At 59.3% G+C, this 57,671-nt stretch carries 48 protein-coding genes (1 of these 48 running past the window's edge); 24 read left to right on the top strand and 24 right to left on the bottom strand.

The window, feature by feature from the left end; translation table 11 throughout:
• From A15D_RS10865 to yidD, 4 genes are all read right to left on the bottom strand, one after another.
• Positions 1 to 1,303 carry the 5' portion of a hypothetical protein gene (locus A15D_RS10865; RefSeq protein ID WP_102791950.1) on the bottom strand. Its footprint begins 29 nt before the window's first position, so the window shows 1,303 of its 1,332 coding nt (coding positions 1-1,303); its start codon is at positions 1,301 to 1,303; its stop codon lies off the left edge, out of view.
• Positions 1,304 to 1,377: 74 nt separating this feature from the next.
• Entirely contained in the window at positions 1,378 to 3,453 is a 2,076-nt protein-coding gene (locus A15D_RS10860) for a TonB-dependent receptor (protein WP_102791949.1), read from the bottom strand.
• 143 nt (positions 3,454 to 3,596) lie between these two features.
• Positions 3,597 to 3,902, bottom strand: a complete 306-nt coding sequence (locus tag A15D_RS10855) for a hypothetical protein (protein ID WP_102791948.1) — start codon at positions 3,900 to 3,902, stop codon at positions 3,597 to 3,599.
• Positions 3,899 to 4,144 (bottom strand): membrane protein insertion efficiency factor YidD, encoded by a 246-nt coding sequence (gene yidD / locus A15D_RS10850; protein ID WP_102791947.1) that lies wholly within the window; start codon positions 4,142 to 4,144, stop codon positions 3,899 to 3,901. Before yidD ends, A15D_RS10855 begins: the two co-directional genes overlap by 4 nt.
• Before the next feature lie 125 nt (positions 4,145 to 4,269).
• Between yidD and A15D_RS10845 the strand changes: the two genes are divergently transcribed.
• Positions 4,270 to 4,971 carry an START domain-containing protein gene (locus A15D_RS10845; protein WP_102791946.1) on the top strand — a complete coding sequence of 234 codons (702 nt, stop codon included), beginning with the start codon at positions 4,270 to 4,272 and terminating at the stop codon, positions 4,969 to 4,971.
• A 129-nt stretch (positions 4,972 to 5,100) separates the two neighbouring features.
• Positions 5,101 to 5,763: an START domain-containing protein gene (locus tag A15D_RS10840; RefSeq protein ID WP_233192202.1), complete on the top strand. Its 663-nt coding sequence runs from the start codon at positions 5,101 to 5,103 to the stop codon at positions 5,761 to 5,763.
• Between the two features lie 335 nt (positions 5,764 to 6,098).
• On the opposite strand, the gene cysS is transcribed toward A15D_RS10840, so the two are convergent.
• The 3 genes from cysS to thrS form a co-directional block, all read right to left on the bottom strand.
• A complete protein-coding gene (gene cysS, locus A15D_RS10835) occupies positions 6,099 to 7,481 on the bottom strand; it encodes a cysteine--tRNA ligase (RefSeq protein ID WP_102791944.1) in 1,383 nt (460 codons plus the stop codon).
• The gene (gene hisI / locus A15D_RS10830) at positions 7,478 to 7,906 is read right to left on the bottom strand and encodes a phosphoribosyl-AMP cyclohydrolase (RefSeq protein WP_102791943.1); all 429 of its coding nucleotides are present in this window, start codon (positions 7,904 to 7,906) and stop codon (positions 7,478 to 7,480) included. Before hisI ends, cysS begins: the two co-directional genes overlap by 4 nt.
• A gap of 105 nt (positions 7,907 to 8,011) precedes the next feature.
• On the bottom strand, positions 8,012 to 9,925 hold the full coding sequence (thrS, locus tag A15D_RS10825) for a threonine--tRNA ligase (protein ID WP_102791942.1): 1,914 nt from the start codon (positions 9,923 to 9,925) through the stop codon (positions 8,012 to 8,014).
• A 241-nt stretch (positions 9,926 to 10,166) separates the two neighbouring features.
• On the opposite strand from thrS, the gene A15D_RS10820 reads away from it, so the two are divergent.
• The gene (locus A15D_RS10820; RefSeq protein WP_102791941.1) at positions 10,167 to 11,732 is read left to right on the top strand and encodes an HD-GYP domain-containing protein; all 1,566 of its coding nucleotides are present in this window, start codon (positions 10,167 to 10,169) and stop codon (positions 11,730 to 11,732) included.
• Between the two features lie 257 nt (positions 11,733 to 11,989).
• Complete coding sequence (locus A15D_RS10815) at positions 11,990 to 12,802, top strand: M23 family metallopeptidase (RefSeq protein WP_102791940.1); 813 nt, start codon at positions 11,990 to 11,992, stop codon at positions 12,800 to 12,802.
• 149 nt (positions 12,803 to 12,951) lie between these two features.
• Here the strand turns inward: A15D_RS10815 and A15D_RS10810 are convergent, their stop codons facing one another.
• A complete protein-coding gene (locus A15D_RS10810) occupies positions 12,952 to 14,181 on the bottom strand; it encodes a diguanylate cyclase (protein ID WP_102791939.1) in 1,230 nt (409 codons plus the stop codon).
• A 123-nt stretch (positions 14,182 to 14,304) separates the two neighbouring features.
• The gene (locus tag A15D_RS10805) at positions 14,305 to 14,577 is read right to left on the bottom strand and encodes an Arc family DNA-binding protein (RefSeq protein ID WP_102791938.1); all 273 of its coding nucleotides are present in this window, start codon (positions 14,575 to 14,577) and stop codon (positions 14,305 to 14,307) included.
• 378 nt (positions 14,578 to 14,955) lie between these two features.
• Here A15D_RS10805 and A15D_RS10800 point away from each other — a divergent pair, with 378 nt between their 5' ends.
• Entirely contained in the window at positions 14,956 to 15,903 is a 948-nt protein-coding gene (locus tag A15D_RS10800; RefSeq protein WP_102791937.1) for a LysR family transcriptional regulator, read from the top strand.
• Between the two features lie 95 nt (positions 15,904 to 15,998).
• On the opposite strand, the gene A15D_RS10795 is transcribed toward A15D_RS10800, so the two are convergent.
• On the bottom strand, positions 15,999 to 16,907 hold the full coding sequence (locus A15D_RS10795; RefSeq protein WP_102791936.1) for a 6-carboxytetrahydropterin synthase: 909 nt from the start codon (positions 16,905 to 16,907) through the stop codon (positions 15,999 to 16,001).
• A 211-nt stretch (positions 16,908 to 17,118) separates the two neighbouring features.
• Between A15D_RS10795 and A15D_RS10790 the strand changes: the two genes are divergently transcribed.
• Positions 17,119 to 17,457 (top strand): histidine triad nucleotide-binding protein, encoded by a 339-nt coding sequence (locus A15D_RS10790; protein ID WP_102791935.1) that lies wholly within the window; start codon positions 17,119 to 17,121, stop codon positions 17,455 to 17,457.
• Positions 17,458 to 17,510: 53 nt separating this feature from the next.
• Positions 17,511 to 18,116: an ACP phosphodiesterase gene (locus A15D_RS10785; RefSeq protein WP_102791934.1), complete on the top strand. Its 606-nt coding sequence runs from the start codon at positions 17,511 to 17,513 to the stop codon at positions 18,114 to 18,116.
• Here the strand turns inward: A15D_RS10785 and A15D_RS10780 are convergent.
• Together A15D_RS10780 and A15D_RS10775 are read right to left on the bottom strand one after the other, a co-directional pair.
• The gene (locus A15D_RS10780; protein ID WP_022983718.1) at positions 18,111 to 18,944 is read right to left on the bottom strand and encodes an SDR family oxidoreductase; all 834 of its coding nucleotides are present in this window, start codon (positions 18,942 to 18,944) and stop codon (positions 18,111 to 18,113) included. The two genes, A15D_RS10785 and A15D_RS10780, sit on opposite strands and share 6 nt — an antisense overlap.
• Positions 18,941 to 19,882 (bottom strand): alpha/beta fold hydrolase, encoded by a 942-nt coding sequence (locus tag A15D_RS10775; RefSeq protein ID WP_102791962.1) that lies wholly within the window; start codon positions 19,880 to 19,882, stop codon positions 18,941 to 18,943. Before A15D_RS10775 ends, A15D_RS10780 begins: the two co-directional genes overlap by 4 nt.
• Positions 19,883 to 19,909: 27 nt before the next feature.
• Between A15D_RS10775 and A15D_RS10770 the strand changes: the two genes are divergently transcribed.
• Entirely contained in the window at positions 19,910 to 20,350 is a 441-nt protein-coding gene (locus A15D_RS10770) for a 3D domain-containing protein (RefSeq protein WP_022983716.1), read from the top strand.
• A 49-nt stretch (positions 20,351 to 20,399) separates the two neighbouring features.
• Here A15D_RS10770 and A15D_RS10765 read toward each other — a convergent pair whose 3' ends face one another.
• The 3 genes from A15D_RS10765 to A15D_RS10755 are packed head-to-tail and all read right to left on the bottom strand — an operon-like array spanning position 20,400 to position 23,540.
• The gene (locus tag A15D_RS10765; protein WP_102791933.1) at positions 20,400 to 21,161 is read right to left on the bottom strand and encodes an SDR family oxidoreductase; all 762 of its coding nucleotides are present in this window, start codon (positions 21,159 to 21,161) and stop codon (positions 20,400 to 20,402) included.
• Entirely contained in the window at positions 21,158 to 22,099 is a 942-nt protein-coding gene (locus A15D_RS10760; RefSeq protein ID WP_102791932.1) for an alpha/beta hydrolase, read from the bottom strand. The genes A15D_RS10765 and A15D_RS10760 overlap by 4 nt, the downstream gene beginning before the upstream one ends.
• Positions 22,083 to 23,540 (bottom strand): NAD(P)/FAD-dependent oxidoreductase, encoded by a 1,458-nt coding sequence (locus tag A15D_RS10755; protein WP_102791931.1) that lies wholly within the window; start codon positions 23,538 to 23,540, stop codon positions 22,083 to 22,085. The genes A15D_RS10760 and A15D_RS10755 overlap by 17 nt, the downstream gene beginning before the upstream one ends.
• A 103-nt stretch (positions 23,541 to 23,643) precedes the next feature.
• Here A15D_RS10755 and A15D_RS10750 point away from each other — a divergent pair, with 103 nt between their 5' ends.
• Positions 23,644 to 24,651, top strand: coding sequence for an AraC family transcriptional regulator (locus A15D_RS10750; RefSeq protein WP_102791930.1), 1,008 nt, complete (start codon positions 23,644 to 23,646; stop codon positions 24,649 to 24,651).
• A 9-nt stretch (positions 24,652 to 24,660) separates the two neighbouring features.
• Here the strand turns inward: A15D_RS10750 and A15D_RS10745 are convergent, their stop codons facing one another.
• Positions 24,661 to 25,122 (bottom strand): LEA type 2 family protein, encoded by a 462-nt coding sequence (locus A15D_RS10745; protein WP_022983711.1) that lies wholly within the window; start codon positions 25,120 to 25,122, stop codon positions 24,661 to 24,663.
• Between the two features lie 441 nt (positions 25,123 to 25,563).
• Between A15D_RS10745 and A15D_RS10740 the strand changes: the two genes are divergently transcribed.
• Complete coding sequence (locus A15D_RS10740) at positions 25,564 to 26,061, top strand: hypothetical protein (protein ID WP_102791929.1); 498 nt, start codon at positions 25,564 to 25,566, stop codon at positions 26,059 to 26,061.
• Positions 26,061 to 27,956, top strand: a complete 1,896-nt coding sequence (locus A15D_RS10735) for a lipopolysaccharide assembly protein LapB (RefSeq protein WP_102791928.1) — start codon at positions 26,061 to 26,063, stop codon at positions 27,954 to 27,956. Before A15D_RS10740 ends, A15D_RS10735 begins: the two co-directional genes overlap by 1 nt.
• A gap of 53 nt (positions 27,957 to 28,009) precedes the next feature.
• Here the strand turns inward: A15D_RS10735 and A15D_RS10730 are convergent, their stop codons facing one another.
• The 4 genes from A15D_RS10730 to A15D_RS10715 all read right to left on the bottom strand — a co-directional run bounded on the left by A15D_RS10730 (position 28,010) and on the right by A15D_RS10715 (position 34,308).
• Entirely contained in the window at positions 28,010 to 28,984 is a 975-nt protein-coding gene (locus A15D_RS10730; protein ID WP_102791927.1) for an FAD:protein FMN transferase, read from the bottom strand.
• A gap of 95 nt (positions 28,985 to 29,079) precedes the next feature.
• Positions 29,080 to 30,642 carry a general secretion pathway protein GspF gene (locus A15D_RS10725; protein ID WP_102791926.1) on the bottom strand — a complete coding sequence of 521 codons (1,563 nt, stop codon included), beginning with the start codon at positions 30,640 to 30,642 and terminating at the stop codon, positions 29,080 to 29,082.
• Positions 30,643 to 30,656: 14 nt separating this feature from the next.
• Positions 30,657 to 33,125 (bottom strand): LamG domain-containing protein, encoded by a 2,469-nt coding sequence (locus A15D_RS10720; protein ID WP_102791925.1) that lies wholly within the window; start codon positions 33,123 to 33,125, stop codon positions 30,657 to 30,659.
• 4 nt (positions 33,126 to 33,129) lie between these two features.
• Positions 33,130 to 34,308, bottom strand: a complete 1,179-nt coding sequence (locus A15D_RS10715; RefSeq protein ID WP_102791924.1) for a hypothetical protein — start codon at positions 34,306 to 34,308, stop codon at positions 33,130 to 33,132.
• Positions 34,309 to 34,594: 286 nt separating this feature from the next.
• On the opposite strand from A15D_RS10715, the gene A15D_RS10710 reads away from it, so the two are divergent.
• From A15D_RS10710 to A15D_RS10685, 6 genes are read left to right on the top strand one after another with little or no spacing between them, the layout of a single operon-like run.
• The gene (locus tag A15D_RS10710; RefSeq protein ID WP_233192201.1) at positions 34,595 to 37,120 is read left to right on the top strand and encodes a hypothetical protein; all 2,526 of its coding nucleotides are present in this window, start codon (positions 34,595 to 34,597) and stop codon (positions 37,118 to 37,120) included.
• Positions 37,121 to 37,166: 46 nt separating this feature from the next.
• The gene (locus A15D_RS10705; protein ID WP_102791922.1) at positions 37,167 to 37,931 is read left to right on the top strand and encodes an SH3 domain-containing protein; all 765 of its coding nucleotides are present in this window, start codon (positions 37,167 to 37,169) and stop codon (positions 37,929 to 37,931) included.
• The gene (locus A15D_RS10700; RefSeq protein ID WP_102791921.1) at positions 37,901 to 38,566 is read left to right on the top strand and encodes an outer membrane beta-barrel domain-containing protein; all 666 of its coding nucleotides are present in this window, start codon (positions 37,901 to 37,903) and stop codon (positions 38,564 to 38,566) included. Before A15D_RS10705 ends, A15D_RS10700 begins: the two co-directional genes overlap by 31 nt.
• A 24-nt stretch (positions 38,567 to 38,590) precedes the next feature.
• Positions 38,591 to 39,082: a TlpA disulfide reductase family protein gene (locus A15D_RS10695; RefSeq protein WP_102791920.1), complete on the top strand. Its 492-nt coding sequence runs from the start codon at positions 38,591 to 38,593 to the stop codon at positions 39,080 to 39,082.
• Positions 39,079 to 39,300, top strand: a complete 222-nt coding sequence (locus A15D_RS17460; RefSeq protein WP_102791919.1) for a DUF4266 domain-containing protein — start codon at positions 39,079 to 39,081, stop codon at positions 39,298 to 39,300. Before A15D_RS10695 ends, A15D_RS17460 begins: the two co-directional genes overlap by 4 nt.
• On the top strand, positions 39,300 to 40,415 hold the full coding sequence (locus tag A15D_RS10685) for a DUF3570 domain-containing protein (protein WP_102791918.1): 1,116 nt from the start codon (positions 39,300 to 39,302) through the stop codon (positions 40,413 to 40,415). Before A15D_RS17460 ends, A15D_RS10685 begins: the two co-directional genes overlap by 1 nt.
• 179 nt (positions 40,416 to 40,594) lie before the next feature.
• Here the strand turns inward: A15D_RS10685 and A15D_RS10680 are convergent, their stop codons facing one another.
• Positions 40,595 to 41,665 carry a phospholipase A gene (locus A15D_RS10680; protein ID WP_022983698.1) on the bottom strand — a complete coding sequence of 357 codons (1,071 nt, stop codon included), beginning with the start codon at positions 41,663 to 41,665 and terminating at the stop codon, positions 40,595 to 40,597.
• Positions 41,666 to 41,695: 30 nt separating this feature from the next.
• Positions 41,696 to 41,884 carry a Trm112 family protein gene (locus A15D_RS10675; RefSeq protein ID WP_022983697.1) on the bottom strand — a complete coding sequence of 63 codons (189 nt, stop codon included), beginning with the start codon at positions 41,882 to 41,884 and terminating at the stop codon, positions 41,696 to 41,698.
• A gap of 288 nt (positions 41,885 to 42,172) precedes the next feature.
• Between A15D_RS10675 and A15D_RS10670 the strand changes: the two genes are divergently transcribed.
• The 4 genes from A15D_RS10670 to A15D_RS10655 all read left to right on the top strand — a co-directional run bounded on the left by A15D_RS10670 (position 42,173) and on the right by A15D_RS10655 (position 48,021).
• Positions 42,173 to 43,969: an acyl-CoA dehydrogenase C-terminal domain-containing protein gene (locus A15D_RS10670; RefSeq protein ID WP_102791917.1), complete on the top strand. Its 1,797-nt coding sequence runs from the start codon at positions 42,173 to 42,175 to the stop codon at positions 43,967 to 43,969.
• A gap of 202 nt (positions 43,970 to 44,171) precedes the next feature.
• Complete coding sequence (locus A15D_RS10665; RefSeq protein WP_158245801.1) at positions 44,172 to 45,659, top strand: DUF945 family protein; 1,488 nt, start codon at positions 44,172 to 44,174, stop codon at positions 45,657 to 45,659.
• Positions 45,660 to 45,756: 97 nt separating this feature from the next.
• Positions 45,757 to 46,122: a YbaN family protein gene (locus tag A15D_RS10660; protein WP_102791915.1), complete on the top strand. Its 366-nt coding sequence runs from the start codon at positions 45,757 to 45,759 to the stop codon at positions 46,120 to 46,122.
• A gap of 123 nt (positions 46,123 to 46,245) precedes the next feature.
• Complete coding sequence (locus tag A15D_RS10655; RefSeq protein ID WP_102791914.1) at positions 46,246 to 48,021, top strand: acyl-CoA dehydrogenase C-terminal domain-containing protein; 1,776 nt, start codon at positions 46,246 to 46,248, stop codon at positions 48,019 to 48,021.
• Between the two features lie 185 nt (positions 48,022 to 48,206).
• Here A15D_RS10655 and A15D_RS10650 read toward each other — a convergent pair whose 3' ends face one another.
• Both A15D_RS10650 and A15D_RS10645 read right to left on the bottom strand, forming a co-directional pair.
• Positions 48,207 to 48,842, bottom strand: a complete 636-nt coding sequence (locus tag A15D_RS10650) for an endonuclease (RefSeq protein ID WP_102791913.1) — start codon at positions 48,840 to 48,842, stop codon at positions 48,207 to 48,209.
• Between the two features lie 104 nt (positions 48,843 to 48,946).
• Entirely contained in the window at positions 48,947 to 49,558 is a 612-nt protein-coding gene (locus tag A15D_RS10645; protein WP_102791912.1) for a TetR/AcrR family transcriptional regulator, read from the bottom strand.
• A 228-nt stretch (positions 49,559 to 49,786) separates the two neighbouring features.
• Here A15D_RS10645 and A15D_RS10640 point away from each other — a divergent pair, with 228 nt between their 5' ends.
• The 3 genes from A15D_RS10640 to A15D_RS10630 form a co-directional block, all read left to right on the top strand.
• Complete coding sequence (locus A15D_RS10640) at positions 49,787 to 51,445, top strand: multidrug ABC transporter permease/ATP-binding protein (RefSeq protein WP_102791911.1); 1,659 nt, start codon at positions 49,787 to 49,789, stop codon at positions 51,443 to 51,445.
• 69 nt (positions 51,446 to 51,514) lie between these two features.
• Complete coding sequence (locus A15D_RS10635; protein WP_022983689.1) at positions 51,515 to 51,718, top strand: MbtH family protein; 204 nt, start codon at positions 51,515 to 51,517, stop codon at positions 51,716 to 51,718.
• 32 nt (positions 51,719 to 51,750) lie between these two features.
• Positions 51,751 to 57,671 (top strand): non-ribosomal peptide synthetase (locus A15D_RS10630; protein ID WP_146026871.1); only part of this gene is annotated, 5,921 nt, incomplete at its 3' end.

The following is a 57,671-nucleotide window of genomic DNA, read 5'->3' as shown; positions in this document are numbered from 1 at the left end:
CTTCATGGGCTTCGCCGAGGCCGGCCCAGGCCAGTGCCGCGGGCGGGAAGTTCAGGGCAAGGGGGGATTCCACGCTGCCTTCCTCGAGATGTACGACAACAATGGACTGGTTCCCCGCATCGGATAGAAAGGCGTGAGCGGGTTCACCGGCGACGGTCATGGAAACGCGACTGCCGTGGCCGCTGGCCGGCGGCGCCGCGCTGGCAGGGTCAATGGCGTCTTCAACGTGGGCGTGCTCGCTCCAGTCGGCGGTATCGATGATGCGCAGGTCGCCAGCATCATCCAGCAGCACCAGGTGCTCGCCATGGGGATCCAGGCTGTGGTTATCCAGGGTCACTGCCGCTCCTTCGGTCCAGTCCAGCTCGGTTACGCCTGCCGTTTCAGGATCAATGATCAGGATGCGGTCACCTGCGTAGCCAACGAACTCTGCCAGTTCATGATGGCTGTCGAAGCTGCCGACGCGTTCGCTGCCGGTGAGGCCAAGGGTGGCGTTGGTCACATGTTGGGCAGTGAAGTTCTCGCCGTCCTGATGAACGATCAGTACGCCATCGCTGCAGCCAAAGATGGAGTACTCCTCATTGGAGCCCGCACCGTGAAGATCCGGGCAATCCAGGCTGAGCGTATCTTCCTTGTGATAGTGATCGTTGTGCTGGTGGTAGACGTCTACCTTTTCCGGCAGGCCAGAGGCGGCGGTACGGAATGTGGCCAGCAGGATGTCGCCACGGGGTTCGGCTACGCCATGATGAGCGCTGTCCAGGGTCTGACTGGCTACGCTGCTGGCTGACTCAAGGGTGTCGTCGGTGAGAACGTCCACTTCGGCCATGAGACTGCTGCCCGCATCTCCATCGTAGAACAGGGCCGCTTGTTCGCCATGAACGCGATAGTGGGTGGGTGCGGGGCCCGACAAGGTGCCGGCGAAGCCGGGTGCCACCTCGTCTACGTGATCGTCATGGTAGTACAGACCGCCATCAATAATCTGAACCTGATTGGCTGTTCTCTGCAGCGCAAGTACAAACCGCTTTCCAGGGCTGGTGTAAAGCGCGCTGGGGGCGTTATCCAGAGCCAGGGAGCCGGGCAGAAGTGCGCCTTCCTCAAGGTCATAGACGTACAACTGGTCGCCAGCGCCATCACGGGAGGCGATGACCAGCCGGCCGGGATGTTCGCTGCTGGCGTGGTCATGTTCGTCTTCGGCGCTTCCCAATGAGCTGGTGCCCGTTTCATTACAGCCAGCCATCGCCAATACGACGGCCAGTGACAGGGGCAGGGCGGCGTGGTGTTTCAGGTTTTTCATCATGCGTTGCATGGTGTTCTCCAATTCGGTGTTGTCGTGCCTGGCGGATAAAGGCGCCCGGCAGGTTGCCGTTGTGATATGCGGCGTCAAAATTCGATGCGGGTGCCTACCGTGAGATTGCGACCCGGTTCCGGCACGGTGCTGGCCAGGAAGGAGGCGTGATTGAATACCTCTTCGCCAAGCAGGTTGTTGCCCCGCACAAAGAAGGTGTAACGCTGGTCACCCCGCAGGCGGTAGCTGAGGGTGGCGTTCACCATGTCGTAGGAGGGGGTCGTTTCCTCGAAGCCTGCGATCTGGTCCTGGGCAAAGCTGCGGTAGAATTCGAGCTCGCCGTCGAAGTGACCCACATAGGTATTTAGGCGGGTGCCCAGTCGCTTGGCGGGAATACGTGGCAGGTAGCCGCCATCATCGAAGGTGGCGCGGACCATGTCGCCGAACACAGTGACGCCCAGCGGCTCAATGCCGTAGTAACTCACTGAGGCTTCTGCGCCGGTAAAGGTGGCATCGCGCTGGCTGTACTTGATCAGCCGGAAGTCTTCCTGCTGGTCCAGAGTACGGGCATAGATGTAATTGTTGATCCGGTTCTCAAACACGCCCAGATCAAACAGCCAGTCGCCTTCTGTTTTACGCAGATTCAGGTTGGCGCCGAGGCTGACTTCATCATCCAGGTCACGAAGGCCGCCACCGCAGTCGCTGAGCAGGCCGCACTCGTAGGTGTTGGTGGCCAGGTGCACACCATCGGCATACAGCTCTTGTGCTGAGGGCGCGCGACCAGAATGGGTTGCCGACAACACCAGTTCATAGCCGGGGGCAAAGCCCCAATTAGCCGCACCGGAAAAGGATGCATTGTCAGCAGTCACTTTCGCCAGCGGCTGGCCGTTGCGCACATCCGGTGTCTGCGTCAGGTGTTCTTGACGAGCGCCCAGCTCAAATGACCATTGTTCGTTGAGGGTGTATTCCTCTACCAAAAAGACCGCAAGGGATTCGGTTTCTGTTTTGGGTACGAAGGCTTCTGCGCCCAACGAGCTGAAGTCAAAGCGGGTGTACTGCATACCGACGACGCCACGCCAGTTGCCAAAGGGATTGTGTTCCACCTCCAGGCGAGCGTCTCCGCCTTTGTTGGTGAAGGTGCTGCCAATAACGCCCTCTTCAATTTCATGATGGCGATAGTCGGTGTGGTTACCACGAAAACGAATGCTGGCAATCCCATCGAACGGATTCTGGTATTCCCCACGGGCATCTACCCGGCGGCTGGCCAGGTCCACATAGGGCACAATCTCGTCATGGTCATGAGTGTGATTATGGCCGCCAGTGGGGCAGTCCAGCACGGTGCCGTTTGCCTGACATTCCTCGAACTCGTGACTGTGACCTGGCAAACCATAGTTGTCGCGGCGATAGCTGTACGCCATGCCGAAATAGCCTTGATCGCCTACCCAGGAGGCGCCGATGCTGCCGTTGTCACTTTCCGCATAGGTGCCGGGAACCGTCAGGCTCTCAAACCCGTTCACTTCATAGTCGTCGGCGTCGCGACGACTGCCTTCCACCCGGAAGACCAGGTGATCGGTGGCTGAGAACGTCACGCCAGCAGCGGTGGCATTTTCATCTGCCGCCGTATTGGCTCGGGCGCCCACGAAGCCCTCCACGCCATCGCGGGGGCGCTGGGTGGGGATGCGATTATCCAGCACATTCACAACACCACCGCTGGCGCCGCTGCCATACAGCAGGGTCGAGGGACCCCGCAGGACTTCGACCTGCCTCGCCAGCATGGGGTCGACAGTCACGGCGTGATCCGGGGAGATGGTGGAGGCGTCGAGCACCTGGGAACCATCATTGAGCACACCCACACGAGGGCCGCCCTGACCACGGATGACCGGGCGGCTGGCGCCACCACCAAAGGTGTCGCTGTGTACACCGGGCTGGTCTTTCAGGGTTTCCCCAAGGGTGTCCTCGCCTTTCTGGGTGAGGGCTTGCTGGTCCATCACCGAGTAGGGCGTGCTTGGGCTGTCACTGCCCAGGGGCAGAGCGGAAACGTCGACTTTCTTCAGCTCATGGACGTCGTCGCTGTTGCTATTCGTATTGCTGTCAGTGTCGGCCATTACAGCTGCGGGTGTGCACAACACCGCAGCGACGCACCCGGCCAGGGTCAGGCGTCGAAAATTCATGGTTACCTCTGTCTTTACCGTTCATGCAGGGCATGAGGACGGCGCAGTGCCTTGCGAGCATGCGCACGTCGGATTAGCCGACGCCTCGATCGCAGGCAGAAAGTGCCCGTGTAATGGGAGGCTGTCGGGTGAATCAGTACGGTTCAGACGGTGGTCGGGGGGCCACGAGGAGGATGCTGAGTGCGCTCATTACGTCGCAGCGGTGCAGAGATCGGCGTTGACGGTGCGTGTGCCGCCCGCTCCGCCAGAGGAGGGAAATAAAAGGTGGGCAAGGCCAGCAGGCCATGGCCGTGGGTGCAGACCTGACAGTCTGCGGAAGCCAGTAGCTCCTGACTCGGGCCGTGGCTGTCAGCAAGGATATGCGACGGCGCATGCCAGGCCAGCAGCAGCTGGGCGAAGAACAGCGACAGTATCAGTGACAGCGGCAGGGCACGATGACGGAGACTCATTGGGCTCCCTCGCGGGGTTCACCGGGTTCCGTGCCAGGCACGTAATCGAAACCGCCGGGGTGCCAGGGGTGGCACTTGCAGATCCGCTTAGCCGAGAGAGTGCCGCCACGCACAGCGCCATGCAGCTCAACCGCCTGCTTCGCGTAATGCGAGCAGCTCGGATAGAAGCGGCATTGGTTGCCTGTCCAGGGGCTCAGCACTTTCTGGTATACCCAGATAATGCCAAGCAGCAGCGATTTCACGGAGCGTAATCCTGATTTGTTAGGTTATAACATGTTTGTAAAAAAGCATGATAAAGCCTGAAGCACCGGACTTTCCAGTTTTCCTTGCAGTCGTATTTATACCTTCAAGTTTAAAGGAGTATGACATGGAAGCGTCAGGAACCTCGAAATGGCTAACGGCAGGCTTGTTGGCTGGCAGCATGATGTTGGCCCCCCTTGCCCATGCAGCGGGCTGGGAACCGGTGAAAGAGGGGCAGGGGCGCACGGAGGTAAGCACTTACGAGAAGGCGGTGGACGATAGCCCGGTGAAGGCCTTCCGGGGCGTCACTGAGGTCAAGGCGCCGGTGCTCAGTGTGTTGGCGGTCATGGCCGATGCGCAAGCCTGTGCCGAATGGTTGTATCAATGCCAGTCGTTGGAATTACGTGACAATGATCAGGCCTATATCCGCTTCAAGGGCATTTGGCCGGCAAAGGACAGGGATGCCCTGATTCAGACCGAGACGACACAGGACCGTGACGGCGGTGCCATTACGCTCGCCTCCCACAAGGTGGATGGTGAGCCGGAGCACGATGGCTATGTGCGTGTGGCGGCCTTGCGTGACCGCTTTGTGCTGACGCCACTGGAAGATGGCTGGACCCGTATCGAGTTCGAGACCTTTATCGATCCGGGCGGCAATGTGTCGTCGGTGGCCAATGTGATTTCCGACCAGGCACCGAAGGAAACATTGCAAGGTTTGCGCAAGCTGGCAGGTAGTGACGCCTACCAGGGGGCCAAACTCGACCAGGCTTTGGTGCGCTATCCCGAGCTTAAGGGCATGACACTGCCGGAGAGTCATCAGCCTGAGTGAACTCGCCTGATAACGGTGTCATGTGCTCAATGTTGCAGCGGCCAACCGGGCCAATCTGGTAGCCGCGGCTTGTCTCTGTGATGCTGCCGGGCATACTGCCCGGCGCATTTCGACGCAGGAGAGAGAATAGTGAGAGCGTTGTTTCTGGCTCTATTGGTAGTGACTGGCCCGCTGTGGGCTGAAGACTGGAAGACAACCCACCAGGGGCAGGAACGGGGGGACATTTCCACCTATGCCCGCGAGGTGGACAATAGCCCGGTGAAGGCGTTCAAGGGCATTGTGGAAGTGAAGGCCTCCATGGCGTCGGTGCTGGCGGTGCTGACCGGGGTAGACAACTTTGGCGAGTGGATTTTCCAGATCAAGGGCGCAGAGCGGTTGACGGCCGATCACAAGGAGCGTATTCACATGCGTTTCAAGGGCATCTGGCCGGTTTCCGACCGGGATGTGGTGCTGGCCAATACGCTCAGCCAGGAAGAGGATACTGGCTCGGTTACCCTGCATAGCGTGAATGCCGAAGGGTATCTGGGCAAGCAGGACGGGTTTGTTCGTATTCCGGCTCTGGACAACCAGTTCGTGCTGACTCCCATGGGGGATGGCTGGGTGCGTGTCCAGTTCGAGACTTTCGTGGATCCCGGTGGCAGTGTGCCTGTCTGGCTGGCCAATCTGGTGGCGACCCGTGCCCCGTACGAAACCCTGGAAGGTCTGAAGGAACAGCTGCAGAAGCCGCGCTTTGCCAATGCGCGCCGTGAAGATCTGCCGGCTCTGCCGGGAATGGATCAGTTGGAGTTGTGAAAGCGGCTGTCAGCTATGAGCCATGAGCCATGAGCTGTGAGGAAAAGCTACAAGCTACAAGCTGCAACGCGACAGAGAGGCTGCAGTGGCTTCAACTCGAAAGGCCGCGCCCAGACACCGGGTGCGGCATTTTTCGTTATGTGAAAACCCGCCGCAGGCGCCGGACTGCTGGCGATTACCCTACAGAGCCCTGCCCAAGCCAGATAGGCCATGCTCCCACACCCCCCCTCTTAACGCGGCCGCTTTGCCTTCCGGCTTACCCCACCCCACCCGCGTTGTAGCTTGCAGCTTGTAGCTTTTCCTCACAGCTCATAGCTGACAGCTGAAAGCTAATCTCACCGACTCCAGCGTGTCCCTTCGCGGGTGTCTTCCAGCTGGATACCGGCGTTGGTGAGTTGCTCGCGAATCTCGTCGGCGCGGGCAAAGTTCTTGTCTTTCTTGGCCTGGGTGCGTTCTGCTACCAGGGCATCGATTTCGTCGTTGCTGAGGCCATCCTCGCTGACATTCTTGTTCTGGAACCAGGCGGTAGGCTCGACAGTGAGCAGGCCGAGCAGGTCGGCGGCGGCCAGCAATTCGGCTTTCAGCTTTGGTTTGTCGGCCAGCTCGGCCTTGTTCAGTTCGCCGGCAATGGCGTGCAGGGCACTGACCGCTTCCGAGGTATTCAGGTCGTCCTTCAGGGCGTCCAGTACCGGGTGGTTATCAGGCAGCTGGTAACCGGCTTCAGGTTCCACGGTTTCACCTCGGCCGAGCAGGGCGTAGTAGAGGGTATCCAGCCCTTTCTCGGCGTTTTCCAGTACATCGGCAGAGAAGTTCAGAGGTGAACGGTAGTGGCTGGACACCAGCGCAAAGCGCAGGGTCTCGCCGTGGTACTGGGTCAGCAGTTCACGCACCAGGCGGAAGTTGCCCAGTGACTTGGACATCTTTTCGCCGTCGATGTTGATGTAACCGTTGTGCATCCAGTAACGCACGTAATCGGTGCCATGGGCGCAACAGCCCTGGGCGATTTCGTTCTCGTGGTGCGGGAAGATCAGGTCCTGGCCGCCACCATGAATATCAATCACATCCCCCAGATGCTTGTGGATCATGGCAGAGCACTCGATGTGCCAGCCGGGACGGCCACGGCCCCAGGGGGAGTCCCAGCCCGGTTGCTCATCCGTGGAGGGTTTCCACAGGATGAAGTCGCCGGGGTGACGCTTGTAGTCCGCGACTTCTACCCGGGCACCGGCCAGCATGTCTTCCAGTTTGCGGCCAGAGAGCTTGCCGTAGTCGGGCATGGATTCCACCGCGAACAGCACCTGGCCATCGGCCTCGTAAGCATGGCCTTTTTCCACCAGCGTCTCGATCATCCGGATCATCTCGGGAATGTGATCGGTGGCTTTGGGGATGATGTTCGGTGTCTTGGCATTGAGGGCGGCCATGTCGTCGAGGAAAGCCGCGCTGAAACGCTCGGTGAGGGCGCTGATGTCTTCGCCGTTTTCCGCTGCTGCCGTGATGATCTTGTCATCAATGTCGGTGATGTTGCGGGCGTAGGCCACCTCGGGATACAGCCGCTGCAGCAGACGATAAAGCACGTCGAATACCACCACCGGGCGGGCATTGCCGATATGGACGAAGTTGTAGACCGTGGGGCCACACACATAAAGGGTAATGCGGTTGGGGTCCAGCGGAATGAAGTCGTCCTTTTGCCCGGTCAGGGTGTTATGCAGCTTGAGGCTCATTTTTTATAAAGCTCTTTCGGATCGATGATCGGCGATTTGTCGATGGTCACGCTATCGGTGTCGGCTTTCCAGTAGAAACAGTCGCGGCGGCCGGTATGGCAGGCGGGGCCGGTTTGATCCACGCTGACCAGCAAGGTGTCAGCGTCGCAGTCGATGCGCAGTGCTTTCAGCATTTGCATCTGGCCAGAGGACTCGCCCTTGCGCCAGAGCTTGCCGCGGGAACGGGAGAAGTAGCAGACGCGCCCGGTCGCCAGGGTTTCCTCGATGGCATCGCGGTTCATCCATGCCATCATCAGAACTTCGCCGGTGTCATGCTGTTGGGCAATGGCAGGAACCAGCCCCTCGGCGTTGTACTTGAGGTGGTCCAGGGCATCTTTCAGGGAAAGCTGAAAGCCTTCGGGCTGGTGTTCGTTGTCTTTGAACATGGCTGATCCAGTCTGAGGTCGGACGCCGGGCGCCGGACGCTTAAAACATGAAACCCCGATGCGTCGGGGTTTCGCGTCAGACGTCAGACTTCCGACGTCCGACCGTTAGATCGGCAGACGGGTAGCCGCCGCCAGGTTGGCTACGGCCTCGTCCAGGGCGACAGTTTCGGTCGCCTGTGAGCCCAGACGGCGAATGGCCACCTGCTGCTCTTCTTCTTCCTGTTTGCCGAGCACCAGAATCACCGGCACCTTGGCGCGGGAGTGTTCGCGCACCTTGTAACCGATTTTCTCGTTACGCAGATCCATTTCCACGGTCACGCCGGCGGCTTCCAGTTTGGCTTTCACTGTTTCGGCATAGTCATCGGCGGCGTTGGTAATGGTGGCAATCACCACCGGTACCGGGGCCAGCCACAGCGGCAGGTGGCCGGCGTGGTGCTCGATGAGGATACCGATAAAGCGTTCCATGGAACCCACGATGGCGCGGTGCAGCATGATCGGGCGCTGGCGCTGGGAATGTTCATCCACGTATTCCGCATCCAGACGCTCAGGCATCATGGGATCGAACTGCACGGTGCCCATCTGCCAGGCACGGCCGATGGAGTCCTTCAGGTGGTATTCGATCTTGGGTCCGTAGAAGGCGCCTTCGCCAGGCAGCTCTTCCCACTGAACGCCCGCATTGCTCAGGGCTGCCCGCAGGCCGTTTTCGGCCTTGTCCCACGCTTCGTCGGTGCCGATGCGTTTTTCCGGGCGCAGGGCCAGTTTTACCGAGATATTCTCGAAGCCGAAATCCGCATAGACCGCCATGGCTTGCTTGTGGAAGGCGGTGACTTCGTCTTCTACCTGATCTTCGGTACAGAAAATATGGCCATCGTCCTGGGTAAAGGCGCGTACCCGCATGATGCCATGCAGCGCACCTGACGGTTCATTACGGTGGCAGCCTCCGAACTCCGCGTAGCGGATCGGCAGGTCACGGTAGCTGTGCAGGGCAGCGTTGTAGATCTGGACATGGCCCGGGCAGTTCATGGGCTTCACCGCGTAGGTCCGTTTTTCGGATTCGGTGAAGAACATGTTTTCCTGGTAGTTGTCCCAGTGGCCGGAGCGCTTCCACAGGCTCACGTCCATGATCTGCGGACCCCGTACTTCCTGGTAGCCGCTGTCGCGGTATACCTTGCGCACGTATTGCTCGACCTTCTGCCAGATGGCCCAGCCGCGGGGGTGCCAGAACACCATGCCCGGGGCTTCTTCCTGCTGGTGGAACAGGTCCATTTCCTTGCCCAGCTTGCGGTGATCGCGCTTGGCGGCTTCCTCAAGCTGTTTGAGATAGGCATTCAGTTCTTTCTTGTCGCGCCAGGCGGTGCCGTAGATGCGCTGCAGCTGGGCTTTGGTAGCATCACCGCGCCAGTAGGCGCCGGCGACCTTGGTCAGCTTGAAGCCATCACCCAGTTTGCTGGTGCTGGGCAAGTGCGGGCCACGACACAGGTCGATGAAATCGCCCTGGCGGTAGAGGCTCACTTCCTGATCGGCGGGCAAATCGCGAATGATTTCTGCCTTGAACTCTTCGCCCTTGTCGAGGAAGAACTGCACGGCTTCGTCGCGGTCCCAGACTTCACGCCGTATTTCCTCGTTGCGGCGCACAATCTCTTGCATGCGCTTTTCAATGGCCTTGAGGTCTTCCGGGGTGAACGACTCTTCGCGATGGAAGTCGTAATAGAAGCCATTTTCGATGGTCGGGCCAATGGTCACCTGGGTGTTCGGAAACAGTTCCTGCACCGCTTCGGCCATGACGTGGGCAGCATCGTGACGGATCAGCTCAAGAGCGTCGTCGGTGTCACGGGTGACAATTTCCACCGTGGCACCTGCTTCGATAGGCAGATACACGTCGATCAGGTTGCCGTTGGCCTTGGCGGCCAGGGCCTGTTTGGCGAGTTTTTTGCTGATGCGCTCGGCGATCTCCAGGGCGGAGGCCGGCTGATCAAACTCCATGGTTGCCCCATCGGGCAGTTGGTAGCTCACACTCATGGGTGACAAGGAATCCAGGTGATTGGCTCGGAACCGGCAGATGGTAGGCAATCAGGCTTTGCGCTTCAAGGCGTTAAGCATGATAGCGAGCGCCTGTCGGCGATTATTCGACGTATGGCGGGGCCCGGTAGGCAGCAGATCCGGGTTTTGCCTGAATGAAAGCACCGCCTTATGCTTGATACAGGCCGGTTGCCGCGATGTGGCCGGTATGAATGGATGATATACGGGAGCTGGATAGCCCATGACCACGCCTGTGCCGCAAACGCAGACGACAGCTGATGAGTCCCTGTTGCCCCGCCTGCTGAAGGTGGCACAGCATCTCAGTGAACAAAAAGATGTGCCGCGCCTGCTGGACGCGCTGTTACGGGAAGCCTGCTACCTGTGTGGTGCCGATGCGGGAGTGGCCTGGCTGTACGATGATGCCCGAGAAGGGGAAGGCTTGCGGTGCCTGTGTCGGGCGCCGGGCGCGGCGCAGTTTCGCGAGGCCTCCCGTTGGTTCCGTCCTCTGGACGCGGGCGGGCTGGTAGAGGCCTGCTTTCAGGTGGGCGAGCCCCAGACGGTGGTGCTGGACAAGCAGCCGTTGGCGGAGCCGGACCGCACCGTGCTGGAAACGCTGGTCCCGGATGCCCAGGCCCTGCAATTGTGGCCGCTGTATAACCACGAAGGGCGTGTCACCGGGGTGTTGCAACTGCTGTATCGCAAAGCGGTCCCCCGTAACCTGCAACGGCTTGAACACGGTCACCTGATTTTCCAGTCGATGTTGACCTATGGCGGCATTGCACTCAGTAACCTTAGCCAGGTGCAGGAGCTCAAGGAGCTGCTGGATGCCTTTATCAAGGTGTTGGCCCAGGCCATTGATGCCAAGAGTCCCCATACCAGTGCCCATTGTCAGCGTGTTCCGGTGATTACCGAACTATTGGCGCAGGCGGCTTGTGACGATGAGGGCAATTTCGCGGACTTTCAGCTCGATGAGGAAGGCTGGTACGAGTTGCATGTAGCCGCGTGGCTACATGACTGTGGCAAGCTGGCGACCCCCGATTCGGTGCTCGATAAATCCACCAAGCTGCATACTCTGCACGACCGTATTGATGAAGTGGCCAGCCGCTTTGCCACCCTGAGGGCAGAAATCCGTTTCCAGTATGAAAAGGAAAGTCTGCAGACCCCTGAGCTGGAGCCTTCCTTGCGCGAGCGCATGGAGCAGGAAATCGATGCGCTGACCGCCGATCTCGCTTTTCTGGAGCGGATCAACCGGGGGGGCGAGCGCATGCCGCCGGACGACCAGCAGCGAGTAAAGGATATGGCCCAGCGAACCTGGACCGATGCCTGGGGCCAGAGCCGCCCGTTGTTGACCGAGGATGAGGTGAAAAACCTGTGCATCCCCCGCGGCACGCTCACCCCGGAGGAGCGGCAGATTATCAATGGCCATATGGATGTGACCCTGGATATGCTGGGCTCTCTGCCGTTTCCGGCCAAGCTGAAACGGGTGCCGGAATACGCCGGTGGCCATCACGAAAAAATGGACGGTACCGGTTTTCCGCTGGGGCTAACCCGCGAGCAGATGTCCATTCCTGCCCGAATCATGGCGATCGCCGATGTGTTTGAGGCGCTGACCGCCAAGGAACGTCCCTACAAGACGCCGTTGAAACTCAGTGAGGCGCTGGCGATCATGCAGCGCATGCGCGATAACCACCATCTGGATCCCGACTTGTATCAGCTGTTTATCCATTCCCGGGTGTGGCGCCGTTATGGCGAAATGCATCTGGACCCGGTACAGCTGGATGTGGAGGATGGCTCGGCCTTTGGCTAACTGGCTCGCGCTGGAGGCTGAACGGCAAAGTGGGAGCGGTCGTCCGACCGTGATTGCTGCGGCCGGCTCCTTATTCGCGGTGGAATCACTGCTCCCACAGTTCGGCTGCCCCCGCCCCGCTGTGGGAGCTTGCTTGCAAGCGATGTGGCATCGGGAATGCTCTATCGCCAGCGTGCTGGCTCCCTCATTGGCTTCGCCGCCAGGGTGGGTAAAGATTGTTGTGTCGGTGTATCTATCTGGAGACAGAATTGCAAAGCATGAAAATACTTGCCGTGCTGGCGGCATTGCTGCTGGTGAGTCCCGCCTTCGCCGGCGACTGGCTATTGTCCCTGAACGGTGAGCGCACCCAGGGCACACTGTTGCGCGGGCAGGTGGCGCCGGGAGTCTCCGTGTCCTTGGCTGGCAAATCGGTGCGAACCACGGGTGACGGTTTTTTTGCGGTCGGTTTCGGCCGCGATGCGGCGTTGGAACAGACTCTGGTTTTGCAAAAGGGGGAGGCGACTCAGCAAGTGTCGGTAACCCTGAGCCAGCGTGAGTACGACATCCAGCGTGTGGAAGGGGTGCCCCAGCGGACGGTGGAGCCTCCCCCGGAGGCAGTGCTCAAACGTATTCGTCGCGAAGCCGCAGGTATCAAAGCCGCCAGAGCGACGGATTCTGACAGCGAATCGTTCCTGACGAATTTCCAGTGGCCGTTGACCGGGCGAATCAGTGGCGTGTATGGCAGCCAGCGGGTCTACAACGGCAAGCCGGGCCGCCCCCATTACGGCGTCGATGTGGCCCGTCCCACCGGCACGGTGGTGGTTGCCCCGGCCGATGCGGTGGTGACCCTGGTCCAGAACGATAACTACTACTCCGGTGGCACCCTGATTCTGGATCATGGCTATGGGGTCTCGTCCACCATGATTCATTTGAGTGAGGTACTGGTAGAAAAAGGCCAGACCGTCAAGCAGGGCGACCCGGTTGCCAAAGTCGGCGCCACCGGCCGCGCCACGGGCCCCCACCTGGACTGGCGACTCAACTGGTTTGAGGAGAAGCTGGATCCGGTGACGGTAGTTCCACAGATGAATTAATAGTTAATAATGAATAATTAATAACGTCGCGAGACGGTTTTTCATGTTTTGCAACGCATGAGGCCGCGCCCAGAGTTTGGGCGCGGCCTCATTGCTTGGTATGAAGACAAGAGCTGCTCGCGCAGCTATTAATTATTCATTATTAACTATTAATTAAGCATCTCTACCAGCCCCTGGTTGCTCATCAGCGCCACCCGGTTACGGCCTGCGCCTTTGGCCTGGTAGAGGGCTTCGTCGGCGAGCTTGAGGAGTTCGGCACCGTTGTCGGCCTGGCCGTCTGAGCAGGCGACGCCGACGCTGATGGTGACCACCTGGCTGATGCGAGAGCCGCTGTGAGGCAGGCCCAGTTGCTCGACGCGGTTGCGCATGCGCTCGGCAAAAACCAGGGCATCGTTGAAACTGGAGTCGGTCAGCACGATCACAAATTCTTCGCCGCCGTAGCGGGCGACGAAGTCTTTTTCTGCCTGCACCATGGACAGAGGAACGCTGGAGACTTTCTTGAGGCACTCATCGCCGGCGGGGTGACCATAGGTGTCGTTGTACTGCTTGAAGAAATCAATATCGAACAGCATCAGCGTTACCCGTTCCGGGGCTTCCGGGCTCTGTTGCTTGAGCAGGTGATAAAGGTGGTTCAACCGCGATTCCATGCCGCGACGGTTGATACAGCCGGTCATGCCATCCACGGTGGCCTGGTTTTCCAGAATCAGGTTGGCAGAGTGCAGTTCGTCCCTGTGCTGGAAGAGCACATGTTCTGACAGGAAGTGCTGACGAAGCAGCCGTTCATACACGTACTGGCCAAACAGGCTCATGCTGGAAAATGCCAGCGTTACCAGCATCAGCGTCAGCGGCTCGAATGCTACCGGGGTTGGGTCCAGCAGCATGGTGGCACAGAGTACAATCAGCATGGCCAGCGAGCACCCTAACGCCTGATAGAAGGGCACGCGGATCAGGGTGCAAATCATGATCACGGCCATCGGTGTATGCAGATAGAAGGTGTAGGCCAGCGGGTGATCAACCGTGTAACCGAGGTAGTTCCCGGTGAGAGCAATGGTAATGCCCAGAGTGAGAGTGGCGGGGTGCAACCATTCTCGCCAGCGGAGGTTGCGGGCCAGGAGCAGGCAGCCGCCAGTGAGCATCAGGGTGAACAGACGTGGGCGCCAGGAACTGGCAATAATTTCGGCACCGACCAGCGATTCCACCAACATGGCGCAGGCAAGCAGGACACCAATCAGCAGGAAGGCGCCCGGTGCGACCTTGGCAACAGACGCTCGAAAATAAAGCCGAAAATCTTTTTCCAGTGCCTTGGGCAGGCGCAAGTGCCAGGGCAGCGAAATATCGCTGCCAGTGGGCAAGGGGTTAGGGGACTGTGTTGCCGTCACGCCGGGCCGGGCTCCTGTTCGTTCCGTGAAGTTGCCATTGCCATGGTATCGCAAGCGCTGCCCGACAGCATAAATTGTTTTCCCGGCGGCTCCCTGCCGGGATAAAAGGGCAGGGAGTATCCGTTAGTCCAGCAAGGCCAGCAGTGCCTGTTGCTTGGCAACGGGAAGCTGGCGAAAGCGTTCAAGAAGAAACGCTTCTTCCGATCCTTGCGGAACGGCGGCCTCACCCTGCGGCAAGGTGGAGGGCCAGTTGCCCAGGCTGTGTTCAAGCCGGGCGATGATTTCTGCATTCATGCTGCGGTGGCTGTGATTCGCCGCCGTCGACACTTGTGCACGCATTCCGCAAGGGAAGCGCACCACGAACTTCTCGGTTCGCGTGGTGGCGCTGTTCGTCATAGTAACCTCTGAGTCATTCCCGTTGGCCTGATGCTTGGCTGCCTTTGCGGTATGCAGGGCTGTCGACTACGCCAGCGGGAAAGGGGTAAACAGGGAAAATTGTCTCACCAGGGGACAGAGGGAACGAGTTTCACGCTTGTATTACCGTTCCGCGCTGTCCTCAACAGGTGTTCAACACCTTACGCATTTTTTTGATTTCAGGCGATACTGGCAGCTTGCTATTAGTGGAAAGGGCGACTTGGTTAACACATGAGGTGAGAGGCGGAAGCTCGCTGCACCATCGTGTAGCGACACTGCCCGGAAATAGTTCGGGCCGGGGGGCTGAACGGGGTGTTAGAATCCATTTCAATGATGTGGATTTGATAGGTTATTCAAGCGATGAATATTGCTAGCGCGGACCTGAACCTGCTCAAGTACCTGGATGTGCTGTTGCGTGAGCAAAATGTGACCCGGGCCGCCGAGCAGCTGGGTATTACCCAGCCAGCCATGAGCAATTCACTGAAGCGCTTGCGGGAAATGTTTGGCGACCCCTTGTTGATTCGTACCAGCGAAGGAATGACGGCTACGGAGAGGGCCCAGGAACTGCGGCCGCTGGTGCGGCAGATTCTGGCCCAGGCTGAGCAGCTGTTCGTCCCGGAAGATGTTTTTCGGCCAGAGGCCAGCCGCAGGGTGTTCCGGATCATGACCAGCGATTATGCCGAGGCGACCCTGGTGCCGCATATTGTGCGGCGGCTGCGGGCCGAGGCGCCGGATGTGGTGCTCGACTTTCTTACTCCCTCGGATGTGAGCTACCAGGACATGGAACAGGGCCGGGTGGACATGGCGGTGAACCGGTTCAACGAGATGCCGGGGTCTTTCCATCAGGTGAATCTCTGGAAAGACTCCTTTTCCTGCCTGCTAAACCGGGATAATCCCATCGCAAAGGATTTCAATCTGGAGAGTTATCTGTCTGCCCAGCATATCTGGGTATCGAAAACCGGGTTTGGTGTTGGCTTTGGTATGAATCCGGAGAAACTGGGTGGGCTGGGCTGGATTGATCATGCCCTGGAGCTGCTGGGTAAAAGTCGCAAGATCAGTATCTTTACCCGCCACTACCAGATGCCTGCCTTGCTGGCGATGAACAATGACCTGGTCGCCACCTTGCCGTCCCGGGTGGCGAAAATGCAGGCACAGAACCCCCGGCTGCTGATCAAGCAGCCGCCATTCGATATTCCGGAGTTCGAGCTGAAGATGGCGTGGTCGTCATTGTTGCACCACAACGTGGCTCACCGTTGGCTTCGTCGGCTCATTCAGGAAGAAGCCGAAAGCATTCTCTCGCAGGAGTAATCGGCCGGCCGCCACGCTGATCCCTTTTCCCTCTTGTCTGCAGGAGCCATGCTGGCGATCCGTCAGGATGCGCTCCTGGCTTCTGCAGACAGGCCCTAGATCACGGCAGAACCGGTCAGCCAGCCCGACTGGGTTCGGCCGGGCAGATCCTCGCCCGCTTCGGCGATGGCCCCTTTGCCAACCCCTTCGAAGGCACGTACCCGGAAGTGTTTGCCGGGTGCCTCTACCGCAAGCTGCTCGGCAATGTGGGCGGCCAGTTGCTCCACAGTCGAGTCTGTGTCGATCAGGTAGCAGTGATCTTCCGGGATCACCAGCTCAAAACGCCCCTGCGGTGCGTCGTACCGGAACCGATGATGGGGAATCTCATCGATGTAGTAGGTCCCTTCCAGGTCGTCTTCCGTGCCGATATAGATATCTTCCCAGCGGTCGGCCCAGAGCTTTTCCCAGTACCGGCTGCGGCGGCCATTTTCAAAGATATGGATGCTGGAGCGGTGGCCATGAGCGATACGCTGACAGTTGCCGTCGTGCTTCTTCAGGCCATGGGAATAGTGGTAGTAGGGAGCGGTACCGGTGTCTTCCTCGCGCAGAATGACGCGAACCTCTGCGACATTCTCGGGCACGACACTTTGTACCAGCTCCATCAGGTACAAGGTCAGGCTGGCCTTGGAGACTTCCGGGCCGGACATCAGCAACAGGCTTTCGCTGGGCACCACCATGCGAATCGTGCCGCCCCGGTATTGCCACTCAAGACTGGTGTTGTTGTCACGCTCGGCCACGGAGACCTGTTCACAATCCATCGGCACCAGCAGTCGGTGATCCACGTTGTCGTCGATGATGCGTTTGATGGATTTCTTGATGTGGCCAAAATCGAACACCATGCCCTGATGGTCCAGATCGCCACTTAATTCCAGGTCAACCAGCCAGGATTCCCCGATCATGCCGCGTTTGGGGTGCAGGTAGGAAAAATCTGCAACGGTCAAATTTTCAACAAAGAGTGTCGCCATGCTGTCCCGGTTGATCAAAGATGGATTCAGAGAGCACTATAATGCCACCATTCTGACCCGCCGCTAAGGTGATCGTCACCGTATTGGGTTATTTTCCGTGCAGTTATCGTACGAGCTGTGAACCGGGGCACACCGGATACTCAGTGAAGTGCACATCCTGCGGGTAAATGTCCCGTCGCTGGGGGCGTGCTAACCAGGAGAGATTCACACCATGGCTGAAACCCTGTTCTCCAAGATCATCGACCGGGAGATTCCCGCCGACATCATTTTCGAAGACGACCAGTGCCTTGCCTTCCGGGACATCAATCCCCAGGCGCCGACGCACTTTCTGGTCATTCCCAAAAAGCCGATTCCCAAATTGTCGGATGCCGAAGCCGAAGATGCGTCGCTGCTGGGGCATTTGCTGTTGATCGCCAGCCAGGTTGCCAAACAGGAAGGGCTGGAAGATTTTCGTCTGAATGTGAACAACGGAGCCGGCGCCAGCCAGACCGTTTTCCATCTTCACGTGCACGTACTGGGCGGCCGTTCCTTCAACTGGCCGCCGGGCTGAATCCTGCCGCGGGCCCGGTGTGAGTATTCACTGGGCACGCTCCGTGCAGTGTCATGAATTATCTGGCGCACCTTTCTCTGGCCAAGCCCTCCGTGCCTTCCAAGGTGGGCAATGTGCTGGGTGATTTCCTGCGTGGCGTGGACCGTTCAGCCCTGTCTGGTCCGGTGGCACGGGGGTTGGCCAATCACCTGCTGGTGGACCGCTTTACCGATGACCACCCCTGGGTCGTGGCCCAGCGGCGAGGCTTTTCTGCACAACGCAGGCGATTTGCCGGGGTGGCACTGGATGTGTTGTTTGATCATTTTCTGTGGCAGCACTGGTCGGATTTTCATGCGGAGCCACGCGAGGAAGCCATTGCGCAGCACTACCGGGACCTGGAAGCGGGCTTGCCGATGATGCCGGCGACCATGCGCCCCCGGATGGAAGGGCTGCTGGAGCATGATCTGCTAAACCGGTACGTCCGCCTGTCGCAGGTGGGAGAAGCCCTGGATGCCATCGCGGCCAGGATCCGTTTTGCGAACCCGTTTGCCGGAATGGTCGAGGAAATCGAACCGCGTTATGAAACGCTGGAAGCCGGGTTTCTGGTGTTTTACCCGCAGTTGCGTGAGGCGGTAGAGCAGGCAGCCCTTGAGCTGCCTGTATCACCTGAACGGCTATAGCGCGGGCAGGCCCAGTTCCGCCATGGTGTCGTAATAGAGGGTGTCTGCCAGCTTGCGGTTGCGGGCCAGTGGCGAACGCATGGCGGGTTTGAAATTGGCAAAGTACTCACCGCTGATGCCGGCATATTGTGGATCGAGGGCCAGGCTCACGGGCAGGCGGGCGGCCTTTTCCGGGGTGGTCAGTGTGGGCTTGATCAGCGCCATGATGGGTTTGGGCACATGCCGGAAAATGGGGGTGTCCACTCCGCCGGGGTGCAGGGCGTTGCTGGTGATGCCCAGTTCCTGGAGCCGATCTGCCAGCACATTGCTGAACAGGATGTTACCCAGCTTGGATTGTCCGTAGGCATCCATCACCAGGTAGGGTTTGCGGCCCCGCCAGGTTTTCTTGTTGATGCGCCCCAACCAGTGAGCCACAGACGCCAGATGCAGGATGCGGGGCTGTTCCCCCTTTTGCAGCAGTGGCAGCATCAAGTGGGTAAACAGCACGGGCGCCAGATAGTTGACCCCGAACTGCATTTCATAGCCATCCCGGGTGTACTCCTGCCGGGTCGGTACCACGCCGGCATTGTTGATCAGCACATCAATGGCGCCCAGCTCACGATAGAGGCTGGCTGCGCTGTCACGGACATTTTCCAGGTCAGACAGGTCCAGCGGAAACAGGCGTACGCCGGCATTGGGATAGCGGTTCTTGATGCGGGCAACGGCGGATTGGCCCTTGCTGATATTCCGGCAGGCCAGAGTCACGTCGGCCCCCTGTGCTGCCAGCTGTTCCGCGGTGCAAAGCCCGATACCTGAATTGCCACCCGTGATCAGTACCCGTTTGCTCATGGAGAGTGTTCCCTGTGGTTGTCATCCGTGGCGACAGGGTAACAGTCTGGCGACATCTGTAACGTGCTGCTGGGGCCAATTCCTGCCTCTTGTTGCTGGATCCAGTCAATAATGCGCTGCGCGGTAGCCTGCCACTGATTGCCTTGCAGCAGCAGGTGAGGGGCTTGTGGCTGAAACTGCCAGCACAGATGGGGGTCAAAATGCCTGCGCAGGGCATCGATACCGGCTTGCGGCACCGTGTTGTCCTTGCCGCCGTAGAGCAGCATCACGGGTAACTCGGGGTAAGCCGGGCTGGAGGCCTGGTTGCTGGCGGTATCGGCCAGTTGAATGAGCCCCCAGTAGGTGTCCAGCCTGACCTGTCGCATGACCAGGGCATCGCGGGCCAGCCGCCGGGCATTGGCAGGGGCCAGAGACGGGTCGTCCGGGTCACGGCTTACGGTGACGCGGTAACCGGGTGCGATAGCGGCGACGGTAGCGATGGCGGCATTCCAGCCGTAGCGCAAGCGGATGCCTTCTCGCACCGCCGGGGCGGCCAGCACCAGCCCGGCGACTTTGTCAGGGCGCTGTTGTGCGGCCAGGATGGCGACTGCGCCGCCCATGCTTTCACCCAACACGAACACCGGTCGTTGGTAGGCTTGGTAAAGATGATCGATGCGTTGTACCGCATCCTCGACCAGCCGTTGTTCCCCTGGCCAGTGGCCCTGCTGCAGGCGTGAACCAAAACCGGCCTGATCATAACTGTCCAGCAGCAGGCCGGCCTCGGCAAAGCGCGGACGCAGTTGATCAAAGGCGGCGTGGTAGTCGCCGAAACTGTGCAGGGCCAGCACCACGCCACGGGGCGGTTGATCTGCCTCCCACGACGTCAGTGTTGGCTCGATGGGCGTGCGGGTCTCCACATAGGCCTGCTGACTGCAGGCGCTGTACAAAGGCAACACCATAATGAAAACCAGAAAACGGAGCATAGAATGAGTGTAACCCTGCCGAGGCAACGGAAAGTGAATGCGGGCGGCTTTGCATTGGCTGTGGTGTCGCTGACCTGGCTGGTGTCGTTTTGCGAGGCACAACCCGAGCCGGAAACCCTCACGGTCACTGCGACGGCGTACAACTCCCTGCACGGACAGGGGCACGGCAAGGACCATGCCCTGGCGGCGTGGGGAGACAGGCTGGAGCCGGGCATGAAGGCCATTGCGGTGTCCCGTGACCTGATTGCGCTGGGGCTGGACCATAACACCGAGGTGGAGATCGAGGGGTTGCCCGGAACCTGGAAAGTCAAAGACAAAATGCACCGGCGTTGGAAGAAAAAAATCGATATTTACATGGGTGAGGACATTGAGGCCGCGCGGGAATGGGGGCGTCGCAAGGTCGTGATCCGGTACACCGTGCCAGCCCGTGAGAGCGGGCAGTGACAAGACGACATTCCTTGCTGGCGGGTTGCAGGGCAACCCGCCGCTGACACTATTCCCGACTCATGAACTGCATCAGCAGGCGTGTGGCCCGGCTGGGCAGCAGCTTGTTGCTCAGCGTCATCAGTTTGAAGACGCCACCCACCGGATTGTGCACAGGGGCAGTTTCGGTGGCAGCCTGGAAGACGGTGCGGGCGATGTCGTCGGCATCCAGGTTGACCCCCATGCGATCGACAACCGGTGAACGGAAGCTGGCTTCGGTCAACATGGGGGTGCTGACAAAGGGGGGCATGATGTCGAGTACCCGAATGCCCTGGCGGCCCCATTCAATATCCAGTGCCTCAGTCAGCGCACGCACGGCAAATTTGCTGGCGGAATAGGAGGCGAAGTGCGGAGTGCCGTAGAGCGCCGAGGCGGAGCTCATGTTGATGACGGCAGCACTGTTACTGTCTTGCAGTAGCGGATGGGCGGCCAGCGTCATGTTGATCAGGCCGGTGACATTGATGTCGATAATACGCTTGTGCTGCTCGGCGCTGATGTCTTCAAAATGCCCCATCTGCAGGATGCCGGCACAGTTGAACAGCACATCCAGTCCGCCGCTATCGGCAGCGAATTCCTGGCAGGCGTGACGGCAGGCAATGTCGTCGGTGACGTCCAGCTGCCGATACCAGCACTGATCCAGCTCGCTGGCCAGCTCGACAAGTGCGTCGTGGTTGATATCCGTCAGCCCCAGTGTCCAGCCATTGCGGTGAAACAGGCGAGCGGTGGCCAGGCCGATGCCGCTGGCCGCGCCGGTGATCAGGATCCGTTTCATGGGCGGACGTCCTTCCAGTGTTGGTGAATGAAGCGGGCGCAGGTCATCAGTGCCTGGTCGGCATCAGCCAGTACCCCGGCGTGGAGCTGGAAGTCATGCCAGCGTTGAGGGTGCACCTGCAGGCGTGCGGGCGTGCCAGCGTCATTGAGTGCCTGGCACAGCCGGTGGCTGTCATTGAGCAGGATCTCGTCACTGCCGGCCTGAATCAGCACCGGTGGCAGGTTGCCCAGCTCACCGTTGATGGGCGAGCACTGCGGGCGGGCACGGTCGGTGTCTGCACCGGCGTACAGAAGGGCGCCGCTCTCCAGCCAGGCGGGGCTGAGCAGGCAATCACGGTCGGTGTCGAACAGTGCCGTGGCGGTCAGGTCGACCCACGGTGAAAACAGGATCACGCTGCTGGGCAGGGCAACCTTGCGGGCCTGCAGGGCCTGCAATAGCGCCATGGCCAGCCCGCCGCCGGCGGAGTCTCCCATCAGGGTGAGGGTGTCCGGGTGAACGCCTTCATCCAGCAAACTCAGGTAGACCGCCACCGCGTCGTCAATCGCTGCCGGGCAGGGGTGCTCCGGGGCGAGACGGTAATCTGGCACCACCACCCGGGCATTGGCATAGCGGGCCAGATGAGAGGTGATGGCTTTGTGGGTGTCGGGGCTCCCGGCCACATAGCCACCGCCATGCAGATACAACACCGTGCCTTGGGCATGAAGCGGTTGATAGTGACGGCAGGGCACATCGCCAACCGGGGCGTCATGACTACCCACGTCCCGTGCTGTCAGGGTGGTGCCGGCAATGAGGGTCATCCAGCGGCGTTGAGTCTGGATGCTGAAGCGCGGGTTGACCACCGGTTTGAACAGCAGCGCCAGCGAGGTGCGCAGGATCCCGGCCAGCACTTGCTGCAGCAAGGATTGAGACCGGCTGATGCGGTCAACGAACAAGCTCATAGTCGCTCCAGTTTACGTGGCGGGTAAGGCGGCGATAGTCGAAGGTAAAGCCCGGCCAGTTGTTAGTGTTCTTGCCGCTGTCAGTCTTGTACCAGCTATGGCAGCCCTTGTCCCAGACGGTTGCGCGTATCTTGCGTTGCACGTCGTCATTGAATTGGGCTTGTACCGTATCGCGGACCTCCAGTGCACGCAGGCCTTGGTCATCCATCTCTGCCAGACACTGGCGCACATAGTGAATCTGGCTTTCCAGCATGTAGATGATGGAGTTGTGTCCGAGATTGGTATTGGGGCCGTAGAGCATGAAGAGATTGGGGAAACCGCGAACAGTGATGCCCAGGTAGGCCTCGGCTCCGTCCTGCCACGCCTGGTTCAGATCCTGGCCGTCGCGGCCGATAACGGTCATGGGGGTGAGGAAGTCAGTGGCCCGGAATCCGGTGCCATAGATAATGACATCGGCCTGGTGGTGGGTGCCGTCAGTATCGGTCAGGCCGGTCGCATCGACCGACGCGATGCCGTGGTTGATAACGTCCACATGGTCCTTGGCAAGGGCCGGATAATAGTCATTGGACATCAGGATGCGTTTGCAGCCCATGGGGTAGTCCGGGGTGAGCTTCTCACGCAGCGCCGGGTCGGCAATCTGCTTGCTCAGGTGGCGCTTGAACAGCCATTCGTAGATCTTCATGGCCTGCTGCAGGGACGTGAAGCCCAGCACCCGGGATTCATTGGCGGCGTAAATGCGCAACCGGTCCAGCGTTTGGGTGGCCGGGAGCCATTTGAGCAGCCGGTGCTCCAGGGAATGGTAGGGGCGGTCAGGTTTGGCAATCACATGGGCCGCAGAGCGCTGGAACAGTTTCACCCGGGCGGCCTGTTTTGCCACTTCCGGGACAAACTGGATGGCACTGGCGCCGGTGCCGACCACAGCCACGGTTTTGCCTGTCAGGTCGATGTCATGGTTCCAGCGGGCGCTGTGGAAATGCGCTCCCTGAAAATCCTCAATGCCGGCGAGGGGGGGATAGGCAGGCTGGTTGAGCTGGCCTGTCGCAGTAATCAGTGCCTTGCAGGTGAGAATGTCACCATTGGTCAGAGTGACCTGCCAGGTGCCCGTATCATCCTGGTAGCGGGCGTCGGCGACTTCGGTGTTAAAGCGAATGTGGCGGTAGATGTCGTATTTGCGGGCGCAGTATTGCTGGTAGGCAAAGATTTCCTGCTGCGGGGCAAATCGGCGACTCCAGGGGTAGTGCCGCTCAAAGGAGTACGAATACAAATGGGACGGCACGTCACAGGCCGCACCGGGGTAGGTGTTATCGCGCCAGCAGCCGCCCACATCGTGGCCTTTTTCGATCAGCAGGAGATCATCCTGCCCCTGTTCCTTGAGACGAATCGCCATGCCAAGACCGCCGAAACCGGCGCCGATGATGATGACCTGATGGGTAGGGCTCATGGGGTATACATCCCGTTAACTGTTATTGATACCACTGTAGCGAGACCGGTTGCTGCTGTTTATGGCATTCTGGGACACAAAATTGTGGAAAACGGACACAGCCATGAGCACCCTGCGCGCCATTACCAGCGTACGACTGCAAGCCGCCTATGGCGCAGAGCAGGGGGTGCCTGTGTCGGTAGCACTGGCAGGTTCGGGGATTGATGCGGCCATGCTCAATCAGGCGGACGCCACCATTGAATCGGCGCAGGAACTGAAGGTGATCGAGAACCTCTGTGCGCACCTCGATGACCCCGTGTCTCACGGGTTGGCCATGGGACAGCGCTACCACCTCAGCAGCTATGGTGTGTGGGGCTTTGCCCTGCTGAGTAGCCCCACCTTTGGCGATGCCATTCGTTTGGGGGTGCGCTATCTGGGGCTGACCTTTGCATTTGTGGATGTGCGGTTGCAGGAAACCCGGGACAACGCCGTCCTGGTGCTGGAAGATGCCGGGTTGCCGGAAGTGGTGCGGCCGTATCTGCTGGCCCGGGATGCCAGTGCCATCATGGTGATCCAGGAGGAGCTGTTTTCTCTGCGGGTGCCTTTGACGGCATTACGGCTGCGATTGCCGGACAGAGACCCCGAGCAGGTGATCTCGTTATTCGGTCGCGAGCCGGTTTTCGACAGTGCAGTGAGTGAGGCGGCTTTCGCGCGCGGCTTGCTGGATATGCCGTTACCGCAGGCGAACCCGGTGACGGCACGGCTCTGCGAAGAGCAGTGCCACCAGTTGCTGGTGCAGCGACATTCCCGCGGCGGAACGGCGGCCCGATTACGCCGGCGGTTGCTGCAGCAGCCGGGCCACTTTCCTTCTCTGGAAACACTGGCTGAGGAGCTGCACATGAGTCCCCGTACCCTGCGACGCCATCTCAACCGGGAGGGAACCGGATATCAGGAACTGCTTGATGAGGTGCGACGGATGTTGGCAGAGCAGTGGCTGACGCTGGGCATTCTGACTCTGGAAGAAATCAGCGAAAGGCTGGGGTACTCGGAGCTGTCCAACTTCATTCACGCTTTTCGGCGCTGGACTGGCCAGACCCCTGCCCGCTATCGGCGTGGCCGAGTCGCGGGCTGAAGCGGCCTCTCAGGGCATCTTCGGCAGTTGCATTTCCCCTTCCTTGTCGAAGGCCAGGGGGATGGGAACACCGGCCACCCGGGCCTTGCCCACTAGACGGTATTTGAGTGGTTCACCCTGTTGCTGCTGGATCTTTTGCAATTGCTGCAGGCTGCTCATCAGGCTGGTGGTGATAGTGGTCGTCACCTTGGCATCGCCCATGGCAGGGAGGGTGACGGTGTCCCCGGTCAGGCCGCGGGCAAATTTTTCGCCGTTCACATAGATTTCGTAATCCAGGCTTTTCAGTGTCAGTTCCCGGTCATTGGGGTTGCGCGCTCTCAGGGTGAGCCCCCACTCCTGCTCGAACAGGGTGAAGCTGTTCAGGTTGATGCCAGTGACACTGACTTCCGGGGCTTCAAGCTGGCCAAGGGTATGGCAGCCGGACAGTAGCAGGGCGGTGGCCAGAAGCCAGGCAGAAACGCGTGCTTTCATTGGGAATCCATTTCGTGAGGGTGTGCGGTAAGGCTCAGAGACTCACTAGAATACGGACAAAGGTTCATCGCGAAAAGCGAGAGGCGAAACGCAGTTGGTCTGGGGCGCGCCAGTGGAACCCGCTGGAGAGAGGGGCGGAACAAGTGCATGCCGGACGGCCCGGCCTCCCGCCACGCCACCGCGCCCCAAGGGGGCGCGCATGGCGCGGCATCCTGGCCGGGCCGCCGGCACGGTGTCGGCACAGCCGACCCCTTGATAATGGTCCTCATGGGGGAAGCATGGCAAGGGCCATCTGTGAGAAATTTGTATCCGCTCGGTTGACGGTATTGGTGGAAAATTGACATCGGCTGTAACCGTGGGATGAGACAATGCCGACAGTCATGGCGCAGAGTCTGTGCTAGATTGCTGAAAAACCATTGAAAGCCTGAATTCGGGGGAACGATGCGCCGCGTAGTTGTGATGCTGCTGTTGCTGGTGATGGGCCAGTTGCATGGGGGCGAGCTGGACAAGGATCTGGCAGATTTCAAACGGGATGTACTGGAAGTCAACAAACGCCTGCTATTGCTGGAAGAAGAGTTGTTGTTCCCGGCGGACACCCAGGTTGGGATTTATGTATCACTGGATGTGGGGCACTTCTTCCAGCCGGGCAGCATTACGCTGGAGCTGGATGGCGAAGTGCTGGCCAGTCATCTTTATACCGAAAAAGAAATTCGGGCCTTGATGAACGGCGCGGTGCAGCGGTTGGCGCTGGCCAATGTGAAGAACGGTGAGCATGAATTGACGGCGTTCGTGACCGGTATCGGTCCCAGTGGCCGGGAAATTCGTCGTGGCGTGAACGGCCAGTTCGAAAAGGCCCATGGCCGCCATTTTGTCCAGCTACATATTGAAGACGATGAGGCCAAACAGCAGCCCCGCTTCCGCTTCCGGGACTGGCGCTAATGCGCGGTGTGGTCTATCTGCTGCTGTTGTGCAGCAGTCTCGCCTGGGCACGACTGGATGAGCCCCATGCGGTAGAGGAGCCCGCCTACGGTGAGGTGGCTTACCTTTACCTGCAGGGGGAGTATTTCGCCGCCTTGACCCGTGCCCAGATGGCCCTGGAACGCGGCGAAGTGCAGATTCACAAGCCGGAACTGCAAGTGCTGCTGGGGGCCATGTACAGCGCCTACGGCATGCCGGAAGACGCCGAGAAAGTCTTTGGCTCGCTGCTTGATACCCAGGTCAGTGACGGGGTGGCCCAACGTGCCTGGATTCATCTGGCCGGCCTGTTTTATCGCCAAGGCAAATACCCACAAGCGCTGGAAACCCTGGAAAAACAAGTGGGCGAGCAGCCGCCTGAGGCCTTGCAGGAAGTCTTTTATAGCTTGCGCGCCAAGATCCTGATGCGTCTGGGGCGATATGAAGACGCAGCCGAGTCGCTGGATGCCTTCTCGGAAAACCACCCGCTTAATGCCTATCTTCGCTATAACCTGGCGATCAGCTGGATTAACGGCGAGCATCCCTCACTGGGTCAGGAGTGGCTCTGGAAGTTGGCCAATCTGCCGCCCGGCAGTCCGGAAACCAACGCCATCAAAGACAAGGCCATGCTGGCCCTGGCCATCTACATGCTGCGCAGTGATCAGCAAGAGCGTGCGCTACAGCTGCTGAGCAATGCCCGCCTTGAAGGCCCGTTCTCTGATATTTCCCTGTTGCTGTATGCCCGCGCCCTGTTACTGGCCAACCAGCCGGGCAAGGCGTTGCCGGTACTGCAGAAACTGGACCAGGGCTCGATTCAGCGAGCCAGTGTGCAGGAAGCGCAACTCGCGATCCCGTATCTGTATGAATCGCAGAACAACCAGAAAGCGGCCAGACAAGCGTTCGAGACAGCACTGGATCGCTTCGACAAACTGGATACTTATCTGGTCCAGGTCGAGGCGCACATTGCCGGTGGGGAGTGGTTTGCCGAGATGGTGGGTACGCCGCGCTGGTCCACCGCCATGGACCCGGTGCCGGCCTTCCTGCCCCAGCGGGTGAGCAGTTTCCCGACCTTCTATGAGTGGTTTGCCACGGCAGAATTTCAGCAAGGCTGGAATCAATACCATGAGCTGATGCGGCAGCGTAACCTGCTCAGCCTGTGGCAGCAGAAGATGCCTGCCATGTACGCCATGCTGGAGGCCCATGAACGCAAACACAATACCTTGCGCCCAGAGGCAAAAGCCTTGCTGCAGGATCTTGCCGGCCAGGATTTTCAGGGCCGGATGACGCGCCTGGAACGTCGTTACAGCGAGGCGGTGGAGGCACAGGATCCACTGCCTTTTGCGACGGACCGGGAGCAGCGGCTCTGGGATGCGCAAGAGCAGGCCCGAGCACGCACCGGGCGCTGGGGTGAGCAGGCGCGGCCGGACATGGTCGAGAAACTGGATTTCTACAAGGGGCTGTTGTTGTGGGAAATGCAGGAAGACATCGTGCCGCGGCAATGGGATCGCGAGCGCGAACTCAAACAGGTGGAGACGCTGCTGGAGCAGAATCGTACGTTGCGCAGCCGTGTGCTCTATGCGGCCAACAGAGTTGACCGCCTTGAGGTGTTCCAGCGTGAACTCCCTGAACTGGAGACCGTGCTTGCCAGTTTGCAAACGCGGGGAGAAATGTTGATGCGTCGCCAGCAGTATGGGCTGCAGGCCTCGGCCTATGAGCAGGTAACGGCCACCCGGGCGCGGTTGAAACGATTCTCTGCATCGGCCCATGAGGGGCTCGCCGATCTGTATCACCGAGCCTTGCGTGAGCGCCGCAAGCCACCCGCACCCGCACCGGGACAAGGGCTTGAGTCCCTGCAAGTGCAGCCGCAAACAGCGCCCTGATTGCCGACTACCCGCCGGGCCTGCTTTCCAGGCCCGCGATGAGGTGTCAGAGATTAGGGGGGGGCGGTCAGGTCACTGGAGTAGCTGACCCTACCTTGCTGGTCGATGAGGATCGCAGAGGTATCAGGCAGTCGATTGATCAATGCAAGCCCCTTTTCTTTTCCCAATACAAATACGCTGGTCGACAGGGCGTCGGCATCCATGCTGTTGTTGCACAGCACAGTCACGCTGACCAGTTCCCCGGCACTCTTGCCTGTCTGGGGCGTGAGAATGTGATGGATGCGTTCGCCATCCTGAATGAAATAGCGCTGATAATCGCCCGAGGTGGACATGGCGATATCGGCAATGGGTAGCCGCATGGCGATGTCGTTTCGGTCGCGCGGATGCTGTATGCCCACTTCCCATGGGCGCCCGCGGTGGTCCCCCAGCACATAACTGTCGCCGCCGAGTGACAGCCAGGCATGTTCAATGCCGGCAGCTTTCAGCAAGGCAATCCCTCTGTCGATGGCGTACCCCTTGGCAATGCCCCCCAGATCAATGCGTGTACCCGGGTCGGTAAAGCGCACTTGATGGTTATCCTGCAACTGTATCCGTGAAGCGCCGATATGCTGGGTGGCGCGTTGCAGGGTTTGTTCATCCGGCGCCTTGCCTTCCCGGTAATCGTACAGGTGGCCTGCGCTGGCAAAGGTAATGTCGAAGGCGCCATCGGTGAGCTGGTAATAATGCGCGGAGCGCTCCAGCAGTTGATAAAACTCGTCACTGATGGTCTGTGGCTCGCTGGCGGCCTTGCGGTTGAGTCGAGCCAGTTCGCTGTCTTCCACCCAGGGGGACAGCAGCTGATTTAGCCGTGCCATTTCTTTTTCCAGTTTTCGGAACACCGGTGCAGCGGGAGCGGTAGACCACAGGGTTACACTGGCGCGGGTGCCCATGACGTCCCATTGGTGTTGTTGCCACTGGGCAAAAACGGGCGAGCATAAAGCCACAAGAAGGCTGCCCACCAGCAGGCGGGCAGTGAGGCGAAAGCGCATGGCGGTTGTCACCTTTGCAGTGTCAGAGAGACGGTCGAATGGCCGGCAACCAGGAAGGGCTCCGATGCCTTCGCTTGCTGCCGGCAGTGGTCTGGCTAGATGGTACCATTGACGATGGGTTCAAAGGCGGTAAGCCGGTCCATGGAGGCGGCATTTCCCAGGCTGTGGTTGGGGAACCTGCTGGCAAATTGCCCCTGCTCACCATGCAGGGCCAGGTAATTGAGCCACACCACTTCGGCCAGCAGGTTAACGTTGTTGGCAGCAGGGCTACCCGCGGTTTCCACCGAGGCATCCGATCGCATCCAGCCGATTTGCTGCTGATCGTTGTTCAGTGCGGGGCGAGCCCCGTTGGGGTTGTAGACCAAAATGAATGACGCGGCGGTAGAGGAATTATCGCCGGTCCATTCTCCTTTGCCGCGTCCTTGCACGGAATCATCAATGCGACCATTGCTGGATACGGAGCCGTCACTGAACACATACATCATCAGAGGCATGCCCTTGCGGCGCGCATATTCCAGGCAGGCGCCCATGCAGCGGCCAGCACGCAGGTCGCGCTGCTCACCGGTACCTCGCTCGCCGGTATGATAATCAAAGCCGCCCATTGAGATGCAGCCTGCCCCGGCGTAGCCGTTAACCACCAGCTTCATGATGGAGGCGGTTTTCTGGAATTCCCGGTCCCGCAGCTCGTCCTCGTTGAAGATGGCAAGGATGTCCAGATCCTGCTCAATGTCCAGCTCGGCCGGATCGCCAAAGCGTTCGGTAATGTCGGCGGCTTCCACATAACCACAGCGCAGCAGGTCTTCAAGGTTGGCGCGGCGGTTGCTGTCGTTGAGGCCGCTGTCGAGTTGGTCGATGCGGCGGTGGCTGATGCGGGCGATGCTTTCCATGACCGACACCGCGTCGGCCTGGTCCAGCAGGCCCACCAGTTTTCCGGTATCGACCAGACCGGTCACATCGGTGGCCCGGTCTACCTTGGTGGGACGAGCGGAGGCGATGATCGAGCCGTCCGGCGCCATGGAATTACCGCCGGACACCGAGCTGCTGGAGCCGATCAGGGACATCAGCTCCCCGTCGGCGCCAGCGGTGAAAATGCCGTACATGGGGTTGTGCGGATTGTTGGCGGTGTCGTTTTCCGAGCGGGCGGGGATCACGCAGCCATTGATGGCGGGGGCGGCGGCAGCGGCTTTTTCCATGATGCCCTGCAGGAACGGCGAATCGCTGTGAAAGGCGAGGCCGAGCTCACGATTGACCACACCGGGATCGTTGTTGGGTGCCATGCTTCCGGGCAGGCCCAGCTTGGAGTAGCCGCCACTGCTGAGAAAATCTTCCTGGCCGCCCTGACCCCCTACCAACACATTGGAGCCGGCAATGTTGGCACCACCGGCCAGATCAAAACAGATAAAGGGAATCTTGCCTGCGCCCGCCGCGGCGATGCCGCAGGTTTCCTTCATGGCTTCCAGTCCACCACTGAGCGCCATGGCCTCGCGGGGGTTACTGAACAGACCGAATAGCCCGACGGTGCCGAAGGCGGCGCCACTGACCAGCCCGCGGCCGAGCATGTCCCGGCGGCTGACCGGTTTGCCGTGGCCGAGATTCAGCAGGGGCGCATCCGGGTGCAGGGGTTGCTGACGTTTCTTGAAAAAATGGCGTCGTATCATCTCTCGTCCCCTTCTTATTGCACCAGCATGGTGGCACTGCCCAGCATGGCTGCGCAGGCGGCCTTTGTGGCGGTTGCGGTGCGTTCCTGGCACGTCGCATCGTCGCCACTACACTGGGTCAGGTTGGTAGTGAACAGCAGGTCTTCCAGCTCGCCTTCGACGGCGTTACGCGATGGCTGGTGATTCAGGTCCAGCCCCACCATGCGGTCAAACAGGGGGGAGATTACCCGGTCACGCCATTGCTGCTGGGTGATGGTTTCCACGCGGGCGTTGTAATTCATGCCCACGAACAGCGCAGGAATGCTGCTGTCGCCGTTGCGCTCGGCTTCCACCAGCGCGTTGCAGTATTCGATGGCCAGCTGTGCCACACCGATTTGGTGGGCTGTCAGGAAGGCCTCGATATTTTCTTCGGTGGGGAGCTGGGTGCGCAGTCGTTGATAGGTATCCGGCACCTCTCCATGCCCTTGGGGAACCCCGGTGAGCTGACTCATGGTGGCATTGACCTCGGCAAAATCTCGCAGGCCGATAGAGGGTTGCTCGCCGTAGGTGTTTGGCATCAGTGGCAACGGGGCGGGCTCGGTGTAGACGTTGGTATGTTGGCCCAGCCGCTCAAAGGTAAGGAAAAACTCATCGTTATCCTGTCCTTGTTCCACTGGCAGCAAGGTGCCAAGCCGTGACAGGTTTTCGCCCTGTTCACTGTAGCCGTCGCCGCCTATCAGGGTGTCCAGGGTGGCAAAAGACTGGGCAACGCCAGGGACACGTCCGTTAATGCCGATGCGCAGTCCCTCAAGTGGTGCTTCGTCTTCGACGATATCCTGCTGCAGGTTGATGAAGTAGGGCGCAGCAAACAGATAGCTGTAGTTATCGAAGCGGGATACCTCGAAGACCAGATAGGCCCCCGGCTGGTCGATCAGATGGCCAATGTAGAACGGCAGGAAATAGCGTTCGCCGACACCGGCGGCAAAGTTGGTTTGTATCTGTTCGGCATTCAGAGCGCGGTTATGGATCGCGGCAAAACGGATCACGCCTTCCCAGGGCCGGTCGCTGGAAGCCTCGTTGCCCAGTACCAGGGCGAAGGTGTCGTCCCAGGTACTGAGCAGGCCGGGGGTTGCCGGGTCCATGGCCTCGTTACGTTCGCCATTGATGTACAGCTGGCGACCATTGATGGGGTCGAAGGTCAGGGCGACATGCTGCAGGCTGGCCTGAAGTGGGTCATCGTCGGTGGCCAGCACGGGCTCGCCGTTGGCGTCGGTGGCTTCTCCGATCCGCTGATAGGCCAGATAGTTGCTGGTGCTCTGTGCCAGAGTCAGGTTGCGCGCATCCGGACCTGCGGAATAACTGATGATATGGGCGTTGTCCTGGCCGGTGCTGGCCGGTACCAGCCAGGCTTCCAGGGTCAACTCGCCGGTGGCGGTAATCAGGTCGTTGAGCTTGCTGCTGGCCGCTGTACTGCCCTGGGCTTTGGCAACATTGCCGTTCAGGCGAATCCCCCAGCCGCCTTCCCAGGTGACATCGCCACTGAGTTGCAAGTGCAGGGCCGGGTCGACACCGGAGCTGTCGTAGGCGGTGGTGCCTTCGCCGGTTTTGAACTCGTAGCGGGCAATGACATTGCTTTCGTAGCGTCCGCCACCGGCGGCCAGAGTGCCATCGCCGACATTGAGTGCCTTGCTGAGCACCAGATCGCTGTCAGGTGCGGTGGCGGTGATGCCGTCGGCCATGGCCCGGATAGCGTCCTCCATCTCCTGGGCGTCGCTATCGCAGTCGGACCAGCAGTTATGGCTGTCTTCACCAAGACGCTCGACCAGCCGGCTGAGTTCGGGCTGATTCAGGTCGATCTTGCTTTGTGCGGCACTGTAGGCTTCGTTGACATCATCGGATGCCAGATAAGGCCCCTGTGGGGTGCCCGCGTCGCTCTGATGACACTCGCTGCAGTAATCGTTGAGCAACGGGTATACGGTGGTCTCGAACAGGCTCGCGTCAGCAGGGAAGTTCTTGCTGTTGCCGGGTTCCTTGATGGGAGGTGTGTTCAGCTCGGTGGTTCCACCTCCCAGTCCCAGCGATTGTCCCGCCCAGGCGCTGATCCAGGTGCTGATCTGGTCAGCGCAGTACTGCGGGTCGTTTTCCCAGCAGTTATGGCCGCCGGCCACTTTTTGCACCATGCGGGAGGCAGAAGGCTGGTTCAGGTTGATCAGCGGGTTGGCGGCAGCATAGGCGGCGTTGATGTCGCCGGTCTGCACAAATGCCGGTTGCTGGTCCCGGTGACAGGCGCCGCAGCGCTGTTCATCGACCAGGTTGTTCCAGATATAGATCTTGAACGCTGAAACATCTGAGCTGCGCGGTGCAGGGCCGGTGTAGTTCACATTGTCATTGTTGCCGCCCGTGTTGACGTTGGGCTGAGTGGCTGCGCCACTGCCGCTGCCGCCACAGGCAGACAGCAGTGACAGGGCGCCAAGCGCGGCGGCGGTGAGTATCCAGTGTCGCATCGCCTTAGTCCCCCATGCAGTAAACGGCCGCATCGCCAAACAGTGTCTTCATGCGGTAATTGTTGTTTTTGAAGGCCGCCGTCATGGTGGCAAGCTGCTGGGTATCGGCACTGTCTGCGGGTTTGCGCAGACAGACGGCTTCGAACACTTTTTCTGCCTGGCAGGTGGCAAATGTCTCGCTGTGGGCCAGTTCGCGCCCCAGACTGGCGGCGCCATTACCGTGGCCCTCGCCAGAGGCATCCCAGCCCAGATTGGCGTTGGGGCCTTCACGCCAGTAGTTGTCCCAGCTGTCGTCAGGGGTGATGTAACCCCAGGGGAAATTGTTGCTGTTGATCAGATACTTGCCCTGCACCCGGGTGCCGGTGTCTGCGTCGCTGCTGGTGTTGTAGAGCATGCGGCCACCGTCCCCTTCCTGTTCGCCTTGCCAGTCGTAATAGGCAAAGGCCTGGGCCATAGGGTCCATGCCGCTGTGGCAACCGATGCAGTTGTTGCGGAAGATCCGGCTGTCACCGCCGGGGCTGCGGCTGACATCCTGACGAATACGGTCAGAGGGGCGGCTGACGTCCTTGACCTGTTCCAGGTCCCTGCACATATGGTTCATCAGGGTAAACCGGAACATGGCCCGGTTGGTGCCAGCATAGAAGAACGCCTGGGCTGCCGCCCGGCTGGTCAGTACCCCGGCGACCGCTTCTGAAGGTGTGCCGTACTGGCTGACCTGGCTGCTGGGCTGCAGGACCTCTTTGAGATCAGCGTGCTGGTTTTCCAGGTTACGGTAGTGGGCGTTGCTGTCGGCAGCAGCAGCAGGGCTGGCGTTGCCCACATAGAGAAGATCCGCGTAGAGGATACGGCGGAAGTCCACATCGTCACGAATGGCGCCGATCACGGTGGCGGTGTAGTCGTTCAGCGGCACAAACACATCCTGGGCCTCGTTGGTCCAGGGCGTCGCAAATTGTTTGAGGGTGACGTTGTAGAACGCTGGATGCTCCATGGCCAATTCCGCAGCAGCCTGGGGGCCGCCGGCGCCGTCAATCATGTTGGCCATGGTATCCAGTGTACTGGCGTCAGCTGGCACCCCTGCCAGCCGGTTATGTATGCGTTGTGCCTGATCGCGGCTGCTGGCCAGGCCCTGCGTGCTGAGCAGCAAGGCCATCGTGGCTAGCACGATCCCCCGGGTGCGTCTCATCGGATGCATCCTCTGTTGTTGTCATTCTCTGCTGAAGCACGGTAGCTGATCGTTACTACCATTCAACAGAATTCCCGTATCCCAGTGTTATTCTCTATGACATTCTGCATCAGGCTCTGTGAAATGGGCCCCAGAAAACTAAGAATAAGTTCGCGATACTGACGTAAAACTAAGAAAGACGGATGAGCGGGTGAAAATAACAAGGTTGTCCGTGCTTCTGTGGGTGCTGACGGGGGTCAGTGGCTGCGGGGGTGTCGACGGGGGAGAACAGGGTCAGGATCCGACTGTGACCGACATTCCGGTGGCGTACGTAGAGCGTACAACGCCAGTGGCGGGCATGGAGATGGATGACCGTGACAGTCTGGAAGCGCCGGCCGGTTTTATGGCCGGGGCAAGGCTAATGGTGCGTGATGGATTGTCCAGTGGGGCGGCATCCCGGGATGTCACCACGGCGTTGCTGGGGGCGGGGCATGATATCCGTGATTTGGTGGTCAGCCCTGATGGCACCCGGCTGCTGTTTTCGGCACGGGCTCCGGAAATCGAAGATGCGGATGAGGACGAACAGCCCACCTGGAACCTGTGGGAATATGATTTCGCAAACGCCCGCGCCAGACGCCTGATCAGTAGCAATTTGCTCGCTGAGCAGGGGCAGGACCGTTACCCCGCCTACCTGCCAGATGGGCGTATCGTTTTTGCCTCAACCCGCCAGCGCCAGGCCCGGGCGCGGCTCCTTGATGAAGGCAAACCGCAGTTTGCGCCCCTGGAAGAAGGCCGGGATACCTATGCCTTCGCGCTTCATGTGATGGGGGCCGATGGCGCAGATATCGAGCAGATTACCTTTAATATGAGTCATGACGTGGCTCCGTTGGTGGCAGCGGATGGACGTATTGTCTTCCAGCGCTGGGACAACAAGGATAATGAGGATCGCTTTGACCTCTACCGGGTCAACCCGGACGGGACAGCGCTGACGCCGCTTTACGGGGCCAACAGCCATGACCGTGAAGACGAAGAAGACCGCCATTTCCTGCCGATGGCGATCATGGGGGATGGCCGGGTATTGACCGCCATACGGTTGCGCGAAATGCAGGCGGGGAATTCGCTGGCAGCGGTCGCCATTGATGTAAATCGGTTTGTGAATGAGGACACGCCGCTGCACGGCGTGATTGGTGCTCAGCCGGAGCAGACATTGCCAATCCCGGTGACCAGCCTTTCTCCTGAGGTGACCAGTGGTCGTATTGCCGATGTGATTAGCCTGGGGGATGGAACCGGTCGCTACCTGATGGCCTGGTCTCCCTGCCGTTTGCTGGAAGGGGATACCCTTCGTCCCTGTACAGACCAATACCTCTCCCAGGGGCTGCCATCTGCGCCACCGGCTTTCGGGCTTTGGGTGCTTGACCCGGCAGAGGGGACCCAGCGCCCGGTGGTGAATCCCCGTGATGGTCTATGGGTCACTGAGCTGGCGGTGGCAACCCCGCAGGTTCTGCCGGGGTTGGCGGTGTTGCCGGAGCGCGATGAGGCGCTGGCCGAAGACAGCATGGCAATGTTGGATATCCGCAGCGTTCATGATCTGGATGGTAGTTTCTCTACCTTTGGTGCCGGGATCCCCGGCATCAACAATATTGCCGACTACCGCGACCCTGCTCTGGTCACTCCGGAGCAGCATGGGGTGCGCTTCCTGCGTATCACCAAAGGGGTCCTGATTCCCGATGACGATGTGCGCGATATCAGCGGTGCCCAGTTTGGTCGTGCGGCGAACTTCGGGATGCGGGAAATTGTGGGTTATATCCCGGTAGAGCCGGATGGCTCTGTGCGTGTTCAAGTCCCGGCGGATGCCCCGTTGGGCTTGCAGCTGGTGGATGCCGAGGGCAAGTCGGTGTATTCCCGCCATGGAGCCTGGATTACCTTGCGTCCGGGTGAAGAGCTGAAATGTCAGGGTTGTCACCGTAACAACAGCCCGCTTCCGCATGGTCGGGTAGACGGCATGGCTCCGTCCATTAACGATGGTGCACCCTTTACCGGGCAGCCCTTCCCAAACACCCGATCTGATGTGGTGGGTTTTGCGGATGCGGGTGAAACTATGGCGCAGGCCTTAACGCGCCTGTATCCCGAGCGTACGGTGCCTTCTGTCGACCTGAGGGCCTTTGACGCCTGGACGAATCCGGCGCCGGAGCCGGATTCGGAGTTGCTGCTGTCCTATGATGATCTGGAAACGCCAGCGCCGGTGACAGCGGAGTGCCAGACTGCCTGGGTACCCGGTTGCCGGGCGATTATCCATTATGAAGACCATATTCAGCCGCTTTGGGACTTGCCGAGAACGGCGGAAGTGGAAGGAGCCATGCAGGACGTGACCTGTTCGGCTTGTCATAGCCGCCGCGATAGCATGAATGCCTTGCAGGTCCCTCCAGGACAGCTGGAACTGACCGGAGAGCCCTCTCCGGACCAGACGGATCAGCTGATGAGTTACCGTGAGCTGTTGTTCAACGACAACGAACTGGAATTGCAGGATGGTGCATTAATAGACCGAATGGTCATTGTCTTCGACGGTGAAGGGAATATTGTGTATCAAACGGATGAAGACGGTGAGCTGGTTCGGGATGGGGATGGCAATCCTGTCCCTGTAACCCAGCGGGTACCGGTTGCGGCATCCATTCGTGCGGGACAGGCACGTAATTCGGCCCGTTTCTTTGATACATTTGCTGCTGAGGGGGCGCATGAAGGTTGGTTGAGTCCCCAGGAACTGCGTTTACTTGCCGAGTGGATCGATATCGGGGCTCAGCTTTATAACGATCCTTTCCGGGTGCCGGAAAATTGATGCAGCCGTGGGCTGATTTTTGAACAGAAAAGGGGAGACGCACCCGTTGCGCCTTGTAGTGATCCTTTTGGCTTTGGGGCTGGCGGCTGTGCTGCCAGCAGCCGAGCCCGAGTCTGAAGATACCTTTGAGCGACAGTATGACTCGTTTCAGGTGAAGGTGTCGGACCCTTATGTGGAGGTCCACACAGGCCCTGGTCGTGGCTACCCCGTTTTCCATGTGGTCGAGCGGGACGCCCCCCTGACCATTCTGTATATGCGCGCGGGCTGGTTGAAAGTGACCACGGCGCGAGGCCGTGTTGGCTGGGTACCTCGTACTGCGTTGGCTGCAACCCTGGATGGCACCGGTGAGTCGCCTGAGATGGAAAATCTGGGACATGAGGTGTTTCAGGGCGGGCACTGGCATGCCTCTGTTCTGGTCGGGGAGCTGGATGGTGCCACGTCCCTTGGGGTCGCACTGGGTTACCGGTTTACCGAAAATCTGACTGGTGAGGTGATGTATTCCCAGGCCACCGGCGCTTTTTCCAACAACACCCTCATCGACTTGAATCTTCAGCACCAGCTGTTTCCGCAATGGCGCCTGTCGCCCTATGTGGCGTTGGGGACTGGCGGGGCCATTATCGAGCCGCGGGCGACCCTGGTGCAGCCAGAAAACCGTAAGGAAAATTATGCCTTTGGCGGGCTTGGGCTGAACCTGTATCTGGCCAGAGGTTTTGTGATGCGGGGTGAATATCGCAGCTATGTGTTATTCACCGAAGAAAACGACAACCGGAATCTTGAAGAATGGAAACTAGGTTTCTCCGTCTTGTTCTGATCCTGATCTGGCTGATGCCAGGTGCGGTGATGGCCGAAGAGTCGGACGGCAGTGAAAAAGTGGTACGTGAGGCGAGCCCGGAGTCGGTGCTGGATCCACGTATCGAGCGACGCCGTATTCAGGAAGCAGACATTGATACGGAAAACTTTGAAGCTGGCATCTATGCCGGTCTGATTTCCATCGAGGACTTCGGTACCCAGCCCGTGATCGGTGTGCGTTTTGATTATCACCTGTCTGAAGATGTTTTCTTCGAAGCCTTGCTGGGGCGTGCCAAAGGGGATGAAACCAGCTTCGAGACCCTGAATGCCGGCGTGCAGCTGCTGACCGATGAAGAGCGTGAATATACCTACTATCAGGCCGCCATTGGCTACAACCTGCTGCCAGGTGAAGCCTTTCTGACCCAGAACAAGGTATTCAATAATTCCCTGTTCCTGCTGGGTGGAGCGGGCATGACCGAGTTCGCTGGAGATGAGTATTTCACGATCAGCGCTGGTGTCGGTTACCGCTTGTTGATCAATGATTTTACCGCGGTGCGACTGGACATGAAGGACCATGTTTTTACTCTGGATGTGCTGGGTGAGGACAAGACGACCCATAACCTGGAAATGACTGCAGGCGTCAGTCTGTATTTCTGAAGAACAATAATCGGGGGAGCTCAGATGAAACGATTTCTTATCGCTGTATTGGTCGCTGGACTGGCATTGGGTGGTCCGGCGATAGCCGCTGAAGAGGGTAAGCCCGCGGCAGGGTTTACCCTCGAGTCCCTTCAAGGGCCTAACATCAAGCTGAATGAACTGCGCGGTACTGTGGTGCTTGTGAATTTTTGGGCGTCCTGGTGTGGCCCATGCCGGACGGAAATGCCGCTACTGGACAACCTGTACCGTGAATACCGGGACTATGGCTTCACCATTTTGGGTGTGAATCTGGATGAAGACCGTAGCCAGGCGCTGAAACTGCTCGACAAAGTGCCGGTCACTTTTCCGATTCTGTTTGATCCCGATAATCTGACCAGTGAGTCCTATGGGGTGGACGCCATGCCCACCACGGTGCTGATTGACCGCAACGGCGTGGTGCGTCATCACCACCGGGGCTACAAGGATGGTTACATGGATAAATACGAAGACCAGGTGAAGGCTCTGGTGCTGGAATGACCACTCGCATCGCTCTTTTGTTGCTGGTCATGTTTCTTCAGGCAGGGTGCTCCATCAAACCCTGGGTTAAACCCTACGAACGATCCCGACTGGCGGACCCTGTGATGAACGCGGCGGGGCACCCCGTTGCGGAGAGTTATATGAATCACGTCCATCAGGCACGGGAAGCCATGCGTGGTGCTGAAGGAAGCGCAGGGGGAGGTTGCGGGTGCAACTGATGCGGGCAGGATGGATTTTGCTGCTGGCGGTCCCGCTCTGTGTGCGAGCGGCAGTGCTGCCGGAAGACCGCTTCGATTTGCTTGGTCACCAGTATGATGGTGGCGGTATGCAAATCGAAGGCCCGTCTGTGCTGGTGCGTAAGTCCTTTGCCGATACCGTCGCGGTCAGTGCCAACTATTACGTGGATGAGGTGTCTGCAGCGTCAATCGATGTGGTGACCAGTGCCAGTCCCTATACAGAAAAGCGCACAGAGAAAAGCGTTGGGCTGGATTATCTTCGCGGTAAAGCCATTTATTCTTTCAGTTACGGCAACAGCAAAGAAAGTGACTTTGAGGCGAACTCGGCACACTTTGATCTAAGCCAGGATTTTTTTGGTGATCTCACGACACTGACGATGGGGTATTCGCTGGGCAAGGACGAAGTGTTTCGCTCTGGCGACAACACGTTTTCCGATGAGGCTGAGCGGCGCCACTTCCGGATTGGGTTGTCGCAAGTGTTAACCCGCGATCTGGTAGCCAGTGTTAAGGCAGAGCTGATAACGGATGAGGGTTATCTGAATAATCCGTACCGCTCCGTGCGCTATCTCAACAGTGCCGGGAGCTACAGTTTTGAGCCTGAACGTTATCCGCGCACCCGTACCAGCGAAGCGACCACGATTGGTCTTTCCTATTATTTGCCGTGGCGGGCAGGTCTGCACGGCGAATACCGGATGTATGACGACTCATGGGGCATCGACGCCACAAGCTGGCAGGTCAAGCTGATCCAGCCGCTGGGGCAGCGCTGGACCCTGGAGACCCGTTACCGACGCTACAATCAGGGCCAGGCCGATTTCTATTCGGATCTTTTCCCCTATCAGAATGCCCAGAATTTTCTGGCCCGGGACAAGGAGTTGAGCGACTTCGATTCCACGGTGTTTGGGGTGGGGATTGGCGTGCAATTCAACCGTGCAGAAAGGGAAACCTTCAACCGGGCAGGGCTGCACCTGTGGGTGGACCAGTTCCAGTTTGACTACAACAACTTCCGGGACATTCGTGTAACCACCTTGCCAGGACAGGAGCCGTTGTACAGCTTCGACGCCACCGTGACCCGTCTGCTATTCACGATCTGGTATTAAACTGAATCGGCCGCCATCGCCCGATCTTATCGTTGCGGTGGAACCACCGCTCCCACAGTTCCGGTGGTCTCTGTGGGAGCTTGCCTGCAAGCGATGTGGCGTAGGGGCGGACTTCTTCGTCAGCAGGTTGGCTCCCACCGTGGCTTCGCCCCGGGTTCGGGTAACATCCAGACCGGTGGCTACAACGAGTCTGTCAGCAGGATCCCCACGCTGAAGCGATTTTCGTAATTGTCATAGTTGATCAGTGAATCCCCGTATCCACTGAAGACCTGTACCAGGCCCTTGAAGCGCTTGCTCAACGGGAAAGAATAGTTCAGGCGGCCAGCCCCCTTGTTGTCAGACCGCAGGTTGTTTCGAACCATGATTTCCACCACATGGTTGCCAAACGGTCTGGCGACTTCCAGCTCGAAGTTACCCATGTATTTTTCGATGTCCGGATTGTCATCACCGCGGGGATCGGTGGGGTCATCTTTTTCGTCTTCAGGTAGCCGGTACCAGGGTTTGAGTGACCAGTAATAATCACCGGTCTTGGCGATATAGTTCAGGAAAATGCGATTCCAGCTTCGTGAAACCGGTACATCTTGCCCATTGGACTCGTGCACGATGCCCAGCGCCAGAAGTTCGGAATCCACAGGGCCAAACTGCCAGTTCACCGGTTTGGTGATAAAGATTTCCGGCTCGTAGTTTGCTTCCCTGAAGGGGGCGGATTCTTCCTTGTTATAGGCCTGCCAGAAAAAGGTCCCGGTGAAGGCCATCCACAAGGTGACATCGTCAACAAGGTTTTCCTTGATCGGTGCTTTTAGTGAGAGTTGGAACTTGACTTCGGTGTGATCCAGCGCGCTGTCGTCCTTGTCCGGGTCATTCCATTGACGGTTGGACCAGTAGCTGTAAGGCATCAGGTAATTACGCCGATGAGGGGTAATCACAAACGGGTTGCCCTGGGTGGTGTTTTCCAGCGCCAGCCGCGCGCGCAGGGCATCTTCATGGACACTGCGCTTTTTGACTTCGTCGCCATTGGTGCACCAATTACGGACCTCTTTCAGCGTTACTGCGTTATCGGCAGTCTGGGCGCTGCGTAGCAAACAATCGTTAAGTTGCTGCTGTTCGCTCATCTGGCTGGGTGGGGTTGATTCCGAGGGGACCTCTGCCTGCAGGTCAGGATCAGCAGTGGAGCCCTCGGCCTGCACATCGTTTGCGGCGTAAAGCGTACTGCTCAGCAGCAGGAAGGAAGAAGCGAAAGCCTTGCGCATGAAGTGTCCTTGCCAGAGTGACTGTGGGATTTAGAGGCTTTTCAGTTCGTCGTCATTGAGCGCTCGAGCCTGTTCTTCCAGCATGACAGGAATGCCATCGCGTACCGGGTAAGCCAATCCACTGGCCTTGCACTTGAGTTCGGCGAGCTTGTCGTCATAGATCAGCGGTGCCTTGCTGACCGGGCAAACCAGAATATCGAGCAGGTTGGGGTCGATCATTGTTCATGATTCCTTCATTGATTGCGGACGAGTATAGCAAGGGAAACGCGTTTTGCCGTGATAGTGGAAACACCGTGTGTATTTTTACGAATTTTAAAGAAATGCCAGTGAAATCATAGGGTTTAGAAAGCAAACGATGGTTTCAAACGCTTGTTTGACTTGCGGGTCACAAATAGCGCTGGAGACACCGCAAAGCGCTGACCTAAGATTACCCTCCGAATAAATTATCAATGCTCGGCGAGCCTCAGGCCCGCCCCATTTTCATAGTGTCTTTTAGGGAGATGTGAGATGCCGGATTACAAGGCTCCCCTGCGCGACATGCGCTTCGTACTGAATGAAGTCCTGGATCTGGATGGCCACTATGCCAGCCTGGGTCTGGAAGATGTAAACAGCGAACTGCTGAATGCTTTCCTGGAAGAAGGCGCCAAGTTCTCCGAAAACGAGCTGGCTCCCCTGAACCGTTCCGGTGACGAGGAAGGCTGTGGCTTCGACAACGGTGTGGTCACCACTCCGAAAGGCTTCAAGGAAGCCTACGCCAAGTACGTGGAAGGCGGTTGGCCGGCCATGGGCGGCGACGTGGAGTTTGGCGGTCAGGGCCTGCCGGGTTCTGCTGGTATTGCCATCTCCGAAATGACCGGTTCCGCGAACTGGTCCTGGAGCATGTACCCGGGTCTGTCCCACGGTGCCATCGCTACCGTGGAAGAGCACGGCACCGACGAGCAGAAGAATGCCTACTTGCCCAAGCTGATCAGCGGTGAGTGGACCGGCACCATGTGTCTGACCGAGCCGCATTGTGGTTCTGACCTAGGTATTCTCAAATCGAAGGCCGAGCCTAACGCTGATGGCTCTTACAGCATCACCGGCACCAAGATCTTCATCTCTGCCGGTGAGCACGACATGGCCGAGAACATTATCCATATCGTGCTGGCGCGTCTGCCGGGTGCGCCTGCGGGTACCAAGGGTATCTCCCTGTTCATCGTTCCCAAGTTTATGACCGACGGCAGTGGCGGCGTGGGCGAGCGTAACGCGGTGACCTGTGGCTCCATCGAGCACAAGATGGGCATCAAGGCCTCTGCGACCTGTGTGATGAACTTTGATGGTGCCAAAGGCTACCTGATCGGTCCGGAGAACAAAGGTTTGAACTGCATGTTCACCTTCATGAACTTCGCCCGTCTGGGTACCGCCATCCAGGGCGTGGCGCACGCTGAACTGGGCTTCCAGGGTGGTCTGACCTACGCCAAGGACCGTCTGGCCATGCGTAGCCTGTCCGGTCCGAAAAACCCGGAAGGTCCGGCGGATCCGATCATCGTTCACCCGGATGTGCGTCGTATGCTGCTGACAGCCAAGTCTTTCGCTGAAGGCGGACGTGCGCTGGTTTACCTGTGCTCCCAGCTGGGTGACAAGGTGAAACTGGCCAAGGACGAAGCCGAGCGTAAGGAAGCCGACGACCTGATGGCACTGCTGACGCCGATCGCCAAGGCTTTCATTACCGAAGCCGGTCTGGAAGCGGCCAACCATGGTGTACAGATCTACGGTGGTCATGGGTTTATCCGCGAGTGGGGCATGGAGCAGAACGTACGTGATGCCCGCATCTCCACTTTGTACGAAGGCACCACCGGTATTCAGGCGCTGGATCTGCTGGGCCGCAAGGTGATGATGACCCAGGGTCAGGCCCTGCGTAACTTCACCAAGATCGTGCACAAGTTCTGTGAAGCCAACGCCGACAATGCCGACATGAAAGAATTCCTTGAGCCGCTGGCCGGCTATAACAAGGAATGGGGTGAGCTGACCCAGGCCATCGGTATGCAGGCTATGCAGAACCCGGATTACGTGGGTGCCGCGTCTGTGGATTACCTGATGTACTCCGGTTACGTGACCTTGGCCTACCTGTGGGCGCGTATGGCCTCTGTGGCCCACGCCAAACTGGAAGCTGGCGCCGGTGATGAGGACTTCTACAAGGCCAAGATCAGCACCGCCCGCTTCTACTTCAAGCGTATCCTGCCGCGCGTTGCCGGTCACAAGGGTGCTATTGAAGGTGGTCTGGACTGCATGATGGACCTGGATGCCGAGCACTTTGCATTCTGATCCTGACGGCGCTTCGACCTGAAAAAGCCCGCCTTTATGGCGGGCTTTTTTGTGGCTATTCGCGGATGAAAGGCAAACCAGACATGCTGGCTGCCAATAGGTTTGGGGGCTCGCCAACCCTGCCCCAAAGCCATATGCCATTAATTCCGCTATAGTGACCGCTCACAAAAAATGATCGGGTACATGGAAGAGGGGAATGCCCATGAAAGGTCTGTTGGCACTGGTGTTGGTGCTGGTTCTGGGGTGGCTGGGGGCCACCTGGTATGTGGGGATGCGCGCAGAAGAACTGGTGCGCAGTGAAGTGGCCAATCTGGAATTACTGCCAGGCCGTGATGACATCGTGCTGGATGTGGTGCGTTACGATCGTGGCCTGTTTTCGTCGCAGGCGGATACCTGCCTGGTGATCCAGGGCGACCTGGCGGCCATGGCGGGCGGCATGGATCTGGCGGGAGCATTGTGCATGACCAGCACCATTTTCCATGGTCCATTGATTCTGTCGGAGGATGGTGTCTCGCTGGGACTCGCGGCAACCCGTGATGCGTTTGATACGTCGACCTTGCCTCCGCAAGGCAAAGCCATGCTGGATGAGATCTTCAAGGGGCGCTCCCCGCTGGAAGGCAAAAGCTACTATGGTTTTGATGGCAGTCTTGCGGCGACACTGGAAATTCCGCCAGTGGATGTAGAGTCCCCCATGGGGAACCTGCAGCTCAAGCAGTTTACGGTCGATATGGTTCGACCTTCCGCCAGTCCTTATCCGCTGAACAGCTATTTCACCGTGAAAGGGTTTCACACGGAAACTCCCAAGGGCACGGTGTCGCTGGACTCTCTCACCGGCTCCATGGATGTGGTGGCCATGTTGGACGACGAAGTCCCGTTGACCAACGCGAACTTCACCAGTAAAGGCTTTCGCTATGTTCAGAATGAACTGACCCTGCTGGCGTTTGATGCCATCTTGCAGGCCAACAGTCAGGACAAGGGCGCGGTGCTGAACGGAAGCACCGGCATCTGGCTGGACAATATGCAGGCACCGCTGTTACCCGTACCCATGGATAGCGCCTATATCGGCATGGATTTCGAGGGCATCGACAAGGCCGCCCTGGTGCGGCTGAACCGCATCAGCCGGGAACTGGATGAGGTGCAGACGGCCATGGCCCTGTCGGCCATGAGTGGCGAAGGCTCAGGGGATATCAACCAGCAAATCGACCGCCTGCAGTCGCTGATGGATGACATGATGAGTGTGCTCAGTGAAAAGCTCCTAAAGCCCGGTGATAGCACCATAAGCATGAAAATGCTGGCGGATCTGGACGGCAAGCGTCAGTTCTCTTTCGACAGCAAGGCCCGTTATCTGGGCCTGGAAGGCAAGAATCTGCCGTTCCAGGAGTTCATGTTGCTGGATGAACAGCAGCTAAATGCCATGCTGGATATGACGGTGCATCTGGACGTGGCTGATGCCGTGATTCCGCCCCCTCTGGTAGAGACACTGCATGCCTATGAGGAACAAGGTCTGATTCTCCATGAGGGCGAGCGCTGGCGCGGGGATATCAATGCCCGCGGCGAAACGCTGTTGATCAATGGTCAGGCAATGACAGTGACAGAGGTAAAAGCCCTGCTGGACCAACTGCACCCGGCGCCAGAAGGCGATGCCCTGTCCATGGACGAGGAAGCCTTGATGGAGATGGAAATCGACTGACGGTTCTCCATCAGGACCGGTCAAGTCGTTGTGCGGGGTGATTTCTTCCCCGCGCGGTTTCCGGCATGCTGGACAGGAGTCTTGGAAGGGCAGGGCAATGGTTCGGATTCTTTGGTGGCGATCGGTAGCGGTATTGTCTGTGGCGCTGGGCATGATCGGTGTGATCATCCCGGGGTTGCCGACCGTGCCGTTCCTGCTGGTGGCGGCCTGGGCCGGCACCCGTGGCTGGCCAGAGCTTGAAGCCTGGCTGCTGAACCACCCGCGCTATGGGCAGTCCATCCGTCAATGGAGGGAACAGGGAGCAGTGTCACGCCGCGCCAAGTGTGCGGCGTCTACCATGATGCTGATCAGTGTGATTCTGATTGCCCTCTCTGGCGCTCATAATGCGGTAAAAATTGCGGTGCCGCTGATGCTTTGTATTACCCTGCTATGGTTATGGAAACGGCCCGAACCCCGTGATTAGGTCGGTGACTTTGCAGTCATCGCGTGTTGGGGCCGGCATGAACGGTGGGTCACAAATAAGCCTGTCACCAAAGCGTCTGGCTGCCTAAAATTTGCGCCCTGCCAATTTTCGGGAGATGTGCAAATGGCGATCTATAAAGCGCCCCTCGAGGACATGCGTTTTGTTCTCAACGATGTGTTCAAAGCGGATGAGCAGTGGGCAACCATGCCGGCCACCGCCGAGGTAACCCGCGACCTGTCCGACGCCATTCTGGAAGAAGCGGGCAAAATGACTGAAGGTCTGTTGTTCCCCCTCAACCGTGAAGGCGATGAGCAGGGTTGTCAGTGGAACGACGGGGATGTGACTACCCCGGAAGGGTTCAAGGCCGCCTTCAAGACCTTTGCCGAAAATGGCTGGACCGCGTTCTCCGGTAACCCGGAATTCGGCGGCCAGGGCATGCCAAAATCTCTTGCGGTGCTGTTCGAAGAAATGATGCACAGCGCCAACTCTTCCTTTGCCCTCTACCCGGCGCTGACCAGTGGTGCTTGCCTGGCCATTGATGCCCATGCCTCTGAAGCGCTAAAAGCCCAATACCTGCCGAAGCTCTACAGCGGTGAATGGAGCGGCACCATGTGCCTGACCGAGCCGCACTCCGGTACCGATCTGGGTATTGGTCGTACCAAGGCAGAGCCCAACGACGACGGTTCTTTCAACATCACCGGTACCAAGATCTTCATTACCGGCGGTGAGCACGACCTGACCAGCAACCATATCCACCTGGTGCTGGCCAAGCTGCCGGACGCACCGGCAGGCTCCAAGGGGATCTCCCTGTTCCTGGTGCCCAAATTCCTCCCGGACGCGGACAACAACCCCGGTGAGCGCAATGGCGCGACCTGTGGCTCCATCGAACACAAGATGGGCATCAAGGGGTCTGCGACCTGTGTGATGAATTTCGATAGTGCCAAAGGCTGGATCATCGGCGAGCCGAATCAGGGGCTGGCATGCATGTTCACCATGATGAACTACGAGCGCCTGTCTATCGGTCTGCAGGGCCTGGGTCTGGGTGAAGTGAGCTACCAGAGCGCCGTGGATTATGCCCGCGAGCGTCTGCAGGGCCGCAGCGCCACCGGTGCCAAGAACCCGGAAGGGCCGGCGGATCCGATCATCGTTCACGGTGATGTGCGTCGCATGCTGATGAACATGCGTGCCATCAACGAGGGCGGTCGCGCACTGGCGGCTTACGTCGGTATGCAGCTGGATGCGTCCAAGTTCAGCGACGATGCGGACACCAAGAAGAAAGCTGAAGACCGGGTAGCGCTGCTGACCCCGATTGCCAAGGCGTTCTTCACTGACCGGGGTCTGGAAACCACCATTACTGGCCAGCAGGTTTTCGGCGGCCACGGTTATATCCGTGAGTGGGGTATGGAGCAGTTCGTACGTGACTGCCGTATTTCCCAGATCTACGAGGGCACCAACGGTATTCAGGCGCTGGATTTGGCTGGCCGTAAAGTCGCTCGCAATGGCGGCAAATCGGTTGATGCATTCCTGGCAGATGCCCAGGCGTGGGTGGATGCCAATGCCTCTAACGCCCAGCTGGCCGAGTACGTGGAGCCGGTGAAGGCCGCGTTGGCGCTGCTCAAGCGCGCCACCGATGAGCTGCTGAGCCAGGCCGGCGGTAACCCGGATGCGATCAGTGCCGGTGCCGTGGAATATCTGGATATCTTCGGTTACGTGATCTACGCCTGGCTGTGGGCGCAGATGCTGGCGGCAACCGATGGTCGTGATGATGACTTTGTGAAAGCCAAGCGCATTACCGGCAAGTACTACTTCCAGCGCATGCTGCCCAAGGCAGAGGGCCTGTTTGCCCAGCTGAAAACGGGTGCAGACACCATGATGAGCCTGGACGAAGACCTGTTCTGACAGAGCCGCTTCATGCTGCACGCTATAAAAACCGCACCCTTGGGTGCGGTTTTTTTTTAGGCTCATCGTGGATTGGCGGGAAAACAGGTTGCTCAGACGTCTGACCCCATCACACCCATTCCCTCAAATCTACGCAGTGAGTCGCCTTTGCGTATTGCCTGCAGCGTGATGTGTGAAGCTTCTTTTTAGGGAAACTGCATGTTCAGAGGTGACGAACCCTTGATGCTGTTGGCCCGGTCCGGGGAATCAATAAAGGGATTGCGGTTGCCCTGAACCTCGGCAATGGCTCCGTTGCGGCGGCGCTCTTCGTCATCGACCGGGTCTTCCCGGTTCCAACGCTGGTACATTTCCAGAGTGCCCAGTAGCGGCAGGTCGTACTGCTCATGAAGATAAAGCATGGCCCGGGCTACGTTCCCTTTGGCGTGTGGCGGTGGCTGAAATACCTGGAAAGACTGTCGGTATCCACACTCGCTGTCTGCAGCGGTGGTATCGGGCAAATCTCCGAACAGGGTGCGGCGACGATCCAGCTCAGCCTTGCGGGTAACCGGGAACAGGCTATGGCGGTCACGACGGATTTCCGCAAACTCCGGGTTGTTGTCGCACAAACGGCTGGAGCGGCAACCAAAATGCTGGGCAAGCCGGCGCTCATCATAGATCTCTTCTACCGAGATACGATCCCCGGGCCGAAAGCTTTCCTGACAGTAGAGCGTCTTGCCGCCGTTGGCATAGACCTGCTTGAGGAAAAGCTCTTCCATGCCGTCAGCAAGGCAGGTACCTACGGGCAAAAAAAGCGCCAGAAGCACCAGTGATAATTTGCGCATATTGTGAATCCTGTCACATTTCTAATCGCCATCTTAGCCCCCAAGGCCAGGGTGACAGATATCTACAATGTATACCGGAGCGACAGGCGGTGCCAATGAACGGTTTAACGGTTGTCCAACAAAACCGTAATGCAATTGCGGACATGGGCGTCGATGGCATCGGCATCCGGGAGTTTATGTGGGGCTAGTAGCGCACATATCTGAAAATCGGTTTTCACCATGCCGAGAAATTGGCGGGCTGTGTGGCGAGTAAGCCGATGGGATGGCAGTTCTCCTCGATCTACGAGCCATTGCAGGTAGTCGTGGAGTTTTTCCAGCACAAGCGTCGGTCCGGCTTCGTAAATCTGTTCTGCCAGGGCGGGGAAGGTGGGGGCAAGGCCAATCAGCTGGCGGTACAGCTCCAGATAGAGTGGCGAAAGCATCAGCTTCACAAAGGTGGATGACAGCCTGTGCAAACCCTCGCTGGCAGGAAGGTGTTCAACACCGGTGGCTTCCAGTTCCGCCATCATGGTGCCGACATGGTGTTGCATGACCGCACTGAAAAGTCCGTCTTTGTCACCAAAATACTGGTACAGGCTGCGGCGTGAGCCGCCCGCCCGGGCAATGATCATGTCCAGGGTCGTGCCGGTGTAACCTTCGGTGCTGAAGATGTCGGTGGCCGCATCCAGCAAGGCCTGACGGCGTTTCAGGCCGCGTTCGGTGCGTGGTGTATCCATCAAAGGGTCCTGTTGCGTGCTGAAATGGTATTGGGCAAGACACTTGCCGGCAATGACTACAGATGGAGATCGGCCTGACAGAAGCGCGCATGCGCATTATGAAAACTGGATGAAAGCATCAGGAAACGAGAGAAGCCGCACGTTTTCGGGGTTGATATATAAACAAGAATTAATATCATTTCGCATCTCTTTACGACCCTTACAATTGTCCATGGAGGCGGACGGTACATGACCTTGTTGGGATTGTTGTTCTCCGGGCGCAAGGCGGCATTCGTTGCCGTTGTTGTTTTCAGTGTGCTCAGCGCCTTGCTGAGCGTGGCCGTGCTGGCCTTTATCGGGCAGCGGATGTTGTCGGCGCAGGCGGATCTGGGGCTGGTATTACTGCAGTTCTCCGGCTTGCTTGCGGCGTTGCTCGCGGCGGCGACGATCGCACAGGTCACGCTGCACAAGCTGGGTCACCGGATGGTCTACGGGCTGCGCCGGGATCTGGTGCGCCGTGTTCTCGCCACCGATATCGAACAGCTGGAAAAAGTCGGTGGGGCACCGCTGCTTGCCGCGCTGAGTACCGATGTGCGTAATCTCACCATCGCGTTCGTGCATCTTCCCGAGCTGGTGTATGGCTGCGCCCTGAGCGTGGCAGCGCTGGGCTGGCTGGCGTGGTTGTCGCCAGGCTTGTTCGGCGTCACGGTGGGCTGGCTGTTGCTCACGGCGGGCATGGGAATCTGGCTGGTAGGGCGAATCAATTTCCACGTTGGCCAGGTACGCGAAGGCGATGACCGGCTTTACCAGGATTACCAGGCCATGATCGATGGCCGCAAGGAGCTGGCCCTGAATCGTCATCGTGCGGCCCGTTTCTTTGATGAAGAGTTTGATGGTCATGCCGAGGCCTATCGCGACAATGTGACCCGTGCCGATATCCACAATGGTATCGCGGGCAACCTGGCCAATGTGTTGATGCTGGGGCTGATTGGTGTGCTGTTCTTTCTGGCGGTGGGCCAGGGTTGGGCACCGGCGGATACCGCCTCCATTTTTGCGCTCACCATCCTGCTGCTGCGCACACCGTTGATTGGTGCGGTGGCGGCACTGCCGACCCTGCTGGCTGCACGAGTCTCATTAAAAAAACTGGCGGGGCTGGCGCTGGCGGAGGCCGGTGAGGCGATTGTCCCGGAAGGCGATGACTTGTCCGGTTTTCAGCGTCTGGTGTTGCAGGGCATTACTTATCGATACCCCGATCAGGATGGGCTCGTCGGCTTTGCCGTGGGGCCACTGGATCTGGAGATTCATCGCGGCGACCTGATTTTTGTGCAGGGCGGCAATGGCAGTGGCAAGAGTACCTTTGCCCGACTGCTGACAGGGCTCTACCGGCCTGCCAGCGGCGATATCCTTGTTGACGACGTGCCGGTCTGCGATGACAACCGGGTCGCCTATCGGCAGTTGTTCTCTTCGGTGTTTACCGATTTCCATCTCTTTTCCCGACTGCTGCGTGGTACGGGGGGCGATGTGCCTGCAACGGAAGTGGATCAGTGGCTGGCCACGCTGGGCATGCATCACAAGGTCGAGCACGACGGCCAACGGTTGTCGGATGTGCGTTTCTCTCAAGGGCAGCGCAAACGTCTTGCGCTGCTGATGGCCGCCGTGGAGCAACGTGACTGCCTGTTGCTGGATGAGTGGGCGGCAGATCAGGACCCGCAATTTCGTCAGTTCTTCTATCACGAGCTGCTACCCGCACTGCAATCGCAGGGCAAAACCATCATCGCCATTACCCACGACGACCATTACTTCGATCGCGCAGACCGGCTGCTGAAAATGGACGCCGGTTGCCTCACCGAAGTGGATGGCCAGACCGCACGACAAAGCGTGCAGGTCCTTCGCGAGGCAGGGGTCTGAACCCTGCCTGTCAGGACGCTCCGGCTTTGCAGGTGCGTCCAGCCTTGAGTCTCAACGACGAGGAATGTCATGAGCATTGATAACCCGGATACCGAATTTACGGTAGTGATCAACGATCAGGAGCAATACAGCATCTGGCCTACCTACCGCCCTGTGCCTGCCGGTTGGCAGACCGTGGGGGTCACGGGCAACAAATCAGATTGTCTGGCCCATATCAACGACGTCTGGACCGACCAGCGTCCCAAGCGCCTGCGTGACGCTCAGGCCTCCTGAGATTTTTCTGATACTTTCGGCAAGGAGCTGACATGACCGGGTCTGCCAATAACACTGCCCATCCCGGACCGCAGTGGTCTCCGCTTTCCTGTTCGCAGCAGCGGCTCTGGTTGTTTTCCCGACTGTCTCCGGACAGCACCGCTTACAACATCAGCGGTATCGTCTGGCTGGATGGCGAGCTCGATGTCCCTGCATTGCAGGACACCATGCGCTATATCCTGGCACGGCAAGAGATCACCAATGCCCGCTTTGCCGAAATCGATGGCGTTGCCTGGCAGCGGCCGGTGCCGCGTTCCCCGGATGACATACCGCTGGTGGATCTGAGTAACGACGCCGATCCCCTGGCGCGAGCCTATCAGGAGGCTCGTCAGCTCAATGCCCGGCCCTTTGATCTGGAAGCGGAAAGCCCCGCTCGCTTCCGTCTGGTGCGATTGTCGGCTACCCGACATGCGATTCTGGTGTCCATGCATCACATCATTGGCGATGCATGGTCGCTGGGAGTGTTCTTGCAGGAGTTCCTGTTTTCCTACAGCGCGTTTCGTTCCGGTGTTCAGCCGGCGGTGCCGCCACTCAAAAAACAGTATGTGGAATGGGCAGAAAACGAAGCGCAGTGGTTAAAGGGGGAGTCGGCCGCCAGCCAGCTGAGCTACTGGACCGATACCCTGGAACACGAAGGGGAGCCCCTGGCATTGCCGCGCCTGAAGCAGGACGCCGGCGCCTCACACCCTGCTTGCTGCAATGACTTTTCGCTCAGTGCCGAGGACAACCGCGAGCTTAAACAGTTGGCCACGCAGCTGGGTGTCAGCCGTTTCACCGTGCTGCTGGCGGCCTTTCAGTATTTGCTTGCCCGGGTGTCAGGGCAGCAGCAAGTGCGGGTGGGGGTACCCAGTGCCAACCGCAAGGGTAGCAACCAGTTTCTGATTGGTTTCTTCGTCAACAATCTGGTCATTCAGGGCCGGGTGCAGCCGGGGATGGCAGTGCGCGACTGGGTTGCGCAGATTCATGCCGCCCTGGACGGAGCCAAACAACATCGCGACTTGCCCTTCGACCGGGTGGTGGATGCCCTGTGCCGTTCCCGCGATCAGGGTAGTCATCCCTTGTTCCAGGTGGCATTCAATTATCGCCAACAGGGCAAGGGCATGAAGCTCGACCTGGGCAATCTCACCGTGACGGCGGAGGACGTGCCGGTCACGGAAACCCCCTTTGATCTGGTGCTGGATGCCTGGCCAGATACCGATGGCGGACTGGGCCTGCGGCTGGTGCATGGCGAGGGGGTGCTCAGTGATGACTTTGCCCGCTACCTGCGCGAGGCGTTTGTGGGGCTGCTGCAACAGTGGCTACACAACAGTGAGCTGACCCTGGCCGAGAGCGATGTGCTGCCGCCTGCCGATCTGGCGCGCTTGCAGCAGTGGCAGCAACAGGGGCAGGACGATTGGCAATGGCAGAGCTATCCCGCGCTGTTCGCTGCCCAGGCGCAACGTCAGCAAGAGGCCGTTGCGCTGGTGCACGGCGATCATCGCTGCACCTTTGCCCAGCTGGACGCCCGCTCCAATCAGTTGGCCCAGTATCTTCTGCAGCAGGGGGTGACGGCGGATGAGGTGATCGCGGTTTCCTTCGAACGTGGCATCGCCATGATCGAGGCATTCCTGGCCGTCATGAAAGCCGGAGCGGCATTCCTGCCACTGGACCCGGCTTATCCGTCGGAGCGACTTCACTACATGCTGGAAGACAGTGGTGCCCGGTGGTTGTTGACGGCCTCGGGACTGGTCAGTGCCTTGCCGGATGTCCCGGGGCTGAAAAAAGTGCCGCTGGATTCCCTGTCACTGCAGGGATTTTCCACCGAGCCTGTGGGTGTCAACGTGCACCCGGACCAACTGGCCTACGTGATCTACACCTCCGGCTCCACCGGCAAGCCCAAAGGTGTGGCGCTGACCCATGGTGGCTTGTCCATGCATGTGCAAACCATCGGCAAGCGTTACGGCATGACGCCGGAGGATGTGGAGCTGCAATTCGCCTCCATCAGTTTCGATGGTGCGGTGGAGCGCTGGAGCGTACCGCTGGCGTTTGGCTCCCGGGTGGTGATTCGCGACCAGGCATTATGGAGCGCGGAAAAATGCTGCGAGGTGCTGCAACAAGAAGGCGTCACCATCGCCTGTTTCCCGCCCAGTTATGTGGGCCCGCTGCTGGACTGGATCGAGCAAGAAAAACCCGCACTCAGGGTTCGCTCCTGGACCCTGGGCGGTGAAGCGTTTACCCGCGAAACCTTCGAGCGCATGCAGCAGGTGCTTCAGCCCCGGCGTATTCTCAATGGATACGGTCCTACCGAAACCGTCATTACCCCGCTGTTGTGGGATGCCTATGCAGGGGACACCTTAACCAGTGCCTACGCGCCCATCGGTACCGCCGTGGGGCCGCGCAAACTGTATGTGCTGGATGCTTCCCTGAATCGTGTCCCGCCGGGAGTGGCGGGCGAGCTGTACATCGGTAACGAACTGGGTCTGGCCCGTGGTTATCATGGTCGCGCAGACCTGACCGCAGAGCGTTTTCTTCCCGACCCCTTCGGTGAGCCCGGTGAGCGAATGTATCGTACTGGCGACCTGGTGACATTCCGCGACGACGGAGTCATGGAATATCTTGGCCGGGTGGATCAGCAGGTCAAAATCCGTGGCTTCCGCATTGAGCTCGGTGAAATCGAAAGTCGTCTGCTGGCCTTTGACTCGATCCGCGACGCCGCGGTGGTCGCACAACCTTCTCCCACCGGTGATCGACTGGTGGGCTATGTCGTGTCACGTCATACAGAAGACGCGCGAATCGATACCGGTGCCATCCTTGCAGAATTGTCCCACTCCCTGCCGGACTACATGGTCCCCAGCCAGCTGATGCAACTGGAAGCCCTGCCCCTGACCCCCGCAGGCAAGGTGGATCGCAAGGCGCTGCCGGCACCGCAGTGGCATGCGCGCACTACCGGTGAGGCGCCGCAGACGGATAACGAACAAACGCTGGCCACAATCTGGCAGGACTTGCTGGGGATGGAATCGGTCAGTCGCGACGATCACTTTTTTGCCCTGGGCGGCGATTCCATTCTGGCCTTGCAGGTGGTCAGCCGGGCGCGCCAGCAAGGCTTGGCGCTTACCCCGAAACACCTTTTTGAAAAGCCCACGCTGCGCGCGCTGGCGGCGGTGGCCGGCGCGGTAACGGTCAACACGGCCAGTCAGCAAGCGCTGGACGGCCCGGTTGGGCTGTTACCCATCCAGCAACAGTTTATCGAGCAGCAAGGATTGGCCGCCTGCAACCAGTACCTGCAGTTGTCGTTGGCGCAGCCGTTCCAGCTCGATGCACTGGAGAGCGCTCTGCAATTGCTGGTGCAACACCATGATGCCCTGCGTTTGCGGTTTTCCACCGAGAACCCGGCCCAGGCACAGGCCATGCCGTCAGCGTCGCATGCGTTGCTGCAGCGCTGCGCACCCGCTACCTATGCCGAGCTGGAACAGTCCAAAGACGCACTGCAGCGTTCACTGGATCCGGCGACGGGCAAGCTGTTACAGGCGCTCTATGTGGAGGGCGTGGAGGGCGAACCGCCGCAGCTATTGCTGACGATTCACCATCTGGCGGTGGATGGTGTGTCCTGGCGCATTCTGCTGGAGGACCTGTTCTCTGCCTACCAGCAGTACGGTCAGGGCGGGTCGGCCAGTCTGCCGCGCAAGACCCACAGCGTGCTCGACTGGCGCAATGCCCTGGATGACACCTTGGTTCCTGTGGCCACACAGGAGCAGGATCTCTGGCAGCAGACAATGGCCATGCCGTCGCTGTTTACGCCTCAACGCGGGCTACAGGAAAAGCCGCAAGCGGCCAGCCAGTGGGACATCCAGATCGAGACGTCTACCTTGGCTCGCTGGCAGCAGCAGGCCGAACGGCATGCCCGGCTGAATCTGGAAGAATTTTTGTTGATGGGGCTGGCCAATGCCCTGTGTGATTTTGCGGCCACGGATCAGGTCTGTATTTATCGTGAAAGTCATGGCCGTGCCGGCGATGTGGCTGAACTCGATCTGAGCCGTACCGTAGGCTGGTTTACCAGCCTCTATCCCCAGCGTCTTGATCGTCAGGGTTCTCTGGCAGAAACCCTGCGTTGTCAGAAAGAACAACTGCGTTGTGCCGCCCATGGTGGTTTGGGATTCGGGATCTTGCAGCAACGCGGTGAGCTCTCCACGGCGGCCGGTGACCGGCCTCGCGATGTGTTGTTCAACTACCTCGGCCAGTTCCGGCACGAGGGGCTGCCCGGTGTCTCGGTGACAGAGGCAGGGCTTTGGCAAGAAGCCGATGCCCCGGCAGATGCTGCCCTCGCCATTAATGCCGAGCAACGGGAAGGCCAATTGCGGCTGCGCATTGAGACCGACGGCGTGCGTCTGAGCCGTGAACAGGGTGAGGCACTCGTGCAGCAATGGCTGCAGCAGTGCGAGCAACTGGCCCGGCACTGTGAGCAGCACGAACCGGTGCTGACGCCATCCGATGTGCCGCTGTCGATGTTGAGCCAGGCGGAACTGGATGCCTTGCCGGCACGGCCCGAGCAGGTGTTGCCGTTGTCCCCCCTGCAGGCGGGATTGTGGTTTCATTCCCAGCTCAGTGCCAGCAGTCGCACCTATGTTAACCAGCTGGTCTTGCCGGTGACCGGGCTAAACCCCCGCCGTTTCCGACAGGCCTGGCAGGCCATGCTGGAGCGACACGACGTGCTGCGAACCGGACTGCTGCCGGCGCATGCCTGCGCCGGGGAGCGCCATCAAGCGGTCTGGTCTGCGCAGCAAGTATCGCTGTGCTGGCAGGAAACCGATCTGCGGGATGCCGGTGATGATGCTCCTGCCCGTTTCTGTGAGCAGAGATTGAGTGAAGGCTTCGATCTGGAAGCCGCACCGTTGTGGCGGGTGGACTTGCTGCAGCTGGGGGATGATCACTGGGAATCCGTGCTGACCCTGCATCACCTGCTGATGGATGGCTGGAGCACCGGCGTCATGCTCACCGAGTTGCTGGCGCTGTATCACCAGATGCCGTTGCCGCCGGCGCCTCTGCAATACGTGGATTACCTGCATTGGTTGCACCGCCAGGACCGGGCGGCCACTCAGGCGTTCTGGCAAGACTATCTGGCCCCGGTGCAGGCGCCTACCCGGTTGGTGGATGCGGTGGGGACGTCGGAGAAGGGCGAGTTCCGTCGTCATCCGATCACGTTTGATGCCGCCACCAGCGACCGGTTGCGGCAGGCCGCCCGTGATCAGGGACTGACAATCAACACCCTGGTACAGGCTGCCTGGGCCCGGGTGCTGGGACGCTTTACCGGGCAGCAGCGAGTGGTGTTTGGCAATACCGTGGCCGGTCGGCCGGCGGATCTGGCCGGCAGCGATGCCATGCTCGGTCTGTTTATCAACACCCTGCCGATGACGGTGTCCCTGGCGGGCGACCAGCCGCTGGCGTCCTGGCTGGCGGCGTTGCAGGCCGACAATGCGGCCCTGCGTGAACACGGCCACGCACCGCTGTTCGATGTACAGCAGGACGCCGGTTGGGGCGGGGAGAGTTTGTTCGATACCTTGCTGGTGTTTGAAAACTATCCGCTGGATGAGAGCTTGCTGGGCTCCGGGCAACAGACCCTGACTCTGGGGACGCCACGAAGTCACGAGTTTACCCATTACCCGCTCACCGTGGCGGTCTTGCCGGGCGATCAACTGGATATGTTGTTTGCCCATGACACGGCGGCTTTGCCGATCCCGTTGGTGGACCGACTCGCTCGCCAGTTCCGCGATACCCTGCTGATGCTGGCGGAACAGGGCGGCGAAGAGACCGCGCTGCTGGCGACGCTGGATGCGCTGGGCGGCGATGAGGCGATCCTGCAGCAGTGGGGCGAAGGCGAAGGGGCTTATGTGGCCCAGAGTTTCCCGACACTGTTCTCGCAGCAGGCGGCGTTGCGCGG

Source organism: Alcanivorax sp. MD8A (assembly GCF_002888555.1).
In the GTDB taxonomy this organism is placed as follows: domain Bacteria; phylum Pseudomonadota; class Gammaproteobacteria; order Pseudomonadales; family Alcanivoracaceae; genus Alcanivorax.
Note: the sequence above shows the minus strand (reverse complement) of the source record. Positions and strands in the feature narration are given on the sequence as shown.

Excerpts from the sequence above, each read along its gene's own strand:
- A15D_RS10860 (WP_102791949.1), bottom strand. The coding sequence starts at position 3,453 with ATGAATTTTCGACGCCTGACCCTGGCCGGGTGCGTCGCTGCGGTGTTG.
- A15D_RS10855 (WP_102791948.1), bottom strand. The coding sequence starts at position 3,902 with ATGAGTCTCCGTCATCGTGCCCTGCCGCTGTCACTGATACTGTCGCTG.
- A15D_RS10845 (WP_102791946.1), top strand. The coding sequence starts at position 4,270 with ATGGAAGCGTCAGGAACCTCGAAATGGCTAACGGCAGGCTTGTTGGCT.
- cysS (WP_102791944.1), bottom strand. The coding sequence starts at position 7,481 with ATGAGCCTCAAGCTGCATAACACCCTGACCGGGCAAAAGGACGACTTC.
- hisI (WP_102791943.1), bottom strand. The coding sequence starts at position 7,906 with ATGTTCAAAGACAACGAACACCAGCCCGAAGGCTTTCAGCTTTCCCTG.
- thrS (WP_102791942.1), bottom strand. The coding sequence starts at position 9,925 with ATGAGTGTGAGCTACCAACTGCCCGATGGGGCAACCATGGAGTTTGAT.
- A15D_RS10820 (WP_102791941.1), top strand. The coding sequence starts at position 10,167 with ATGACCACGCCTGTGCCGCAAACGCAGACGACAGCTGATGAGTCCCTG.
- A15D_RS10815 (WP_102791940.1), top strand. The coding sequence starts at position 11,990 with ATGAAAATACTTGCCGTGCTGGCGGCATTGCTGCTGGTGAGTCCCGCC.
- A15D_RS10805 (WP_102791938.1), bottom strand. The coding sequence starts at position 14,577 with ATGACGAACAGCGCCACCACGCGAACCGAGAAGTTCGTGGTGCGCTTC.
- A15D_RS10800 (WP_102791937.1), top strand. The coding sequence starts at position 14,956 with ATGAATATTGCTAGCGCGGACCTGAACCTGCTCAAGTACCTGGATGTG.
- A15D_RS10795 (WP_102791936.1), bottom strand. The coding sequence starts at position 16,907 with ATGGCGACACTCTTTGTTGAAAATTTGACCGTTGCAGATTTTTCCTAC.
- A15D_RS10790 (WP_102791935.1), top strand. The coding sequence starts at position 17,119 with ATGGCTGAAACCCTGTTCTCCAAGATCATCGACCGGGAGATTCCCGCC.
- A15D_RS10785 (WP_102791934.1), top strand. The coding sequence starts at position 17,511 with ATGAATTATCTGGCGCACCTTTCTCTGGCCAAGCCCTCCGTGCCTTCC.
- A15D_RS10780 (WP_022983718.1), bottom strand. The coding sequence starts at position 18,944 with ATGAGCAAACGGGTACTGATCACGGGTGGCAATTCAGGTATCGGGCTT.
- A15D_RS10775 (WP_102791962.1), bottom strand. The coding sequence starts at position 19,882 with ATGGTGTTGCCTTTGTACAGCGCCTGCAGTCAGCAGGCCTATGTGGAG.
- A15D_RS10770 (WP_022983716.1), top strand. The coding sequence starts at position 19,910 with ATGAGTGTAACCCTGCCGAGGCAACGGAAAGTGAATGCGGGCGGCTTT.
- A15D_RS10765 (WP_102791933.1), bottom strand. The coding sequence starts at position 21,161 with ATGAAACGGATCCTGATCACCGGCGCGGCCAGCGGCATCGGCCTGGCC.
- A15D_RS10760 (WP_102791932.1), bottom strand. The coding sequence starts at position 22,099 with ATGAGCTTGTTCGTTGACCGCATCAGCCGGTCTCAATCCTTGCTGCAG.
- A15D_RS10755 (WP_102791931.1), bottom strand. The coding sequence starts at position 23,540 with ATGAGCCCTACCCATCAGGTCATCATCATCGGCGCCGGTTTCGGCGGT.
- A15D_RS10750 (WP_102791930.1), top strand. The coding sequence starts at position 23,644 with ATGAGCACCCTGCGCGCCATTACCAGCGTACGACTGCAAGCCGCCTAT.
- A15D_RS10745 (WP_022983711.1), bottom strand. The coding sequence starts at position 25,122 with ATGAAAGCACGCGTTTCTGCCTGGCTTCTGGCCACCGCCCTGCTACTG.
- A15D_RS10740 (WP_102791929.1), top strand. The coding sequence starts at position 25,564 with ATGCGCCGCGTAGTTGTGATGCTGCTGTTGCTGGTGATGGGCCAGTTG.
- A15D_RS10735 (WP_102791928.1), top strand. The coding sequence starts at position 26,061 with ATGCGCGGTGTGGTCTATCTGCTGCTGTTGTGCAGCAGTCTCGCCTGG.
- A15D_RS10730 (WP_102791927.1), bottom strand. The coding sequence starts at position 28,984 with ATGCGCTTTCGCCTCACTGCCCGCCTGCTGGTGGGCAGCCTTCTTGTG.
- A15D_RS10725 (WP_102791926.1), bottom strand. The coding sequence starts at position 30,642 with ATGATACGACGCCATTTTTTCAAGAAACGTCAGCAACCCCTGCACCCG.
- A15D_RS10720 (WP_102791925.1), bottom strand. The coding sequence starts at position 33,125 with ATGCGACACTGGATACTCACCGCCGCCGCGCTTGGCGCCCTGTCACTG.
- A15D_RS10715 (WP_102791924.1), bottom strand. The coding sequence starts at position 34,308 with ATGAGACGCACCCGGGGGATCGTGCTAGCCACGATGGCCTTGCTGCTC.
- A15D_RS10700 (WP_102791921.1), top strand. The coding sequence starts at position 37,901 with ATGGAAACTAGGTTTCTCCGTCTTGTTCTGATCCTGATCTGGCTGATG.
- A15D_RS10695 (WP_102791920.1), top strand. The coding sequence starts at position 38,591 with ATGAAACGATTTCTTATCGCTGTATTGGTCGCTGGACTGGCATTGGGT.
- A15D_RS17460 (WP_102791919.1), top strand. The coding sequence starts at position 39,079 with ATGACCACTCGCATCGCTCTTTTGTTGCTGGTCATGTTTCTTCAGGCA.
- A15D_RS10685 (WP_102791918.1), top strand. The coding sequence starts at position 39,300 with ATGCGGGCAGGATGGATTTTGCTGCTGGCGGTCCCGCTCTGTGTGCGA.
- A15D_RS10680 (WP_022983698.1), bottom strand. The coding sequence starts at position 41,665 with ATGCGCAAGGCTTTCGCTTCTTCCTTCCTGCTGCTGAGCAGTACGCTT.
- A15D_RS10675 (WP_022983697.1), bottom strand. The coding sequence starts at position 41,884 with ATGATCGACCCCAACCTGCTCGATATTCTGGTTTGCCCGGTCAGCAAG.
- A15D_RS10670 (WP_102791917.1), top strand. The coding sequence starts at position 42,173 with ATGCCGGATTACAAGGCTCCCCTGCGCGACATGCGCTTCGTACTGAAT.
- A15D_RS10665 (WP_158245801.1), top strand. The coding sequence starts at position 44,172 with ATGAAAGGTCTGTTGGCACTGGTGTTGGTGCTGGTTCTGGGGTGGCTG.
- A15D_RS10660 (WP_102791915.1), top strand. The coding sequence starts at position 45,757 with ATGGTTCGGATTCTTTGGTGGCGATCGGTAGCGGTATTGTCTGTGGCG.
- A15D_RS10655 (WP_102791914.1), top strand. The coding sequence starts at position 46,246 with ATGGCGATCTATAAAGCGCCCCTCGAGGACATGCGTTTTGTTCTCAAC.
- A15D_RS10650 (WP_102791913.1), bottom strand. The coding sequence starts at position 48,842 with ATGCGCAAATTATCACTGGTGCTTCTGGCGCTTTTTTTGCCCGTAGGT.
- A15D_RS10645 (WP_102791912.1), bottom strand. The coding sequence starts at position 49,558 with ATGGATACACCACGCACCGAACGCGGCCTGAAACGCCGTCAGGCCTTG.
- A15D_RS10640 (WP_102791911.1), top strand. The coding sequence starts at position 49,787 with ATGACCTTGTTGGGATTGTTGTTCTCCGGGCGCAAGGCGGCATTCGTT.
- A15D_RS10635 (WP_022983689.1), top strand. The coding sequence starts at position 51,515 with ATGAGCATTGATAACCCGGATACCGAATTTACGGTAGTGATCAACGAT.